Annotated in this window: 48 protein-coding genes (1 of these 48 running past the window's edge); 33 read left to right on the plus strand and 15 right to left on the minus strand. The window is 72.0% G+C overall.

Annotated features, from left to right (window positions below; translation table 11 throughout):
- On the plus strand, window positions 1-196 hold the 3' end of the coding sequence (locus DI272_RS33300; RefSeq protein ID WP_109498867.1) for a long-chain fatty acid--CoA ligase. 1,679 nt of this gene lie to the left of the window's left edge; the window shows 196 of its 1,875 coding nt (coding positions 1,680-1,875); its start codon lies off the left edge, out of view; the stop codon is at window positions 194-196.
- A 7-nt stretch (window positions 197-203) separates the two neighbouring features.
- On the opposite strand, the gene DI272_RS33305 is transcribed toward DI272_RS33300, so the two are convergent.
- Both DI272_RS33305 and DI272_RS33310 read right to left on the minus strand, forming a co-directional pair.
- Window positions 204-776 (minus strand): two-component system response regulator, encoded by a 573-nt coding sequence (locus DI272_RS33305; protein WP_109498868.1) that lies wholly within the window; start codon window positions 774-776, stop codon window positions 204-206.
- A 12-nt stretch (window positions 777-788) separates the two neighbouring features.
- Window positions 789-4,952 (minus strand): HAMP domain-containing protein, encoded by a 4,164-nt coding sequence (locus tag DI272_RS33310; protein WP_181387397.1) that lies wholly within the window; start codon window positions 4,950-4,952, stop codon window positions 789-791.
- A 102-nt stretch (window positions 4,953-5,054) separates the two neighbouring features.
- On the opposite strand from DI272_RS33310, the gene DI272_RS33315 reads away from it, so the two are divergent.
- Both DI272_RS33315 and hemW read left to right on the plus strand, forming a co-directional pair.
- On the plus strand, window positions 5,055-7,181 hold the full coding sequence (locus DI272_RS33315; RefSeq protein ID WP_109498870.1) for an ATP-binding SpoIIE family protein phosphatase: 2,127 nt from the start codon (window positions 5,055-5,057) through the stop codon (window positions 7,179-7,181).
- Between the two features lie 27 nt (window positions 7,182-7,208).
- Window positions 7,209-8,441, plus strand: a complete 1,233-nt coding sequence (gene hemW, locus DI272_RS33320) for a radical SAM family heme chaperone HemW (RefSeq protein ID WP_109498871.1) — start codon at window positions 7,209-7,211, stop codon at window positions 8,439-8,441.
- Between the two features lie 25 nt (window positions 8,442-8,466).
- Here hemW and DI272_RS33325 read toward each other — a convergent pair whose 3' ends face one another.
- Window positions 8,467-9,276: a DUF3097 domain-containing protein gene (locus tag DI272_RS33325; protein WP_109498872.1), complete on the minus strand. Its 810-nt coding sequence runs from the start codon at window positions 9,274-9,276 to the stop codon at window positions 8,467-8,469.
- 31 nt (window positions 9,277-9,307) lie between these two features.
- Window positions 9,308-10,039 (minus strand): MBL fold metallo-hydrolase, encoded by a 732-nt coding sequence (locus DI272_RS33330; RefSeq protein WP_109498873.1) that lies wholly within the window; start codon window positions 10,037-10,039, stop codon window positions 9,308-9,310.
- A gap of 163 nt (window positions 10,040-10,202) precedes the next feature.
- On the opposite strand from DI272_RS33330, the gene hrcA reads away from it, so the two are divergent.
- The 5 genes from hrcA (at window position 10,203) to DI272_RS33355 (ending at window position 14,820) form a co-directional block, all read left to right on the plus strand.
- A complete protein-coding gene (hrcA, locus tag DI272_RS33335; RefSeq protein WP_109498875.1) occupies window positions 10,203-11,219 on the plus strand; it encodes a heat-inducible transcriptional repressor HrcA in 1,017 nt (338 codons plus the stop codon).
- Entirely contained in the window at window positions 11,220-12,356 is a 1,137-nt protein-coding gene (gene dnaJ, locus DI272_RS33340; protein ID WP_109498876.1) for a molecular chaperone DnaJ, read from the plus strand. It begins immediately after the preceding gene.
- A 214-nt stretch (window positions 12,357-12,570) separates the two neighbouring features.
- Window positions 12,571-13,659: a nitronate monooxygenase gene (locus DI272_RS33345; protein ID WP_109498877.1), complete on the plus strand. Its 1,089-nt coding sequence runs from the start codon at window positions 12,571-12,573 to the stop codon at window positions 13,657-13,659.
- A complete protein-coding gene (locus DI272_RS33350; RefSeq protein ID WP_109498879.1) occupies window positions 13,656-14,405 on the plus strand; it encodes a 16S rRNA (uracil(1498)-N(3))-methyltransferase in 750 nt (249 codons plus the stop codon). Before DI272_RS33345 ends, DI272_RS33350 begins: the two co-directional genes overlap by 4 nt.
- Before the next feature lie 22 nt (window positions 14,406-14,427).
- Window positions 14,428-14,820: a VOC family protein gene (locus DI272_RS33355; protein WP_109498880.1), complete on the plus strand. Its 393-nt coding sequence runs from the start codon at window positions 14,428-14,430 to the stop codon at window positions 14,818-14,820.
- On the opposite strand, the gene DI272_RS33360 is transcribed toward DI272_RS33355, so the two are convergent.
- Entirely contained in the window at window positions 14,762-15,181 is a 420-nt protein-coding gene (locus tag DI272_RS33360) for a hypothetical protein (RefSeq protein ID WP_109498881.1), read from the minus strand. The two genes, DI272_RS33355 and DI272_RS33360, sit on opposite strands and share 59 nt — an antisense overlap.
- Before the next feature lie 97 nt (window positions 15,182-15,278).
- On the opposite strand from DI272_RS33360, the gene DI272_RS33365 reads away from it, so the two are divergent.
- Genes DI272_RS33365 through DI272_RS33385 form a run of 5 tightly spaced genes read left to right on the plus strand, consistent with a single transcriptional unit; the run spans window position 15,279 to window position 21,363 of the window.
- On the plus strand, window positions 15,279-15,803 hold the full coding sequence (locus DI272_RS33365) for a hypothetical protein (protein WP_109498883.1): 525 nt from the start codon (window positions 15,279-15,281) through the stop codon (window positions 15,801-15,803).
- Window positions 15,804-15,818: 15 nt separating this feature from the next.
- Window positions 15,819-19,034 carry a S41 family peptidase gene (locus tag DI272_RS33370; RefSeq protein WP_109498884.1) on the plus strand — a complete coding sequence of 1,072 codons (3,216 nt, stop codon included), beginning with the start codon at window positions 15,819-15,821 and terminating at the stop codon, window positions 19,032-19,034.
- A gap of 53 nt (window positions 19,035-19,087) precedes the next feature.
- On the plus strand, window positions 19,088-19,441 hold the full coding sequence (locus DI272_RS33375; RefSeq protein WP_109498885.1) for a histidine triad nucleotide-binding protein: 354 nt from the start codon (window positions 19,088-19,090) through the stop codon (window positions 19,439-19,441).
- A 6-nt stretch (window positions 19,442-19,447) separates the two neighbouring features.
- Entirely contained in the window at window positions 19,448-20,353 is a 906-nt protein-coding gene (locus DI272_RS33380) for a ribonuclease Z (RefSeq protein ID WP_109498887.1), read from the plus strand.
- Window positions 20,354-20,373: 20 nt separating this feature from the next.
- Window positions 20,374-21,363, plus strand: coding sequence for an adenosine deaminase (locus tag DI272_RS33385; protein ID WP_109498888.1), 990 nt, complete (start codon window positions 20,374-20,376; stop codon window positions 21,361-21,363).
- Window positions 21,364-21,445: 82 nt separating this feature from the next.
- Here the strand turns inward: DI272_RS33385 and DI272_RS33390 are convergent, their stop codons facing one another.
- Window positions 21,446-22,633: an MFS transporter gene (locus DI272_RS33390; protein ID WP_109498890.1), complete on the minus strand. Its 1,188-nt coding sequence runs from the start codon at window positions 22,631-22,633 to the stop codon at window positions 21,446-21,448.
- Window positions 22,634-22,811: 178 nt separating this feature from the next.
- Window positions 22,812-23,594 carry an IclR family transcriptional regulator gene (locus DI272_RS33395; RefSeq protein WP_109498891.1) on the minus strand — a complete coding sequence of 261 codons (783 nt, stop codon included), beginning with the start codon at window positions 23,592-23,594 and terminating at the stop codon, window positions 22,812-22,814.
- 87 nt (window positions 23,595-23,681) lie between these two features.
- On the opposite strand from DI272_RS33395, the gene DI272_RS44710 reads away from it, so the two are divergent.
- The 4 genes from DI272_RS44710 (at window position 23,682) to DI272_RS33410 (ending at window position 26,653) form a co-directional block, all read left to right on the plus strand.
- A complete protein-coding gene (locus DI272_RS44710; RefSeq protein ID WP_181387398.1) occupies window positions 23,682-23,852 on the plus strand; it encodes a hypothetical protein in 171 nt (56 codons plus the stop codon).
- Window positions 23,849-25,138, plus strand: a complete 1,290-nt coding sequence (locus tag DI272_RS33400) for a glucarate dehydratase family protein (protein WP_109498892.1) — start codon at window positions 23,849-23,851, stop codon at window positions 25,136-25,138. Before DI272_RS44710 ends, DI272_RS33400 begins: the two co-directional genes overlap by 4 nt.
- Window positions 25,108-25,407 (plus strand): hypothetical protein, encoded by a 300-nt coding sequence (locus tag DI272_RS33405; protein WP_258314762.1) that lies wholly within the window; start codon window positions 25,108-25,110, stop codon window positions 25,405-25,407. The genes DI272_RS33400 and DI272_RS33405 overlap by 31 nt, the downstream gene beginning before the upstream one ends.
- Window positions 25,408-25,498: 91 nt before the next feature.
- Window positions 25,499-26,653: a PfkB family carbohydrate kinase gene (locus tag DI272_RS33410; RefSeq protein WP_181387399.1), complete on the plus strand. Its 1,155-nt coding sequence runs from the start codon at window positions 25,499-25,501 to the stop codon at window positions 26,651-26,653.
- Window positions 26,654-26,804: 151 nt separating this feature from the next.
- Here DI272_RS33410 and DI272_RS33415 read toward each other — a convergent pair whose 3' ends face one another.
- Window positions 26,805-27,518, minus strand: coding sequence for an FAD binding domain-containing protein (locus tag DI272_RS33415; RefSeq protein ID WP_109498896.1), 714 nt, complete (start codon window positions 27,516-27,518; stop codon window positions 26,805-26,807).
- A 283-nt stretch (window positions 27,519-27,801) separates the two neighbouring features.
- On the opposite strand from DI272_RS33415, the gene DI272_RS33420 reads away from it, so the two are divergent.
- The 8 genes from DI272_RS33420 (at window position 27,802) to DI272_RS33455 (ending at window position 35,308) form a co-directional block, all read left to right on the plus strand.
- A complete protein-coding gene (locus DI272_RS33420) occupies window positions 27,802-28,881 on the plus strand; it encodes a PhoH family protein (RefSeq protein WP_109498897.1) in 1,080 nt (359 codons plus the stop codon).
- 13 nt (window positions 28,882-28,894) lie between these two features.
- Window positions 28,895-29,392, plus strand: coding sequence for an rRNA maturation RNase YbeY (ybeY, locus tag DI272_RS33425; protein WP_109498898.1), 498 nt, complete (start codon window positions 28,895-28,897; stop codon window positions 29,390-29,392).
- Entirely contained in the window at window positions 29,389-30,687 is a 1,299-nt protein-coding gene (locus DI272_RS33430; protein ID WP_109498899.1) for a hemolysin family protein, read from the plus strand. Before ybeY ends, DI272_RS33430 begins: the two co-directional genes overlap by 4 nt.
- The gene (locus DI272_RS33435) at window positions 30,684-31,043 is read left to right on the plus strand and encodes an MmcQ/YjbR family DNA-binding protein (RefSeq protein WP_109498901.1); all 360 of its coding nucleotides are present in this window, start codon (window positions 30,684-30,686) and stop codon (window positions 31,041-31,043) included. The genes DI272_RS33430 and DI272_RS33435 overlap by 4 nt, the downstream gene beginning before the upstream one ends.
- 609 nt (window positions 31,044-31,652) lie before the next feature.
- Window positions 31,653-32,012, plus strand: a complete 360-nt coding sequence (locus DI272_RS33440) for a cytidine deaminase (protein WP_109498902.1) — start codon at window positions 31,653-31,655, stop codon at window positions 32,010-32,012.
- A 243-nt stretch (window positions 32,013-32,255) separates the two neighbouring features.
- Window positions 32,256-32,732, plus strand: coding sequence for a hypothetical protein (locus DI272_RS33445; protein ID WP_109498904.1), 477 nt, complete (start codon window positions 32,256-32,258; stop codon window positions 32,730-32,732).
- Window positions 32,733-32,905: 173 nt separating this feature from the next.
- On the plus strand, window positions 32,906-34,225 hold the full coding sequence (locus DI272_RS33450; protein WP_109498905.1) for a beta-xylosidase: 1,320 nt from the start codon (window positions 32,906-32,908) through the stop codon (window positions 34,223-34,225).
- Window positions 34,226-34,294: 69 nt separating this feature from the next.
- The gene (locus tag DI272_RS33455) at window positions 34,295-35,308 is read left to right on the plus strand and encodes a WxL protein peptidoglycan domain-containing protein (protein WP_109498906.1); all 1,014 of its coding nucleotides are present in this window, start codon (window positions 34,295-34,297) and stop codon (window positions 35,306-35,308) included.
- Here DI272_RS33455 and DI272_RS33460 read toward each other — a convergent pair.
- Together DI272_RS33460 and DI272_RS33465 are read right to left on the minus strand one after the other, a co-directional pair.
- Window positions 35,202-35,540 carry a P-II family nitrogen regulator gene (locus DI272_RS33460; protein ID WP_109498908.1) on the minus strand — a complete coding sequence of 113 codons (339 nt, stop codon included), beginning with the start codon at window positions 35,538-35,540 and terminating at the stop codon, window positions 35,202-35,204. The two genes, DI272_RS33455 and DI272_RS33460, sit on opposite strands and share 107 nt — an antisense overlap.
- Complete coding sequence (locus tag DI272_RS33465; protein ID WP_109498910.1) at window positions 35,537-36,862, minus strand: ammonium transporter; 1,326 nt, start codon at window positions 36,860-36,862, stop codon at window positions 35,537-35,539. Before DI272_RS33465 ends, DI272_RS33460 begins: the two co-directional genes overlap by 4 nt.
- Window positions 36,863-37,012: 150 nt before the next feature.
- On the opposite strand from DI272_RS33465, the gene era reads away from it, so the two are divergent.
- The gene (gene era, locus DI272_RS33470) at window positions 37,013-37,972 is read left to right on the plus strand and encodes a GTPase Era (RefSeq protein WP_109498912.1); all 960 of its coding nucleotides are present in this window, start codon (window positions 37,013-37,015) and stop codon (window positions 37,970-37,972) included.
- On the opposite strand, the gene DI272_RS33475 is transcribed toward era, so the two are convergent.
- Complete coding sequence (locus DI272_RS33475) at window positions 37,952-38,809, minus strand: helix-turn-helix transcriptional regulator (protein WP_109498914.1); 858 nt, start codon at window positions 38,807-38,809, stop codon at window positions 37,952-37,954. The two genes, era and DI272_RS33475, sit on opposite strands and share 21 nt — an antisense overlap.
- Window positions 38,810-38,927: 118 nt before the next feature.
- On the opposite strand from DI272_RS33475, the gene DI272_RS33480 reads away from it, so the two are divergent.
- The gene (locus DI272_RS33480; RefSeq protein ID WP_109498916.1) at window positions 38,928-39,782 is read left to right on the plus strand and encodes an NAD(P)-dependent oxidoreductase; all 855 of its coding nucleotides are present in this window, start codon (window positions 38,928-38,930) and stop codon (window positions 39,780-39,782) included.
- 97 nt (window positions 39,783-39,879) lie between these two features.
- Here DI272_RS33480 and DI272_RS33485 read toward each other — a convergent pair whose 3' ends face one another.
- Genes DI272_RS33485 through DI272_RS33500 form a run of 4 tightly spaced genes read right to left on the minus strand, consistent with a single transcriptional unit; the run spans window position 39,880 to window position 43,865 of the window.
- Entirely contained in the window at window positions 39,880-41,121 is a 1,242-nt protein-coding gene (locus tag DI272_RS33485) for an MFS transporter (RefSeq protein ID WP_181387400.1), read from the minus strand.
- A complete protein-coding gene (locus DI272_RS33490) occupies window positions 41,118-42,443 on the minus strand; it encodes a GH1 family beta-glucosidase (protein WP_109498918.1) in 1,326 nt (441 codons plus the stop codon). The genes DI272_RS33485 and DI272_RS33490 overlap by 4 nt, the downstream gene beginning before the upstream one ends.
- Before the next feature lie 46 nt (window positions 42,444-42,489).
- Window positions 42,490-42,756 (minus strand): protealysin inhibitor emfourin, encoded by a 267-nt coding sequence (locus DI272_RS33495; protein ID WP_109498920.1) that lies wholly within the window; start codon window positions 42,754-42,756, stop codon window positions 42,490-42,492.
- Between the two features lie 35 nt (window positions 42,757-42,791).
- Entirely contained in the window at window positions 42,792-43,865 is a 1,074-nt protein-coding gene (locus tag DI272_RS33500; protein WP_109498921.1) for a M4 family metallopeptidase, read from the minus strand.
- A 330-nt stretch (window positions 43,866-44,195) separates the two neighbouring features.
- On the opposite strand from DI272_RS33500, the gene leuA reads away from it, so the two are divergent.
- The 6 genes from leuA to fxsT form a co-directional block, all read left to right on the plus strand.
- Window positions 44,196-45,917, plus strand: a complete 1,722-nt coding sequence (gene leuA / locus DI272_RS33510; protein ID WP_109498922.1) for a 2-isopropylmalate synthase — start codon at window positions 44,196-44,198, stop codon at window positions 45,915-45,917.
- A 186-nt stretch (window positions 45,918-46,103) separates the two neighbouring features.
- On the plus strand, window positions 46,104-46,802 hold the full coding sequence (locus tag DI272_RS33515) for a TerB family tellurite resistance protein (RefSeq protein WP_109498923.1): 699 nt from the start codon (window positions 46,104-46,106) through the stop codon (window positions 46,800-46,802).
- Between the two features lie 145 nt (window positions 46,803-46,947).
- Window positions 46,948-49,038, plus strand: a complete 2,091-nt coding sequence (locus DI272_RS33520; RefSeq protein ID WP_109498925.1) for an MMPL family transporter — start codon at window positions 46,948-46,950, stop codon at window positions 49,036-49,038.
- Between the two features lie 62 nt (window positions 49,039-49,100).
- The gene (locus DI272_RS33525; protein ID WP_258314763.1) at window positions 49,101-50,348 is read left to right on the plus strand and encodes a sensor histidine kinase; all 1,248 of its coding nucleotides are present in this window, start codon (window positions 49,101-49,103) and stop codon (window positions 50,346-50,348) included.
- On the plus strand, window positions 50,345-51,019 hold the full coding sequence (locus tag DI272_RS33530; RefSeq protein WP_109498929.1) for a response regulator transcription factor: 675 nt from the start codon (window positions 50,345-50,347) through the stop codon (window positions 51,017-51,019). Before DI272_RS33525 ends, DI272_RS33530 begins: the two co-directional genes overlap by 4 nt.
- A 155-nt stretch (window positions 51,020-51,174) precedes the next feature.
- Window positions 51,175-53,122 (plus strand): FxSxx-COOH system tetratricopeptide repeat protein (gene fxsT, locus DI272_RS33535; RefSeq protein WP_258314764.1); only part of this gene is annotated, 1,948 nt, incomplete at its 3' end.

The raw sequence follows: 53,122 nt of genomic DNA on the forward strand, positions 1-53,122 counted from the left end.
GGTCGAGGGGTACATCAAGGAGCTCAACGAGGGGCTCCAGCGGTGGCAGACCATCAAGAAGTTCCGGCTGCTGCCCCGGGACCTCGACGTGGAGCACGGGGAGATCACGCCGAGCCTGAAGCTGAAGCGGCCGGTCGTGGAGCGGGAGTACAAGCACCTCATCGACGAGATGTACGCGGGGACCCGGGAGGCGTAGCGGGCCCTCAGCCCCGGCCCCTGTGCACCAGCCGGCGCAGCTCCCGGATCTGCTCGCGCAGTGCGCGCAGGTCCGGGGGGTGCTCCGCTTCCAACTCGGCCTCCAGTTCGGCCAGTCGGCCCGCCACCTCCCCGCACTCGGCCTGGTCCTGCGCCAGCAACCGCTCCAACTGCTGGTTCTTGCGGTGCAGGTCCAGAAAGACGCTGACCTTCGCCCGTAGCACCCACGGGTCGAACGGCTTGGTCAAGTAGTCCGCCGCTCCTGTCGCGTAGCCGCGGAAGGCGTAGCCGGAGTCGTCCTCCGCGCCGGTCAGGAAGATGATCGGGACGTCCTTGGTCTGGTCGAGCCGTTTGATGTTCGCGGCGGTCTCGAAGCCGTCCATGCCCGGCATGCGGACGTCGAGCAGGACGAGGGCGAACGGCCGGCGCAGCAGCGCCTTCATGGCTTCCTCGCCCGAACGCGCCCGGACGAGCGGCTCGTTGAGGGACCCCAGGACGGCCTCCAGGGCGATCAGGTTGTCCTCCATGTCGTCGACCAGGAGGATGCCGGCGCGCCCGTCGGTCGTTGCCTCAGCGCTCATGGTGACTGTGCCTCATTCAGTCGTCGGCGGGACCGGCGCCTTCCCTGCCGTGTCCGGTCCCTCTACGGAGGTCTCCTCGCCGGGCCCGGTCCCGTCCGGGCCCTCGGGGTCCAGGAGCGTGCAGACCACGGTCAGCAGCTGGTCGACGTCGACCGGTTTGGGCACGTAGTCGTTGGCGCCCCGGGCGATCGACTTCTCCCGGTCCCCGGGCATCGCCTTCGCGGTCAGCGCGACGATGGGCAGGCCCGTCCAGCGGGGGGTGCGGCGGATGGCGGCGATGGTCTCGTAGCCGTCCATCTCCGGCATCATGATGTCCATCAGGACGAGTTCCACGTCCGGGTTGCGTTCCAGGGTCTCGATGCCCTCGCGGCCGTTCTCCGCGTACAGCACGGGCATGCCGACCCGGCCCAGGACGTGGGTGAGGGCGAAGACGTTGCGGATGTCGTCGTCGACGATCAACACCCGCCGTCCGGGCAGGACCTGACCCGCCCGGCCGCTCTTCCACGCCTCCAGCTTGGTCGGCGCGGGCCAGGCGTCGTCCACGTCGTGCGTGGCCGTGCAGGGCTCCGAGGACAGTTGGTCCGGCACCGCGGACAGGGTGCGGTCCTCGGGGAACGGGCCGGCCGCCGGGTGGCCGGGGCTGACGACGGGGACGTAGAGCGTGAAGGTGGAGCCCTGGCCGGGTTCGCTCTCGGCGACGATCCGGCCGCCCAGCAGGCCGGCGATCTCCCGGCTGATGGACAGGCCGAGGCCGGTGCCGCCGTACTTGCGGTTGGTGGTGCCGTCGGCCTGCTGGAACGCCTCGAAGATCACCGGGAGTTTCTCGGCCGCGATGCCGATCCCGGTGTCGGAGACGGCGAAGGCGACCACGTCGTCGGCCTCGTTGACGTACCGGTGGTCGGGGTCCTTGACCCGGTTCACCCGGAGCTCGACCCGGCCGGTCGCGGTGAACTTGATCGCGTTGGACAGCAGGTTGCGCAGGATCTGCTGGAGGCGCTGCTCGTCCGAGTACATCTCGCGCGGCACGTCCTCGCCGACGGACACCTCGAAGGCGAGACCCCGGTCGAGGGTGAGTGGGCGGAAGGTGGCGTGGACGTAGTCGAGGAGCTTGATCAGCGGCAGCTTCTTCGGGCGTACGTCCATCCGGCCGGCCTCGATCTTCGACAGGTCCAGGATGTCGTTGATGAGTTGCAGCAGGTCCGAGCCCGACCGGTGGATCGTCGTCGCGAACTGGACCTCCTGGTCGGAGAGATGGCCGTCCGGGTTGTCCGACAGCAGACGCGCCAGGATGAGCAGGGAGTTCAACGGCGTGCGGAGTTCGTGGGACATGTTCGCCAGGAACTCCGACTTGTACTGCGAGGACGTGGCCAGCAGGGCTGCCTTCTCCTCCAGTTCGGCGTTCGAGCGCTGCAACTCCGCCTGTTGCTTCTGGAGTTCGTCCGAGCGTTCCTGGAGCTGCATCGCCAGCCGCTGCGACTCGCCGAGCAGCGACTCGGTACGGGAGTTGGCGATGATGGTGTTGATCGCGACGCCGATGGTGTTCACGAACTGGTCGAAGAACGCCAGGTGGACGTCGGAGAAGCGGGAGAAGGACGCCAGCTCGATCACGCCGAGGAGCTTGTCCTCGAAGAGGATCGGGATGATGACGACGCTCGTGGGGGCCGCCTCGCCCAGACCGCTGTTGATCTTGATGTAGTCCGGCGGGGCCTCCTCGACGAGGATGCGCTTCTTCTCGCGGGCCGCCTGGCGGACCAGGCCGTGCACGGGAAGGCCGCCGGTCTCGACGGTCGCGCCCTGCGCCGAGCCGTAGCCCGCGATGAACGCCAGCCCCTTCGCGGGAACGGTGGTGCGGATGGCGGCGCCGTCCTCGTCGGGGTCGGCCAGGAAGAACGCCCCGTACTGCGCGTTCACCAGCGGGGTCAGCTCGCGCAGGATCAGGTCGGCGACTTCCATCAGGTCGCGGTGGCCCTGCATCAGGGCCGCGAGACGGGCCAGGTTCGACTCCAGCCAGTCCTTCGCGCGGGTCGTCTCGCGGAGGTTGGCCACCATCAGGTTGATGTTGTCCTTCAGCTCGGCGACCTCGCCGCGCGCCTCCACGGTGATCGAGCGCGACATGTCGCCCTGGGCCACCGCGGAGGCCACCTCGGCGATGGCGCGGACCTGGGTGGTGAGGTTGGAGGCCAGCTCGTTCACGTTGGTCGTCAGGCGCTTCCACGTGCCGTACACGCCCTCGACCCGGGCCTGGCCGCCGAGTTGGCCCTCGGAACCCACCTCGCGGGCGACGCGGGTGACCTCGGAGGAGAAGGAGGACAGCGTGTCGACCATGGTGTTGATGGCGGTCTTCAGCTCCAGGATCTCGCCGCGCGCGTCCACGTCGATCTTCTTGGAGAGGTCGCCGTTGGCGACGGCGGTGGTCACCTGGGCGATGTTCCGCACCTGGGACGTCAGGTTGTCCGCCATGTAGTTGACGTTGTCGGTCAGGTCCCGCCAGACACCGCTCACGCCCAGCACCTGGGCGCGTCCGCCGAGCCGGCCGTCGGTGCCGACCTCGCGGGCCACGCGGGTGACCTCGTCGGCGAAGGCCCGTAGCTGCTCCACCATCGTGTTGACGGTGTCCTTGAGTTCGAGGATCTCGCCGCGCGCGTCGACCGTGATCTTCTTGGAGAGGTCGCCGTTGGCGACGGCGGTGGTCACCTGGGCGATGTTCCGGACCTGTGACGTCAGGTTCAGCGCCATGAAGTTGACGTTGTCGGTGAGGTCCTTCCACACGCCCGACACGCCCCGCACCTGCGCCTGGCCGCCGAGGTTGCCTTCCGTGCCGACCTCGCGGGCGACCCTCGTCACCTCGTCGGCGAACGCGGAGAGCTGGTCCACCATCGTGTTGATCGTGGACTTCAGCTCCAGGATCTCGCCCTTGGCCTCGACCGTGATCTTCTTGCCGAGGTCGCCCTGGGCCACCGCGGTGGAGACCAGGGCGATGTTCCGGACCTGAGACGTCAGGTTGTCCGCCATGAAGTTGACGTTGTCGGTGAGGTCCTTCCAGACACCGCTCACACCCCGCACCTGCGCCCGGCCGCCGAGGTTGCCCTCCGTGCCGACCTCGCGGGCGACCCTCGTCACCTCGTCGGCGAACGCGGAGAGCTGGTCCACCATCGTGTTGATGGTCGACTTCAGCTCCAGGATCTCGCCCTGCGCGTCGACCGTGATCTTCTGCGACAGATCGCCGTTGGCCACGGCCGTCGTCACCTGGGCGATGTTCCGCACCTGTGACGTCAGGTTCGAGGCCATGAAGTTGACGTTGTCGGTGAGGTCCTTCCACACGCCCGACACGCCCCGCACCTGAGCGCGCCCGCCCAACTGCCCCTCGGTGCCGACCTCGCGGGCGACGCGGGTGACCTCGTCGGCGAACGCGGAGAGCTGGTCCACCATCGTGTTCACGGTCAGCTTCAGTTCGAGCAGCTCGCCGGTCGCCTCGACGGTGACCGTGCGGGTCAGGTCGCCGCGGGCCACCGCCGTGGTCACCAGGGCGATGTCCCGGACCTGCGCGGTCAGCCGGGACGCCATGGTGTTGACCGCCTCGGTCACGTCCCGCCAACTGCCCGACAGACCGGTCACCTTGGCGCGTCCGCCCAGCCGGCCCTCGGTGCCGACCTCGCGGGCCACCCGGGTCACCTCGCCGGTGAACAGGGACAGCTGGTCGACCATCTTGTTCACGGCCCGGCCGAGGCGCCGCAGATCGCCCCGCAACTGGCGGTTGCCGTCGTGCAGATCGACCCGCTGGGTGAGGTCGCCGTCGGCCACCGCGTCCAGCACCCGGGTCGCGTTGGCGGCCGGGGCGACCAGGGCGTCCAGCAGTTGGTTCACATCGCTGACCCGGGAGGCCCAGGTGCCCGCACCGGGGCTGGGGGAGAGCCGCTCGTCGAGCCGGCCGTGCCGCACCAACTCCCGCTTGACCCGCTGGACCTCGGAGGTGAAGTGCACGTTGCGGTCCACCAGCTGGTTGAAGATCGCGTGCAGTTCGGCCAGGACGGGGCCGTGCTCCGTCTCCGGCACCTTCGAGAAGTGCCCGTCCCGGGCGGCCGTCATGGCGGCGAGCAGCGGACGCAGCTCGGTCGCTCGAATCCGGTCCTGATTCTGCCCGTCTTCGAGCGCACGCGTAGCACTGTTCTCACTCATGGCGGCCCACTTCGGTGACTCGGCGCTTATGGGCGCAGTCAGTCTGTCACTCTGTCCGCATCGGCTGAGGCGTATTCGTCCGAACTGCTCGGGGAGCTGGACATGGGGGCCATTCCGACGCAACGGGAGAGCGATCCCCGTGCCTCTGATGTGCCTGCGCGCGAAGAGGCGCTGCCGTCCGCCCGGGCGCACGCCACCCTCACCGGCAGCTGCCACGCGCCCGGCGCCGCCCGCGCACTGCTGCGCAGCGCGCTCACGGAATGGACCGAACTCGGCCTGCCCGGCATGGCCCGGCTCACCGGACGCGTCGTCGACGACCTCGTCATCGTCACCAGCGAGCTCGTCACCAACGCGGTCGTCCACGCGGGCACCGACGTCGAACTCGACTGCCGTATGGAGGAAACGGGCGCGGTCGTCGTGGAGGTCACCGACCACCACCCCTCGCGCGCCCCGCGCGGCAGGCAGCCCGAACCGCCGTACGAGGCGACCGAGGGCGCGCACGGCCCTGCGGAGCACGCCTCGGCGCAACACGGCCCGGGCGCGAGGGAATACCACCACGGCACCCCGGAGTACGGCCGCGGCCTGCGCCTCGTCGCCACCCTCGCCGAGTCCTGGGGCGTGACCTACCGCACCGGCTCCAAGACCGTGTGGGCCCGCCTCACCGACGAGGAAGGCGCGGCCACCGGGGATTCGGCCCCGGACGCGTACTCGGCCCCGGACCCGGCACCGGACCCGGACTCCTGTCCGGCACCGGCCCCGAATGCGTACCCGGCACCGGACCCGGACTCCGACCAGGAGGAGCGTGCGCTGGAGCGCGGACTGCGCGTCGCCGAGATCCTCGCCCCCGAACCGCGGCGGTTCGAGCGCGACCAGGACTGGCTCAACCGGGGAGCCCTGTCCTTCCTCGCCGAGGCCTCCGACCTGCTCGCCGGGCAGCTCGACGAGGACCTGGTGGCCGCGCTCGCCGGCCAGCTGATCGTGCCGCGGCTCGCCGACTGGTGCGCGGTGTGGCTGGAGGACGAGCTGATGGGGCGCTGGGGCTCCCCGCGCGCGACCGAGGCCGACGGCGGCGTGGGCGGGGGAGTCCGGGGCGCCGACGGGATCGGCGGGCCGGGACCGCGGCTGGCCCGCGTCTGGCACGGCAGCGAGAGCCTCATCGAGGACCTGCGCCGGGCCCTGGAGAAGGAGACGCCGCGACTGCCGGACCCGCCGCGCTCGGGCCCCGTCCCCTTCCCCTGGCCCGGCGACGCGCTCGGCCCGCACGGCACCCACGGCACGGCCCTCGCGTACCGCCTGATCGCCGGAGGCTGTCCGCTCGGCACCCTGGTCATCGGACGGGCGGGCCTGCTGCGCTTCCCCGACGAGATCACCGGCCTCGTCGAGGACCTCGGCCGCCGCGTCGCCCTCGCCATCAGCGCCGCCCGCCAGTACGCCCGCCAGGCCACCATCAGCGCGGTGCTCCAGCGCGGCCTGCTGCCCGGCGCGGTCGCCGAGATCCCCGGGGTGAGCAGCGCACTGGTCCACGAGCCCTGCGACAAGGCCGGGCCCAGCGGCGACTTCTACGACCTGTTCCCCTCCGGCGACGGCCGCTGGTGCTTCGCCATCGGCGACGTCCAGGGCAAGGGGCCGGAGGCCGCCGTGGTGATCGGCCTGGCCCGGCCCTGGCTGCGGCTGCTGGCCCGCGAGGGGTACGGCGTCGCCGACGTCCTGGACCGCCTCAACCAGCTCCTCCTGGACGACGCGACCGAGGCCGCCGACGCCGCCGCCCGCGCCTTCGCCGGACCGGCCGGCCTGGCCGCGGCCGCCGACGGCCCGCAGACCCGCTTCCTGTCCCTCCTCTTCGGCCAGCTCCGCCCCTTCGACGGCGGCGTCCAGTGCACCCTCGCCTCCGCCGGGCACCCGCTGCCGCTGCTCCTCGGACCGGACGGCGGGGTCCGCACGGTCGCCGAGCCGCAGACCCTGCTCGGAGTCGTCGAGGACGCCGTGTACACCAGCGAGATCGTGGAGCTGCGCCCCGGCGACACCCTCCTGTGCGTCACCGACGGGGTGACCGAGCGGCGCAGCGGCTCCCGCCAGTTCGACGACGCCGACGGCCTCGCGACGGCCCTCGCCGGCTGCGCGGGCCTGACCGCCCCGCTGATCGCCGAGCGCATCAAGCGGCTGGTGCACGAGTTCGGCGTACGGCCGCCGGAGGACGATCTGGCGCTGCTGGTGCTCCAGGCCGAGTAGCCGCCGGGGTGCTGGACAATGGAAGGCATGCCTTCCGCACTCCCCGACGGCGAGCCCGTCCCCGACGACGGCGCGCTCCCCGCGCAGGCGCTCTCCGGAGCCGCCGAGCGCCCCCTCGGGTTCTATCTGCACGTCCCCTACTGCGCGACCCGCTGCGGGTACTGCGACTTCAACACCTACACCGCGACCGAGCTGCGCGGCACGGGCGGTGTCCTGGCCTCCCGCGACAACTACGCGGACACCCTGATCGACGAGATCCGCCTGGCCCGGAAGGTGCTGGGGGACGATCCCCGGCAGGTCCGCACGGTGTTCGTGGGCGGGGGCACGCCGACGCTGCTGGCGGCGGGCGATCTCGTACGGATGCTCGCGGCGATCCGCGACGAGTTCGGCCTCGCTCCGGACGCGGAGGTGACGACGGAGGCGAACCCGGAGTCGGTGGACCCGGCGTATCTGGCGACGCTGCGGCAGGGCGGCTTCAACCGGATCTCCTTCGGCATGCAGAGCGCGAAGCAGCACGTCCTGAAGGTGCTGGACCGCACGCACACCCCGGGACGGCCGGAGGCGTGCGTGGCGGAGGCCCGGGCGGCGGGCTTCGAGCACGTCAACCTGGACCTGATCTACGGCACCCCGGGCGAGTCGGACGGCGACTGGCGGGCCTCCCTGGACGCGGCGATCGGCGCCGGCCCGGACCACGTGTCGGCGTACGCGCTGATCGTGGAGGAGGGCACCCAGCTGGCCCGGCGCATCCGCCGGGGCGAGGTGCCGATGACGGATGACGACGTGCACGCGGACCGGTACCTGATCGCGGAGGACGCGTTCGCGGCGGCCGGCTTCGAGTGGTACGAGGTCTCGAACTGGGCGACCGGCGAGGCGGGCCGGTGCCTGCACAACGAGCTGTACTGGCGGGGCGCCGACTGGTGGGGCGCCGGGCCCGGCGCGCACTCGCACGTGGGCGGGGTGCGCTGGTGGAACGTGAAGCATCCGGGGGCGTACGCGGCGGCGCTGGCGGCGGGGAAGTCGCCGGGCGCGGGACGCGAGGTGCTCTCGGAGGAGGACCGGAGGGTCGAGCGCATTCTGCTGGAGCTGCGGCTGCGGGAGGGGGTGCCGCTGGCGCTGCTGCGGGAGGAGGGGCTCGCGGCCTCGCGGCGGGCCTTGGCGGAAGGGCTGCTTCAGGAGGGGCCCTATGGCGAGGGGCGCGCGGCGCTGACTCTGCGGGGGCGGCTGCTGGCGGACGCGGTGGTGAGGGATCTGGTGGACTGATCACTCAGGCGGGTGAAGCAGGTTCTCACGGCTGCGCCGTGACGAAGTCGATCAGCTCCTCCACCCGCCCGAGCAGTTCCGGCTCCAGGTCCTTGTAGGACCCCACCCGCTTCAGGATCGCCTGCCACACCGCGCCCGTGTTCTCCGACGGCCAGCCCAGGGCCCGGCAGACGCCCGTCTTCCAGTCCTGGCCGCGGGGGACGCGCGGCCAGCCCTCGATCCCCAGTGCCGCCGGCTTCACCGCCTCCCAGATGTCGATGTACGGGTGGCCCACGACCAGCGCGTGCTCACTCGTCACCTCCTGTGCGATCCGCCACTCCTTCGTGCCCGGCACCAGATGGTCCACCAGCACGCCCAGGCGGGCGTCCGGGCCCGGGGCGAACTCGGCGACGATCGACGGCAGGTCGTCCACGCCCTCCAGGTACTCCACGACCACGCCCTCGATGCGCAGGTCGTCGCCCCACACCTTCTCGACCAGTTCCGCGTCGTGCCGGCCCTCGACGTAGATGCGGCCGGCGCGGGCCACGCGCGCGCGGGCGCCGGGGACGGCGACCGAACCGGAGGCGGTGCGGCTGGGACGTACCGGAGAGCCGGTCGAAGGCCGCACCAGCGTCACCACACGGCCCTCCAGCAGAAAGCCCCGCGGCTCCAGCGGGAACACCCGGTGCTTGCCGAAGCGGTCCTCCAGGGTCACCGTGCCCGCCTCGCAGCGGATCACCGCGCCGCAGAAACCGGTGCCGGGCTCCTCGACCACCAGACCCGGCTCGGCCGGGACCTCCGGGACGGGCTTCGGCTTCTTCCACGGCGGGGTCAGGTCGGCGGAGTACTGGCGCATTCGGATGACGATAGGAGAAGCCGGGGCGGGGTCAGGGCGACACGCCGAAACGCCGCGCCAGGGCGTCCCGCTGACGCCGGACGAACGCCGCGTCCACCACCGCTCCGTGACCGGGCACGTACAGCGCGTCCTCGCCGCCCAGGTCCAGGAGCCGGTCCAGGGCCGCGGGCCAGTGCGACGGTACGGCGTCCGGGCCCGCCTGCGGGTCGCCCGACTCCTCGACCAGGTCGCCGCAGAAGACCACCTCGGGCGAGCCCGGCACCAGCACCGCGAGGTCGTGGGCGGTGTGCCCGGGGCCGACGTTCGCCAGCAGGACCTGCCGGCCGCCGCCGAGGTCGAGGGTCCACTCGCCGGAGACCAGGTGGCGGGGCCGGGGGAGGGCGTCGACCGCCTCGTCGGCCAGGTGCTCCGCCAGCCCCTCCCGTACCGCGTCCGCGCGCAGCTCCTCTCGGGCCTGGCGCTGGTCGAGCAGCGTGTCCATGCCGACCGGCCCGAACACCTCCGCGCCCGCGAACGCCGCCGCTCCGAGGACATGGTCGAAATGGGGGTGCGTCAGCGCGAGATGGGTCACACGGTGCCCGGCGAGCGCCTCCGCCTGCGCCCGCAGCCGCACCCCCTCCGCGAGGCTCGACCCGGCGTCCACCAACAGGGCCGTGCCCGCGCCGACGACCAGCCCCGCCGTACAGTCCCAGACCGGCAGCCGGCACCGGCCCACCCCGGCCGCCACCCGCTGCCACCCCAGCTCTTCCCAAGTCACCGTCATACGGCGACGCTAGCCGTAGGGGCGGTCCACGAGCTGTCACACCCGGACCGACCTTGCCCGGGCAGTACCCCGCCGCCGTACACTGGGCCGCGGGGAACGCTGGCACTCGGACGGACAGAGTGCCAGGCGGGGGCCGAGAGAACGACTTCTGGAGGTGTGCGCGATGCTGAGTGAACGCAGGCTTCAGGTGCTGCGCGCCATCGTCCAGGACTACGTGGGGACGGAGGAGCCGGTCGGCTCCAAGGCCCTCACCGAACGGCACAACCTCGGCGTCTCCCCGGCGACCGTGCGCAACGACATGGCCGCCCTGGAGGACGAGGGATACATCGCCCAGCCGCACACCAGCGCCGGGCGCATCCCCACCGACAAGGGCTACCGCCTGTTCGTCGACAAGCTCGCGGGCGTCAAGCCCATGACCGCGCCCGAGCGGCGCGCGATCCAGAACTTCCTCGACGGCGCCGTCGACCTCGACGACGTGGTGGCGCGGACCGTGCGGCTGCTCGCGCAGCTCACCCGGCAGGTGGCGGTCGTGCAGTACCCGTCCCTGACGCGGTCCACCGTGCGCCATGTGGAGTTGCTCTCGCTCGCTCCGGCGCGCCTGATGCTGGTGCTGATCACCGACACGGGCCGGGTCGAGCAGCGCATGGTCGACTGCCCGGCGCCCTTCGGGGAGGCCTCGCTGGCCGATCTGCGGGCGCGGCTCAACAGCCGGGTCGCGGGGCGTCGGTTCACCGATGTGCCGCGGCTGGTCGAGGATCTGCCCGAGGGCTTCGACGTCGAGGATCGGGGTACGGTCGCGACAGTGCTCTCCACACTGCTGGAGACACTCGTAGAGGAGAACGAGGAGCGGTTGATGATCGGCGGAACCGCCAATCTCACCCGCTTCGGACATGACTTCCCCCTCACCATCCGGCCTGTCCTGGAGGCACTGGAGGAGCAGGTCGTGCTCCTCAAGTTGCTTGGCGAGGCCGGGGATTCGGGCATGACCGTACGCATCGGTCACGAGAACGCCTATGAGGGACTCAACTCCACGTCCGTCGTGTCGGTCGGCTACGGTTCGGGCGGCGAGGCAGTCGCCAAGCTCGGCGTGGTCGGACCGACCCGCATGGATTACCCGGGAACGATGGGAGCGGTACGCGCAGTGGCACGGTACGTCGGACAGATCCTGGCGGAGTCGTAAGTGGCCACGGACTACTACGCCGTTCTCGGCGTGCGCCGCGACGCGTCGCAGGATGAGATCAAGAAGGCGTTCCGTCGGCTCGCGCGCGAGCTGCACCCGGACGTCAACCCCGATCCGAAGACCCAGGAGCGGTTCAAGGAGATCAACGCCGCTTACGAGGTGCTGTCGGACCCGCAGAAGAAGCAGGTCTACGACCTCGGCGGCGACCCGCTCTCGCAGAGCGGCGGCGGTGGCGCCGGCGGCTTCGGCGCGGGCGGCTTCGGGAACTTCTCGGACATCATGGACGCCTTCTTCGGTACGGCGTCGCAGCGGGGTCCGCGGTCGCGTACGCGGCGGGGCCAGGACGCGATGATCCGGCTGGAGGTCGAGCTCGACGAGGCGGCCTTCGGCACCACGAAGGACATCCAGGTCGACACCGCGATCGTCTGCTCCACCTGCAACGGTGAGGGCGCGGCGCCGGGCACCTCCGCCCAGACGTGTGACATGTGCCGGGGCCGTGGTGAGGTCTCGCAGGTCACCCGGTCCTTCCTGGGCCAGGTCATGACCTCGCGGCCCTGCCCGCAGTGCCAGGGCTTCGGGACCGTGGTCCCGACCCCGTGCCCGGAGTGCGCCGGTGACGGGCGGGTGCGGTCGCGTCGGACGCTGACCGTGAAGATCCCGGCCGGTGTCGACAACGGCACGCGCATCCAGCTCGCGGGCGAGGGCGAGGTCGGCCCCGGTGGCGGTCCCGCCGGTGACCTGTACGTCGAGATCCACGAGCTGCCGCACCCGATGTTCCAGCGGCGCGGCGACGACCTGCACTGCACGGTGACGATCCCGATGACGGCGGCGGCGCTCGGCACGAAGGTGCCGCTGGAGACGCTGGACGGCCTGGAGGAGGTCGACATCCGGCCGGGCACGCAGTCGGGGCAGTCGATTCCGCTGCACGGCCGGGGCGTCACCCACCTGCGTGGCGGCGGCCGGGGTGACCTCATCGTCCACGTCGAGGTCCAGACGCCGAACAAGCTGGACCCGGAGCAGGAGCGGTTGCTGCGCGAGCTGGCGAAGCTGCGGGGCGAGGAGCGGCCTCAGGGGCAGTTCCAGCCCGGGCAGCAGGGGCTGTTCTCGCGGTTGAAGGACGCGTTCAACGGGCGGTGAGTGGAGGGTGCGCGGAGGCGTTTTCGCCCCCGCCGCCCCTGCCCGTCCCCTCCCGTGGGCTGCCGCCCCCGGCCCCCCGCTGTCGGCCCTGAAGAGGCCTCGTCCTCAAGCGCCGGACGGGCTGATTCCCCGGCCGGCGCCGGGAGATGCCGTAGGCCTATGCCCGCGGAAGGGTGGATTCGGACTTGTTCGGAGGACGTGACAACATGCCGTCATGTCCTCCGCGCTGACCGATCTCTTCCCCCATCCGATCGTGCAGGCCCCCATGGCGGGCGGGGTCTCCGTCCCGCAACTGGCGGCGGCCGTGTCCGAGGCCGGGGGGCTCGGGTTCCTCGCCGCCGGGTACAAGACGGCCGACGGCATGTACCAGGAGATCAAGCAGCTGCGCGGGCTCACCGGGCGGCCCTTCGGCGTCAATCTGTTCATGCCGCAGCCCGACAGCGCCGACGCCGCCGCCGTCGACGTCTACGCGCATCAGCTGGCCGGGGAAGCCGCCTGGTACGAGACCGAGCTCGGCGATCCGGAGAGCGGGCGGGACGACGGGTACGACGTGAAGGTCGCCGTCCTCCTCGACAACCCCGTCCCCGTCGTCTCCTTCCACTTCGGCGTGCCGAGCGGTGAGGTGCTGGAGGCGTTCCGGCGTGCCGGGACCTTCACCCTCGTCACCGCGACCACCGCGGACGAGGCCCTCGCCGTGGAGCGGGCCGGGGCCGACGCGGTCATCGCGCAGGGCGTGGAGGCCGGCGGGCATCAGGGGACCCATCGGGACAGCCCCGAGAACGACGGTGCCGGGCTCGGGCTGCTCTCGCTCGTCGGGCAGATCCGCGAAACCGTCCGCATTCCCGTCGTCGCCGCCGGCGGCATCATGCGCGGCAGCCAGATCGCCGCCGTCCTCGCCACCGGCGCCGCCGCCGCCCAGCTGGGCACCGCCTTCCTCGCCGCCCCCGAGTCCGGCGCCGCCGAGATCCACAAGCAGGCGCTGACCAACCCGCTCTTCGTGCGGACGGAACTGACCCGGGCGTTCTCCGGCCGGCCGGCCCGCGGGCTCGTCAACCGGTTCATGCGCGAGCACGGCCCCTACGCCCCCGCCGCCTACCCGGAGATCCACCACCTCACCTCGCCGCTGCGCAAGGCCGCCGCCAAGGCCGGGGACGCGCAGGGCATGGCCCTGTGGGCGGGGCAGGGGCACCGGATGGCCCGTGCGCTGCCCGCCGGGCAGCTGGTGGAGGTGCTGGCCGCCGAACTCGCCGACGCCACGACAGCGTTGTCCGGATTCCGGACCTCCGGAGGTGACCTGCGATGACCGCTCCCGTCTTCGTCGTCGAACACTTCAACGCCGGTGGCGGCGGCCACTACGTCCTCGACGGGCCCGAGGGACGGCACGCCGTCTCCGTGAAGCGCCTCCAGGCCGGCGAGGACGTCATCCTCACGGACGGCGCCGGACGCTGGGCCGACTGTGTCGTGCTCGGCACCGAGGGCAAGGACCGGCTGATCGTCAAGATGGACGGCGTCACCGAGGAGCCGGTGGAGCAGCCCCGCATCACCGTCGTCCAGGCCCTCCCCAAGGGCGACCGCGGCGAACTCGCCGTCGAGACCATGACCGAGGTCGGCGTCGACGCCGTCGTGCCCTGGCAGGCGGCCCGCTGCATCACCCAATGGAGGGGCGACCGGGGGCTGAAGGCGCTCGGCAAGTGGCGGTCCACCGCCCGCGAGGCCGGCAAGCAGTCCCGGCGCGTCCGCTTCCCCGAGGTCGCCGACCTGGCGACGACCAAGCAGGTCGCCGCGCTGCTCGCGCGCGCCGACTTCGCCGCCGTGCTCCACTCCGACTTCGAGCACGGCAGCCAGGCACTCGCCACCGCCGAACTCCCCGACGAGGGCGAGATCGTGCTCGTCGTCGGCCCCGAAGGAGGCGTCGCCAAGGACGAGTTGGCGCTCTTCGAGGAGGCGGGTGCGAAGACGTACGTGCTGGGTCCTACCGTGTTGCGTACATCGACCGCCGGGACGGCGGCCACGGCCCTGCTCCTCGGCCGCACCGGCCGCTGGTCCTGACCGATCCTCCGGGGGAAACACCGTGGAACTCGCCCAAGTCCGGCTGCTCGTCACCGACTTCGCCGCCTGCTACCGCTTCTACGCCGAAGTCCTGGGCCTGAAGCCGCAGTCCGGGGCTACCGAGGGGCCGTACGAGAAGTTCAGCCCCGCCACCGGGTCGGCGGGCATCGCGCTCCAGGACCGGGCCATGATGGCCGGAATCCTGGACGAGCTGGGCGAGGCGGCCAACGGACACCGGTCGCTGGTCGTGCTGCGCGTCGACGACCTGGCCGAGTACTGCGAGCAGATCACCTCCCGGGGCGCGGTGCTGCTGCACGGACCCGCCCCGATGACCGACCGGATGCGGGTCGCCCACCTCAAGGACCCGGAGGGGAACCTGGTGGAACTCCAGGAGTGGCTGCTGCTGCGCGCTTGAGGTCCACGGCCGCGGCGACCGCGGGGAAGAGGTCCCAGCCGTCCAGCTCCCCGCCGTCCGGCAACGTCCCGCGGCGCAGGGCCTCGTCGAGCAGGGCGCGTACGACGGCCGGCTCGCGCAGGTTGATCAGGTTGCCCCGGCCGTCGCCCGCGCAGCCCTGGAACCAGGGATGCCCCTCGGAGACGTACCGGCCCGTACCCGGGCCGCCCGCCCGGAAGACGATCCGGGTCCGGCGGCCGGCGCGGTGCAGGGTGACGGTGTCGCGCCAGACGCCGTCGCGGCCCTTCTTCTGGCGGTAGCTCCAGAGGTAGGTCGTGGTCGCGTCGACGACGAGGCGTCGCAGGCGGTGGTTGTCGCGCACGATGTCGGGCCCTCCGGTGATCGGATGTCACTCGATTGTGGCCGAGTGTCCGTATGCGCTCTACCGCGTCGGGCGGGACAGTGGGAAGCTGCCCTCCATGGGGGCATTGAGGAGGATTTGGCGGCACCGGGGCCGGCGGGTCGGTGCCGTGGCCGTGTTCGTCGCCGTGACCGTCGGCGGAGCCGTCGCCTGTGATCCGGCCGGGCTGAACTCCGCGTCCGTGGCGTACACCACCGACCAGACCGTCACCAAGGAGCTGGAGCGGCAGCACGCGAACGTGCAGTGGCTGACCTGCCAGGCCTCCTACGGAGACCGCTCCACGCCCACCGCGACCGAGAACGCCGTCGCCGAGGTGCACTGCACCGGAGAGACCAGCGACGGCAAGGACATCAAGGTCGACGGGAAGGTCACCCGGGTGGTCAACGGGCAGTGCGTGCGGGGGGAGTTGACGGCCAAGATCGACGGCAAGCAGTGGTTCCAGGTCAACGGGCTGGGCAACTGCAACGCCGCGCCCGAGCCCACGAACGGCAACGGCCAGCCCGGTGCCACGGTCACGGTCACCGTCACCGAGACCGTGTGGTGCGACAAGTACCCGGACTGCCGCCCGGTGCAAGGCAAATGACCTTAAGGTGATCGGGTGACCCAGCCCGTGACGCCGCCCGCGTATCTCCGATACCCGCATCTGCACGGCGACTTGGTCGCCTTCACCGCCGAGGACGACGTGTGGATCGCGCCTTGCGACGGCGGCCGGGCCTGGCGGGTCAGCAGCGACAACGTGCCGGTCTCCACGCCCCGCATCTCGCCGGACGGCAGCACCGTCGCCTGGACCTCCACGCGGGACGGGGCACCCGAGGTGCACATCGCCCCGGTCGCCGGCGGCCCGGCGAAACGCCTGACCCACTGGGGGAGTTGGCGCACCCAGGTGCGCGGCTGGACCCCCGACGGCCAGGTCCTCGCCATCACCACCCACGGCCAGGCCAGCCTGCGCCGCTCCTGGGCGCACACGGTCCCGCTCGACGGCGGACCGTCCACCGTCCTGCCGTACGGCCCGGTCGGCGCGGTCGCCCAGGGGCCGTCCACCGTCCTGCTGTCGGCGCCCATGGGGCGGGAGGCGGCCTGGTGGAAGCGGTACCGGGGCGGTACGGCGGGCAAGCTGTGGATCGACCGGGACGTCCGCGACGGGGAAGGCGCCGGGGAGTTCGTACGGCTGCATGAAGAGCTGGACGGGAACATCGAGTTCCCGGTGTGGGCGGGGGAGCGGATCGCCTTCCTCTCCGACCACGAAGGCGTCGGGGCCCTCTACTCGTCCCTCGCCGACGGCTCCGATCTGCGCCGGCACACCCCGCTCGACGGCTTCTACGCCCGGCACGCGGCCGGGGACGGCACCCGGGTCGTCTACGCCTCCGCCGGTGAGCTGTGGGTCCTCGACGACCTCGACGGTGCCGAGCCGCGCCGCCTCGACATCCGGCTCGGCGGCTCCCGCGCCGACCTCCAGCCGTACACCCTGAACGCCGCCCGCTGGGTCGAGTCGGCGTCCCCCGACCACACCGCGCGCGGCAGCGCCGTCTGCGTCCGCGGTGCCGTGCACTGGGTCACCCACCGCTCCGGCCCGGCCCGCGCGCTGGCCGCCGAGCCCGGCGTACGGTCCCGGCTGCCGCAGGCCTTCCGCGCCGACGGCGAGGAGTGGGTGGTGTGGGTGACGGACGCCGAGGGCGACGACGCCCTGGAGTTCGCGCCCGCCACCGGGCTCGCCCCGGGAGCCACCCCGCGCCGGCTCGCCGCCGGGCAGCTCGGCCGGGTCCTCGACCTGGCCATGGCACCCGACGGCAGCCGGGCCGCGGTCGCCTCGCACGACGGGCGCGTCCTCCTCGTCGAACGCGAGACCGGCGAGGTCCGCGAGCTCGACCGCAGCGCGGACGGCGATGTCTCCGGGCTGGTCTTCTCGCCCGACTCGGCCTGGCTCGCCTGGTCCCACCCCGGCCCGCGCCCGCTCAGCCAGCTCCGCCTCGCCAACACCACCGACCTGTCGGTCACCGAGGCCACCCCGCTGCGCTTCCAGGACTACGACCCCGCCTTCACCCTCGACGGCAAACACCTGGCGTTCCTCTCCACCCGCTCCTTCGACCCGGTCTACGACGAGCACGTCTTCGACCTGGCCTTCGTGGAAGGCGCCCGCCCGCACCTCATCACCCTCGCCGCCACCACCCCGTCCCCCTTCGGACCGCAGCGGCACGGCCGTCCCTTCGACGCGCCCGACAAGGACGAGACCCCCGACAGCGAGGGCGCCCCCGCCACCCGGATCGACCTCGAAGGTCTCGCCGACCGGATCGTGCCCTTCCCGGTGGAGGCCGCCCGCTACTCCGACCTGCGCGCGGCCAAGGACGGTGTGCTGTGGCTGCGGCACCCGGTGCGCGGGGTGCTGGGCGCCTCCCGGGCCACACCCGAGGCCCCCGACCCCAAGACCGAGCTGGAGCGCTTCGACCTCGTCCAGCAGCGCGTGGAGCATCTGGCCGCCGACGTCGACCACTTCGCCGTCAGCGGTGACGGGAAGCGGGTGCTGCTGGGCACCGACGGCCGCCTGAAGGTCGTACCGAGCGACCGGCGGGCCTCCAACGACGACGACAGCGACACCAACATCACCGTCGACCTCACCCGCGTCCGCCAGACCATCGACCCGGCCGCCGAGTGGCGGCAGATGTACGACGAGACCGGCCGCATCATGCGCGACCACTTCTGGCGCCCGGACCTCGGCGGCACCGACTGGGACGGCGTCCTCGACCGCTACCGTCCCGTCCTGGACCGCGTCGCCACCCACGACGACCTCGTCGACCTCCTCTGGGAGGTCCAGGGCGAACTGGGCACCTCGCACGCCTACGTCGTGCCGCGCGGCGGCTACGGCAGCGGCGCCCGGCAGGGCCTGCTCGGTGCCGACATCTCCCGCCACCCGGACGGCAGTTGGCGCATCGACCGCGTCCTGCCCTCGGAGACCTCCGACCCCGACGCCCGCTCCCCGCTCGCCGCCCCCGGCGTCGCGGTCCGCGCCGGGGACGCGATCGTCGCGGTCGCGGGCCGGGCCGTCGACCCGGTGACCGGGCCGGGCCCGCTGCTCGTCGGTACGGCGGGCAAGGCGATCGAGCTGACCATCTCCCCGTCCGGCGGCGGTGAGGTGCGGCACGCCGTCGTCGTCCCGGTCGCCAACGAGGAGCCGCTGCGCTACCACGCCTGGGTCACCGACCGCCGCGCCTACGTCCACGAGCGCTCCGGCGGCCGGCTCGGCTATCTCCACGTCCCCGACATGCAGGCCCCCGGCTGGGCCCAGATCCACCGCGACCTGCGCGTCGAGGTGGCCCGCGAGGGGCTCGTCGTCGACGTCCGCGAGAACCGCGGCGGCCACACCTCCCAGCTGGTGGTGGAGAAGCTCGCCCGCCGGATCGTCGGCTGGGCCAGCCCGCGCGGCATGCGCCCCTACAGCTACCCGCAGGACGCCCCGCGCGGCCCCGTCGTGGCCGTCGCCAACGAGTTCTCCGGCTCCGACGGCGACATCGTCAACGCGGCCATCAAGGCCCTCGGCATCGGCCCGGTCGTCGGCACCCGGACCTGGGGCGGCGTGATCGGCATCGACAGCCGCTACCACCTCGTCGACGACACGCTCGTCACCCAGCCCAAGTACGCCTTCTGGCTGGAGGGTTACGAGTGGGGCGTGGAGAACCACGGCGTAGACCCGGACGTCGAGGTCGTGCAGCGGCCGCAGGACCACGCGGCGGGGCGCGACGTCCAACTGGACGAGGCGATCAGGCTCGCGCTGGAGGCGCTGGAGACGACTCCGGCGAAGGTCCCGCCGTCGCTCCCCTGACCTGATCGATACGATGCCCCGGAGACTTCGGACGACAGGGCGAGAGGACGCACATGCCAGGGGAGCCGCAGGCGGACTGCCTGTTCTGCAAGATCGTCGAGGGTCACATCCCGGCCACGATCGTCCGCCAGACCGACACCACCGTCGCCTTCCGGGACATCAACCCCCAGGCGCCGACGCACGTCCTGATCATCCCCAAGGTCCACTACAAGGACGCCGCCGCCCTCGCCGCCGCGGAGCCCGCCGTCGCCGCCGACGTGCTGCGCGAGGCGCAGGCCGTCGCCGACGAGGAGAAGGTCGAGAGCTACCGCATCGTCTTCAACACGGGCACCGGCGCCGGCCAGACCGTCTGGCACGCGCACGCGCACGTCCTCGGTGGGCGCGGCCTCGAGTGGCCCCCCGGGTAAGCCACCGTGTCCGTACGTGAACTGGTGGTCCTCGGCACCGCCAGCCAGGTCCCGACCCGGCACCGCAACCACAACGGCTACCTGCTGCGCTGGGACGGCGAGGGCATCCTCTTCGACCCGGGCGAGGGCACCCAGCGCCAGATGCTGCGCGCCGGGGTCGCCGCGCACGACCTGAACCGGATCTGCGTCACGCACTTCCACGGCGACCACTCGCTGGGCCTCGCGGGCGTCATCCAGCGCATCAACCTCGACCGCGTGCCGCACGAGATCACCGCCCACTATCCGAAGTCCGGCCAGCGCTTCTTCGACCGGCTGCGGTACGCGACGGCGTACCGGGAGACCGTCGAGATCACGCAGGCACCGGTGAGCGAGGACGGGGTGCTGGGCGGGTCCGCCTCCTACGCGCTGGAGGCCCGCAAGCTGTCCCACCCCGTCGAGTCGTACGGCTACCGCCTCGTCGAACCCGACGGCCGCCGCATGCTGCCCGACCGTCTCGCGGTGCACGGCATCAAGGGCCCGGACGTCGGCCGCATCCAGCGCGAGGGCGCGGTCGGCGGGGTGACGCTGGCGGACGTCAGCGAGGTGCGCCGCGGGCAGCGGTTCGCGTTCGTCATGGACACCCGGCTGTGCGACGGCGTGTACGCGCTCGCCGACGGCTGCGACCTGCTCGTCATCGAGTCGACGTTCCTGGACGAGGACACGGACCTCGCCGTGGAGCACGGTCATCTCACCGCGGGCCAGGCGGCGAGGGTCGCCCGGGAGGCCGGCGTACGGCATCTCGTGCTCACCCACTTCAGCCAGCGCTACAGCGAGCCGGACGAGTTCGAACGGCAGGCGCGGGCGGCCGGGTTCGACGGCGAGCTGACGGTGGCGCACGACCTGCTGCGGGTGCCGGTTCCGAAACGGCGGTAGAACGGCCGTACGATGCTTTGATGCCCCTCCCCAAAGCTGAACTGCACCTGCACATCGAAGGCACGCTGGAGCCCGAGCTGGCCTTCGAGCTCGCCGCCCGCAACGGTGTCGCGCTGCCGTACGCGGACGCCGGCGAGCTGAGCAAGGCGTACGACTTCGAGGACCTCCAGTCCTTCCTCAACCTGTACTACGAGCTGATGGCCGTCCTGCGCACCGAGCGCGACTTCGAGGACCTCGCCAACGCCTACCTGGCCCGGGCCGCCGCCCAGGGCGTGCGGCACGCGGAGATCTTCTTCGACCCGCAGGCGCACCTCGCGCGGGGCGTGGACATGGGCACGGTCGTGGACGGGCTGTGGCGGGCGCTGGGGAACAGCGAGGCCGTGCACGGCATCTCCACGCAGCTGATCATGTGCTTCCTGCGCGACGAGTCCGCGGAGAGCGCCCTGGAGACCCTGGAGGCCGCCAAGCCGTACCTCGACCGGATCGTCGGCGTCGGCCTCGACTCCGCCGAGGTCGGGCATCCGCCGGTGAAGTTCCGGGAGGTGTACGAGGCCGCCGCCGCGCTGGGGCTGCGGCGCGTCGCGCACGCGGGCGAGGAGGGGCCGCCGGAGTACATCACCGAGGCACTGGACGTGCTGGGGGTGGAACGGATCGACCACGGGCTGCGGTGCATGGAGGATCCGGCCCTGGTGGAGCGCCTCGTCCGGGACCGGGTCCCGCTGACCCTCTGCCCGCTCTCCAACGTCCGGCTGCGCACGGTCGACGTCCTCGCCGACCACCCGCTGCCCGCGATGCTCGACGCCGGGCTGCTGTGCACGGTCAACTCCGACGACCCCGCCTACTTCGGGGGCTACGCCGGTGACAACTTCGACGCGGTGCGCTCCGCGTTGGGGCTGGGGGAGGAGCGTTTGCGGGAGCTGGCCCGCAACTCGTTCGTCGCCAGTTTCCTGGAGCATGACGAGGAGCGGCGGGCCCGGTATCTGGCCGAGGTGGAGGCGTATCAGTTCTGAGTTTCGGCTCCGGGCGGGTGGGGGCCGGTCGCGCCCCGCGGCGGAGCCGCATGTCGATACAGCCCCGCGCCCCTGAAAGCCTCTACGCAGCCGTTGCCTTGTCGTAGACCTGGGCTTCCACCGGGATTTCCACCACCGGCAAGGAACGCCTGCCTGCCCCCAGTGCCACCGCCGTCATCGGTACGGCGATCAGCAGCAGGCCCGCCGCCAGGACCAGGCCCATCACCGGGAAGCCCGCCCGTGCCGAGAGCAGGCTGCCCGCCAGGGGGCCCGCGGCCGTGCCGAGGGACGAGGCCGAGCTCACGAGCACGGCCCAGCGGCCCCGTGGGTCCAGGGACGCGGCGAGGCCGATGACGTACGACAGGACGATCGGGTAGAGGACGTTCCACGCGATCTCGCCGGTCGCGAACGTGGTGAGGTCGGTCGCGGCGGCGCTCAGCGCGATGCAGGCGGCGATCAGGGCCGTGCCCGCCCCGATGGGCAGGGCCCTGCCGAGCCGGGGGCCGAGCGCGCCCGCGCCGACGACCCCGAGCAGTCCGGCGCCGAGGGCGATCGCGAAGACCGCGCCGACGGTGGCCTCGGTGAGGTGCGCCTGGTCGAGGCCGATGCGGCCGCTGACGCCCCAGAGGGAGTTCTGGGCGAGGGACCAGCACGGCAGCGTGAGAGCGAGGAGCAGCCCGGCGCGCAGGTGCGGCAGCGGGGCCTTGGTGTGCCGGGCGCCGCGGGTCGCGGTGGCGGGTGCGAGGCGGCCGGTGAGGGGCCAGACCGCCAGCGCCGTGAGGGCGATCGCGGCCAGCGGCCGGCCGTGGCCGGGGCCGAGGTGCGGGACCGTCAGATAGACGGCGCCGGCGAGCGCGGAGACACCGAGCAGGCCGAACGTGGTGGTGCGGTGCGGGTCAGGCTGGGCGGCGATGCCGGTGGCGGCCACCGCCGTCGCCGTACCGGAGCCGAAACCGCCGACGAGCACGCCCGCGACGACGGCCCACACGGTGTGGGTGAGCGCGCCGCCGCCATAGCCGAGGACGGCGAGGGCGAGGCCGGTGCGGGCCAGGAGGCGGGGGCCGATGCGGTCGACCCGGGAGGCGAACAGGAAGCCCGCCGCGGCCGAGCTCAGCAGCAGCGCGCTGCCGACGGCGCCCGCCTGGGTGGCGGAGAGCGGAAGCCCCGAGTCGAGTCTGCCGACGGTGGTCGGGAGGAGGTACGGGGCGAGGTACCCGGCCGTGAAAAGGGCAATGAGGGGCCAGGGCGTGGTGGTGCGGGGGGCGGACACGGGCGTTCCCAGGGCATGCGGAAGGAGCGGCTCAAGAAAGGGGGTTGGGCGACGACCGTCGAGGGACAGGAACGCGCGGGCAATTTGTATCAAGCACGCGGTTCCAGAAGAAGAGGCGAGGGTGTGACGTGGCACACGTTGTGTTTGGGGTGGGTGAGGGCGGGTAGAAGCGCGGCCCTCACCGCCAGTGGGCCGCCGCTCCGCCGCCGGGGGGCGCCGCCTCGATCTTGGCCCTGATCTCCCGCATCACCGCGACGATCTGCTCCTCGTGCCCCGGCGTCAGCCGGGCCACCGGCACCGAGCAGCTGATCGCGTCCTGGGCGGGGGCGTCGTAGCGCAGGGCGAAGCCGAAGCCGACGAGGCCGAGGACCCCTTCCTCGCGGTCGATCGAGTAGCCCCGGGAGCGGGTCTTTGCCAGGTCCGCCAGCAAGGACTCCCTGGTGGTGTGGGAATGGGGGGTCAGCGCCTCGTACGGCCCAGCCGGCAGCTCCGCGTCCGCCCGCTCCGCCAGCAGGGCCTTGCCCAGCGCGCCCGCATGGGCCGGCAGGCGGCGGCCGACGCGGCTGATCGTGCGCAGGTACTCGTGGGACTCGCGGGTCGCCAGATAGGCCACGTCCCGGCCGTCCAGGCGGCCCATGTGGATGGTCTCCCCGAGGGCCTCGGACGCCTCGTCGAGGTACGGGCGCACGACCCGGACGCGCGGGTCCGAGTCCAGATAGCTGGTGCCGGCCAGCAGGGCGTGGATGCCGATGCCGTAGAGGGAGCCGGTGACGTCCGTGCGGACCCAGCCCCGGGAGATCAGCGTCTGGAGCAGCGCGTACATCGAGCTGCGCGGTACGCCGAGCTCGTCGGCCAGCTCCTGCAGCCGCGCCGGGCGGTCCCCGCGTGCGGCCAGCACTTCCAGCAGTTCGACCGTGCGCGCGGCCGACTTCACCTCGCGCACACCCCCTGTCTCCGACATGTGCCGATCGTAATCGCGGATGACCGGACCATTGACGGCCGGTGTTCGCCTATCTAATCTCCATCTCCATACGCGGATGACGTCTACATGGGGAGATGGCTCGGCGTGGAGATCGACACCGACCCCGTCCGACGGCTGCGGGACGCGACGGCGACCGACGTGCTGTCCTCTCCGCCCGCCTACCCCTCGGCCGGCGGCCTCGCCGACCTCAAGGACTTGCACACCACCGGACTCGACCTCGTAGGAGGCGCCCTGTGAACCTCGCGATCGCCGACGTACGGCTGACCCCGATCCTCGTCGCCGACCCGCCGCTGCTCAACACGCAGGGCGTGCACCAGCCGTACACCCCGCGTCTCGTCGTCGAGGTGGAGACCGCGGACGGGGTCGTCGGGGTCGGTGAGACGTACGGCGACACCAAGTACCTGGAACTGGCGCGGCCGTTCGCCAAGAAGCTGATCGGACGTCAGGTGTCCGACCTCAACGGGCTGTTCACGGTCGCCGACGCGGTCGCCGTCGACGACGCCCGGGTCTCCGGACAGGCCGACGTCGGCGGGCTGCGCGGTGTCCAGACCGCCGACAAGCTGCGGCTGTCCGTCGTCTCCGGCTTCGAGGTGGCCTGCCTCGACGCCCTCGGCAAGGCGCTCGGGCTGCCCGTGCACGCCCTGCTGGGCGGCAAGCTGCGCGACACCGTCGAGTACAGCGCCTACCTGTTCTACAAGTGGGCCGGCCATCCGGCGGGCGTCGCCGCGGAGAAGGACGACTGGGGGGCCGCCGTCGATCCGGCCGGGGTCGTGGCGCAGGCGCGGCTGTTCAAGGAGCGGTACGGGTTCACCTCGTTCAAGCTCAAGGGCGGCGTCTTCCCGCCGGACGAGGAGATCGCCGCCGTGCGGGCGCTCGCCGAAGCGTTCCCCGGGCATCCGCTGCGGCTCGACCCCAACGGGGCCTGGTCGGTGGAGACTTCGCTGAAGGTGGCCGAGGAGCTCGGGGACGTCCTGGAGTACCTGGAGGACCCCGCCCTCGGGACGCCGGCCATGGCCGAGGTGTCCGCCGGGACCGACGTGCCGCTCGCCACCAACATGTGCGTGACGACGTTCGCCGAGATCAAAGAGGCGTTCGTGAAGGACGCCGTGCAGGTCGTCCTCTCCGACCACCACTACTGGGGCGGGCTGCGCAACACCCAGCAACTCGCCGCGATCTGCCGGACGTTCGGGGTCGGGGTGTCCATGCACTCCAACACCCATCTGGGGATCTCGCTGGCCGCGATGACGCACGTCGCGTCCACCGTCCCCAACCTCCACCACGCCTGCGACTCGCACTATCCGTGGCAGTCGGAGGACGTGCTGACCGAGCGGCTGGTCTTCGAGGGCGGGAAGGTCGCCGTGTCCGACGCGCCCGGGCTCGGGGTCGAGGTCGACCCGGAGAAGCTGCGGGTGCTGCACCGGCGGTGGCTCGACGACAACGGGTCGCTGCGGGAGCGGGACGACGCGGCGGCGATGCGGGTGGCCGAACCGGGGTGGGTGACGCCGGGCGTGCCTCGCTGGTGACCCACCCGTCCCGAACACCCTGCTCACTCAAGCTGGGCGGGTCCGTCGCCCCGACCGCCTTCGGGATCACCGAGGACACGACCGGGCCGGCCAAGGACGGACAGGTCGGAGTCATGGGCGTCGGATTCCTGGCCGCGCTCAGTGTGCTGCTGGTGCGCGGCGGCGGCCGAAACCAGCGCATCCCGACGCGGGCCACGACGCTCCCGGTGGCCCCGGAAGCCACTTGGGGTACGGCGCGTATCGCCCGGCCGGGCTCCGCGACGGCCTGACGCGCGGGACGCGTCGCGCTCGGTGGACCCTTCCGTTGCCGGTGGGGTGGTGCAGACTGGCTGAATCCGCACCACTCGCAGGGAGCGCCTCGTGATCGCGTCCAGGGCATCCGTCGGAAAGGCACCGTCGGGACCGTCACACCTCGGAGCGACGACCGGGCCGTGCCAGGCCCAGGTCGATCCGCTCGCCGCGCTGCGCGCACCCGGCGACCCGCCCTGGGACGTCTATCTCACCGGCACCGTCTTCCTCGACATCATCTTCACCGGGCTCGACTCCGCCCCGGTGCGCGGGACCGAGTCCTGGGCGCGCGGGATGGGGTCCAGCCCCGGCGGTGTCGCCAACATGGCGACGGCGCTGGCCCGCCTCGGTCTGAAGACGTCCCTCGCGGCGGCCTTCGGCTCCGATCACTACGGCGAATACTGCTGGGACGCCCTGGCGCAGGGCGAGGGCATCGACCTCACCCCGTCGCGCACCGTCCCGGGCTGGCACTCCCCGGTCACCGTCTCCATGGCGTACGAGGGCGAGCGCACCATGGTCTCCCACGGCCACGAGCCGCCACCGGAGGAGCCCGCCCCCGACTGCCCGCCCCGCGCGCGTGCCGCGGTCGCCTCGCTGGTGCCGGGCCGGCGCGCCCCGTGGATCGCCGAGGCCGCGAGCAAGGGCACCCGCGTCTTCGCCGACGTCGGCTGGGACGACACCGGCGCCTGGGACCTCGCGGGCCTGCCCGACCTCGCACACTGCGAGGCCTTCCTGCCCAACGCCCAGGAGGCCATGCGGTACACCCGCACGTCCTGCCCGCGCGAGGCCGCCCACGCCCTCCTCGACCATGTGCCGCTCGCCGTCGTCACCCTCGGCGCGGAGGGCGCCTACGCGGTGGACCGGCGCACGGGGGAGTCCGCCGAGGTCCCCGCCATCGCCGTGGAGGCCCTCGACCCCACCGGTGCCGGAGACGTCTTCGTCGCCGGCTTCGTCACCGGCACCCTGGCGGGCTGGCCGCTCGCCGACCGCCTCGCCTTCGCCGGGCTGACCGCCGCGCTCTCCGTCCAGGAGTTCGGCGGCTCCCTGTCGGCGCCGGGCTGGTCGGAGATCGGCGCGTGGTGGCGCAAGGTCCAGTCCGTACCGGGCCAGGACCCCGCGGCCCTGCGCCGCTACGGCTTCCTGGCGGACCTGGTCCCGACAGAACAGGCCCGCCCGTGGCCCCTGCGACGAGCGGTACCGACGATCGGGTTCCGACGGTCGGCTTAGCGGGCGTCTGCGGGGGCGGCAGGCGTGGGGGCGGCGGACATGCGGTCGGCCGCCGTGGGGCGGCAGGTATGCGGTCGGCGGTGCGGGGCGCTGGCGGTGGGGACGGCAGTCGGCGGCGTGTGCAGGTGTGGGTTCGTGTGCGGCGGGGGGCTCAGGCCGGTGTGCGGTTCAGTACCTCCGTGACCTGATTCCGTACCGCCTCCCGTGCCACGGACGGCAGTGTGCCGAGCGGTGTGCCGGCCAGGGTGTCGAGGACCGGTTCGGCCTCCCTGCCGTACGGGACGGTCTCGCTCAGGACGTCGTAGCCGTCCCGGACCGCCACCCGCAGCGTCGGCCTGCCGTCGTCCTCGGGCGTCACGGCGACGGCGACCACCAGCGGCGGCTCCCCGGTCTCCGGCAGCTTGCGGTAGCCGCTGGCCAGCGGGGTGCGCCAGCGCAGGCTCAGCAGCACCGGGCGCTTCGCCGTGAGCTCGGCGAGGTCGGTCTCGAAGGGGCCCTCCGTGTCCAGGGCGGTGGCGCGGGCGTCCAGCACCAGGGCGGCGGGCAGCAGGCAGCGCAGCGTGCTGCCGACGATGTTGCCGCCCACCGTCGCGGTCCGGCGCACCGCCCCCGTCCCCACCTTCGACGCCGCCCTGTGCAGTACCTCGGGCACCCGCTCGTCGACCCGGTGCAGCAGCACCGCCGCCCCCAGCTCCCCGGTGCCGAGCACATTGGCCTCCGGCACCTCGCGCAGGCTCATCGCCTGCTCCGGGAAGCCGTCCCGTTGCCAGACGGCCCACTGGAGGGTGGCTCCGCCGACGGGTATCGCCCCCTCGGACAGGCACTGGCGTGCCTCGGACACGGACGTGGGCAGACGCAAGAACACGGCCGACCTGCTTTCCCCGGACTTACGGTGACGAGAACTCTTCCCGGACCCGCGGCGGCGAGAACGCACGCGCGGAGCGCTGTCGGCGCGCATTCTCCCCACGCGCGCGGGGGGCGTATGCAGGGCTCACCGCGGCATGCGGGGCGCCCGCACCCCCGCTCACGGTGGGCGGAAAACACCTTCGGCGTTGTCAGCCCCCCGGCGTACCCTGGAAATCGCCAGGCCGCCCTTGTGGCGGGCGAGTCGTTTCGAGGAGGACGAGCAAGGCCTACAGAGCCGGCCCATGACTCAGACACCCACAGATCGCACCCCCGCGCAGGGACAGGCGAGAGCACAGTTCACCGTCCCCGCCCAGCACCCCATGGTGACCGTGCTGGGGTCCGGCGACTCCCTGCTGCGCGTGATCGAGAAGGCCTTCCCGGCGGCCGACATCCATGTCCGGGGCAATGAGATCAGCGCGACCGGCGACGCTGCTGAAGTCGCCCTCATCCAGCGCCTGTTCGACGAGATGATGCTGGTGCTCCGCACCGGACAGCCGATGACGGAGGACGCAGTGGAACGCTCCATCGCGATGCTCAGAGCGAGTGAGAACGGCACCAACGACGGCCAGGAGACGCCGGCCGAGGTGCTCACCCAGAACATCCTCTCCTCGCGGGGCCGCACGATCCGGCCCAAGACCCTGAACCAGAAGCGGTACGTCGACGCGATCGACAAGCACACGATCGTCTTCGGCATCGGCCCCGCCGGTACCGGCAAGACCTACCTCGCCATGGCCAAGGCGGTGCAGGCCCTGCAGTCCAAGCAGGTCACCCGCATCATCCTGACCCGCCCCGCGGTGGAGGCGGGGGAGCGGCTCGGGTTCCTCCCGGGCACCCTCTACGAGAAGATCGACCCGTATCTGCGCCCGCTCTACGACGCGCTGCACGACATGCTCGACCCGGACTCCATCCCGCGCCTGATGGCCGCCGGGACCATCGAGGTCGCGCCCCTGGCGTACATGCGCGGCCGCACGCTCAATGACGCCTTCATCATCCTGGACGAGGCCCAGAACACCTCGCCCGAGCAGATGAAGATGTTCCTCACCCGTCTCGGCTTCGACTCGAAGATCGTGATCACGGGTGACGTGACCCAGGTCGACCTGCCGGGCGGCACCAAGTCGGGTCTGCGGCAGGTCCAGGAGATCCTGGACGGCGTCGACGACGTGCACTTCTCGCGCCTCACGTCGCACGATGTCGTACGGCACAAGCTCGTCGGCCGTATCGTCGACGCGTACGAGAAGTACGACAGCAAGCACGGCACCGAGAACGGCACCCACAGGGACACCAAGGGCGGCCGGGGCAGGTCCGGGCACAAGGGGAAGTAGACACCGCACAACCATGTCGATCGACGTCAACAACGAGTCCGGAACCGAGGTCGACGAGCAGGCGATCCTCGACATCGCCCGCTACGCACTCGCGCGGATGCGCATCCACCCGCTCTCCGAGCTCTCGGTGATCGTCGTGGACGCCGACGCCATGGAGCAGCTGCACATCCAGTGGATGGACCTGCCGGGGCCGACCGACGTCATGTCCTTCCCGATGGACGAGCTGCGGCCGCCCGGCAAGGACGACGAGGAGCCCCCGCAGGGACTGCTCGGTGACATCGTGCTGTGCCCCGAGGTGGCCAAGAAGCAGGGGGAGGACGCGCCCACGCAGCACTCCATGGACGAGGAGCTCCAGCTCCTGACCGTCCACGGCGTGCTGCACCTGCTCGGCTACGACCACGAGGAGCCGGACGAGAAGGCCGAGATGTTCGGCCTCCAGGCGGCCATCGTGGACGGCTGGCGGGCCGAGAAGGGTATGACGGGTCCGTCGCCGGCCCCGACCGTGTCATGAGCCTTCCCCTCGTCTCCGGCGCGATCGCCCTGGTCGTCGTCGCCTGGCTCGCCGCCTGCGCGGAGGCGGGCCTCGCGCGCGTCTCCAGCTTCCGCGCCGAGGAAGCCGTCCGGGTCGGCCGGCGCGGCAGCGCCAAGCTGGCGCAGATCGCCGCCGACCCGACCCGCTACCTCAACGTGGCGCTGCTGGTCCGCGTGGCCTGTGAGATGGCGGCGGCCGCGATGGTCACGTACGCCTGCCTCCAGGAGTTCGACGGCACCACCGAGGCCCTGCTGGTCGCGATCGGCGTCATGGTCCTGGTGTCGTACGTCGCCGTCGGGGTCTCCCCGCGCACCATCGGCCGCCAGCATCCGCTGAACACCGCGACGGCGGCGGCGTACGTCCTGCTGCCGCTCGCGCGGATCATGGGCCCGATCCCGAACCTGCTGATCCTCATCGGCAACGCGCTCACCCCCGGCAAGGGCTTCCGCCGCGGCCCCTTCGCCTCCGAGGCGGAGCTGCGGGCGCTGGTCGACCTCGCCGAGAAGGAGTCGCTGATCGAGGACGACGAGCGCCGCATGGTGCACTCCGTCTTCGAGCTCGGCGACACCCTGGTCCGCGAGGTGATGGTGCCGCGCACCGACCTCGTCGTCATCGAGCGCTACAAGACGATCCGGCAGGCCCTCACCCTCGCCCTGCGCTCCGGTTTCTCGCGCATCCCGGTGACCGGGGAGAGCGAGGACGACATCGTCGGGATCGTGTACCTGAAGGACCTGGTCCGCAAGACGCACATCAGCCGGGACGCGGAGAGCGAGCTGGTCTCCACGGCCATGCGGCCCGCCGCGTTCGTGCCCGACACCAAGAACGCCGGCGACCTGCTGCGCGAGATGCAGCGGGACCGCAACCACGTCGCCGTCGTCATCGACGAGTACGGCGGCACCGCCGGCATCGTCACCATCGAGGACATCCTGGAAGAGATCGTCGGCGAGATCACCGACGAGTACGACCGCGAGCTGCCGCCGGTGAAGGAACTGGGCGAGGACCGCTACCGCGTCACCGCCCGCCTCGACATCACCGACCTGGGCGAGCTGTACGGCCTCGACGAGTACGACGACGAGGACGTGGAGACCGTGGGCGGGCTGCTGGCGAAGGCCCTCGGGCGCGTCCCGATCGCCGGGGCGTCCGCCGTCGTGGACCTGCCCGACGAGCGGGCGCTGCGGCTGACGGCGGAGGCCGCGGCCGGGCGGCGGAACAAGATCGTGACCGTGCTGGTGGAGCCGGTCGAACCGGTGAAGGAGGGGACGGAGGAAGAGTGACCCCCCAGGAGCTGCGCGCCTTCTGCCTGTCCTTCAACGCGGCCGTGGAGGACTTCCCCTTCTCGCCGGAGATCTCGGTCTTCAAGGTGCTGGGCAAGATGTTCGCCCTGTCCTGGCTGGACAACCGCCCCCTGACGGTCAACCTCAAGTGCGACCCGGAGGACGCGGTCCGGCTGCGCGCCGACCACCCCGGCCTGGTCGCCCCCGGCTACCACATGAACAAGCGGCACTGGAACACCGTCACGGTCGACGGGGAGCTGCCCGACCGACTCGTGCGGGAGCTGATCGAGGACTCCTACGACCTGGTGGTGGCCGGACTGCCGCGGGCGGAGCGGCTGCGCCTGGACCGGCCCTGACGGCCACGACCGGCCCGGTCCCGGCACCGCGTCAGCGCTCCCCGCGCCATGTCACCTTGTAGACGATGGCGTCCAGGGTGAAGTTGAGGCCGTAGTGGCCCGGGCCGGGGCAGTAGTGAAGACACTCCGAGCCGCTGCCGACGCCCCGCCACTCGACCTGGATGTGGTCGGGGCCGGGAAGGGGCGCGCCGTTGTTGAAGATCGACCGGCCGGCGGGACCTCGGCGGCCGAGGCCGTCGGCGCCGGGTCGTCCTACCGCCCGGTCAGCAGACCGGCACGCCTGGCACCTGGTTCTCCGGCATGCTGAGATAGATGTTGGTCATGTAGCCGCCGTACTGCGGCAGTCGGGCCCACCAGTCTGCGGCACCGACGTCTGGTACCTCGGCTACGTCGACGACTACGCCGCGACACCACCGCACTCCTACTACAACGTGTGGGTGTGGGGCGGCGACGTGAACGTCGGTGCCGACCCGGCCCCCGACGTCCCCGTCTGCTGACCGGCTCGCCCCACCCCCTCGCGATCCCCGCCCCTGAGGCCTCCGCTCCGCGCGGACGCCCGGGGGCGCGGTCGTGTCCGGGGCGGGAGAAACCCCTAAGTATGCTCGGGGCATGACCGACAGCAACGCGCCCGACCTCGATCCCGAGGACCGCAAGATCGTCACCCTGGCCCGTTCCGCGCGGGCCCGCAACGGTGTGCCCGAGGGGGCGGCGGTACGCGACGACACCGGCCGTACCTATGTCGCGGGGACCGTGACCCTGGACTCGCTCCGGCTGACCGCCCTGCAGACGGCCGTGGCGATGGCGGTGGCCTCGGGGGCGAAGTCGCTGGAGGCGGCGGCGCTGGTGACCGAGGCGGAGTCGGTGGCGGCGGCGGATCTCGCCGCGGTGCGGGATCTGGGGGGTGCGGGGACGCCGGTGCTGCTGGCGGGGCCGGACGGGGCGGTGCGCTCGACGGTGACCGCCGGCTGAGGTCCGGTTCGTCCGGGACGGTCCGGGTCGGAGCGACGGCCTCCGGCTCGGCCGAAATTGAACCTTGCCGTATTCAGTCTCTCGCGCATCAATGGAACCGATAGTTCCGACGGTCCGTCAGATTCACCCCCGCCACCCCCCACGCGGCGCGTCCCGCACCACGCCCCGCGGGCGGTCCGTCCGGGCATCTCCCGTCCATCCCCACATGGCACTTCCCCGCTACGGGAAGGGAGTCGGAACCCGATGAGAGGCAAACGAACAGCGACAGGTGCGGCACTGGTGACCGGGGCGCTCGCGGTCGCCGGGCTGGCGTTCGCACCCGCGGCCCTGGCCGTCAGCCCCGGTACCGCGACGATCGACGCCGACTGCGGCAGCTTCGGCAGCGGTGCGGCCACCATCACCGCCACACAGGACGGCACCGCCGCGACCATGACGGTCAACTCCTCGGCCATCACCGCACCGATCGGTCTGGCCGAGGACTCGATCACCTCGACCCTCACTCTGGTGAACGCCTCGGGCGGCACCAGGACCTTCACCGCCACCGAGAACCCGGCCATGGCCGCCGGTGACCCTGTCCAGGTCGGACCGCTCCCCGGCACCGTGGCCTCCGGCGACAGCCTTGAGGCCTTCGGCGGTTCGCTCACGATGACGGTCTTCGGGATCACCATCACGTGCACCGCGACCGGACTCCAGTCGCCGGGACCGTTCGTGTTCGACTGAGTATGAGCAAATCTCAACGCTGCCGCAGGAATTGACGGCACGTCAGATATTTCTGATGAATCGTCAGATTTCTGCGGCAGCTCCATTGACTTCTCACGCCATCCCCACATCAATGCCCCCTGTCGGCGCAGAAGAGCCGCTGCGCCCGCATCCCTCGGAGGGGGCAACCAACCATGAGAGACCGAAGACGCCGACGGGCGTCACTGCTGTCACTGCTGGGAGCGACCGCGCTCGCCGTCACCGCGGGCGGTACGCTCGTCGCCCCGGCCGCGGCCGCGGGCAACGTGGACTTCGCCACCCACTGCATCCCGCCCGCCGTCGCCGGCATCCCGCCCATCGACGGCACCACCACCGCGATGATCACGGTCGACAACGCCGCCCCCAAGGTCGGCGACACCGTCACCGTGACCTACACCGTGGTCAAGCCCGCCGCCAGCAACCCCACCGCGATCAGCCTGCCGGCCGACATCATGACGCCGTCCGGGAAGATCACCCTGGGCGGGGCGCAGACCGGCGACGTGACCGTCGTCGGGCCCAAGAAGAACGATCCGGTCGCGGGCAACGCCCCCTTCCCGTCGTTCAGCATGACCGGCACCTTCACCGTCACCACCGCCGGGGCCATCACCCTCTCGCCCGGCGACTACAACATCCACACCAGCTACATCCTGGAACTGGACACCCCCTGCACGGTCACCAACGCGCCCGCCCCGGTCTCCGAGACGATCACCGCGAGCCCGGTGCAGCAGCCCAACACCCGGGCCATCACGCTCGGTTCGGCCTCCGGCAACCCCGGCGACAGCGTCACCGTCAACGGCAGCCACTTCACCCCGGGCGCGACCGTCACCCTCGCCGGGCGCTCCGGTTCCAGCCAGACCGCGGACACCGCGACCGTGACGGCGGACTCCGCCGGCGCCTTCAGCGGCTCACTGGCCGTCAACGACAAGACGACCACCGGGGTCGTCGCGTACGAGGGCGCGAGCTGGACGTCCGAGCTCGGTGCCGGGCCCGCCGCCTACACCGTCATCGACACCACGCCCGTCCCGGACAACGCCCAGAAGATCAGCACCACCGTCAGGGCGGGCACCCTGTCCATGACCCAGGCCGGGGACACCGTCTCCCTGAGCGCGGTCGACTACGGCAAGGGCGGCGCCTCGGGCGGCGACCTCAACACCGTCAGCGTCAAGGACTTCCGCGGCGGCGTCGCGGGCTGGTCCCTGACCGGCAAGGTCACCGACTTCACCGGTCCCGGCGCCAAGATCGATGCCGGGGCGCTCCGTTGGACCCCCGCCTGCACCACCGAGGCGGGCAGCCCGAGCACCTGCCAGGCCGGCTCCTCCGGCACCGTGGGCTCGGCCGGGGCGACCCTCGCATCCGCCCCCGACGGCACGCTCACCGGCGGTGAGTTCACCGTCGACGCGAAACTCTCCCTGAACGTACCGGCGTTCACGCCCCCGGGCACGTACTCCGGCGTTCTCACCCTCACGCTCAGCTGACCGGAAACGGGCGTCCGCACCCGCCCGCGGCTGTCTGTGTCCGCCTCGTCCCCGTGGGGGTCCGCACCCATGCGCCGTACGTTCTCCGCCCTTGTCCTCGGGCTCCTTCTCGCTGTCCAGGCCCTGCCCGCGCACGCCGCCGACAACGGCAGCTGGTCCGTGTACCCGCTCGCCTCGAAGGTCGCCGCGCGCCCGTACTTCTCTCTCTCCGCCGATCCCGGGCAGACGATCACCGACAAGGCCGTCGTCTCCAATAAGACGGCGGCACCGCTGACCTTCCGGCTGTACGCCGCCGACGCCTACAACACCGCCCGCGACGGAGGCTTCGCCGTCCGGACGATGAAGGAGAGGATGCGCGGCGTGGGGATCTGGGCGCGGCCCGCGGCATCCCGGGTCACCGTCCCCGCGCACGGCAAGGTCACCGTGCCCTTCACCCTGAAGGTGCCGCAAGGCGCCGAACCCGGCGACCATCCCGGCGCGATCGTCGCGCTGGACGAGCGGATCGACCGCGGCGACGGTTCCGTGGCGCTCGGCGTGCAGCGGGCCGTGGCCGCCCGCGTCTACCTGCGCGTCGGCGGCCCGACCCTCCCGGCGATCTCCGTCGAGGACGTCCGGGTCAGCCACCACCAGCCGCTGCTGCCGGGACTGGGCGACAGCACGGCGACGGTCTCGTACACCCTGCACAACACCGGCAACGTCACCCTCGACCCGAAGGTGGAGCTGCGCGCGACGGGCCTGTTCGGCCGGACGCTGCTCGCCCGCGATCTGACGAAGGTCCCCTCCGAGCTGCTGCCGGGGCAGCGCGTGCGGCTGAGCGAGCCGTGGCGGGGCGCGCCCCAGCTGGACTGGGGCGAGGTGACGCTCACGGCGAGCGCGAAGGACACCCGCGAATCGGCGGGCGCCTCCTTCCTCGCGCTGCCGTGGCTGATGGCGGTGCTGCTGGTGGTGGTCGTCGGGGTGGGGGTCGTCCTCGTGGTCAGAGCGCGTCGGGGCCGCGTTCGCCCGTCCGTACCCGCACGACCGTCTCGACCGGCAGTGCCCACACCTTCCCGTCCCCGATCTTCCCCGTCTGCGCGGCCCTGACGATCGCGTCGATGACAGCCTCGGAGTCGGCGTCGTCCACGACGACCTCGATCCGGACCTTCGGGACCAGGTCGACCTGGTACTCGGCGCCGCGGTACACCTCGGTGTGGCCGCGCTGCCGGCCGTAGCCGCTGGCCTCGCTCACGGTCAGACCGTGGATGCCCATCTCCTGGAGGGCGGTCTTCACCTCGTCGAGGCGGTAGGGCTTGACGATCGCGGTGATGAGCTTCATGCCTGGCTCTTGACCTTCTGGGCGGAGGGGACGACGGAGGACGCGCTGACCGGGGCGCCGTGGCCCAGGACGCCGTGATCGTATGCGGTCTCGGCGTGCACCGTAAGGTCCAGGCCGGTGTGCTCCTCCTCCTCGCTCGCGCGGAAGCCGATCGTCTTGTCGAGCAGCTTGCCGATGCCGTACGTCACGCCGAAGGCGTACGCCCCCACGGCGACCACGGCCACCAGCTGCTTGCCGAGCTGGGCGAGACCGCCGCCGTACAGCAGGCCCTCGGTGCCGCCGGTCATCGACTCGACGGCGAAGACACCGATGAGGAGGGTGCCGACGATGCCGCCGACCAGGTGGACGCCGACGACGTCGAGGGAGTCGTCGTAGTTGAACCGGAACTTCCAGCTCACGGCGTAGGAGCAGATCACGCCCGCGGCGAGGCCGACGACGAGGGCGCCGAGGAGGGAGACCGAGCCGCAGGACGGGGTGATCGCCACCAGGCCCGCGACCGCGCCGGACGCGGCGCCCAGCGTGGTGGGGTGGCCGTCGCGCTTGTGCTCGACGAAGAGCCAGCCGAGCAGGCCCGTGCAGCCGGCCGCGAGGGTGTTGAGGAAGGCTGCGGCGGCGAGGCCGTTGGCGCCGAGGGCGGAGCCGGCGTTGAAGCCGAACCAGCCGAACCAGAGGAGGCCGGCGCCCAGCACGACCATGGGGAGGTTGTGCGGACGCATGGCGTCCTTCTTGAAGCCGAGCCGCGGGCCGAGGACGAGCGCGAGGGCCAGGCCCGAGGCGCCGGAGGTGATCTCGACGGGGAGGCCGCCCGCGAAGTCGAGCGCGCCGAGCTTGTCCAGGATCCAGCCGCCCGGGCCCCAGACCCAGTGGGTGACGGGAACGTATACGAGCAGCGCCCAGACGGGGACGAACACCAGCCACGCCCCGAACTTCGCGCGGTCCGCGATCGCGCCGCTGATCAGGGCGGCCGTGATGATCGCGAAGGTGAGCTGGAAGGTGGCGAAGAGGAGGGTGGGGACGGTGCCCTGGACACTGTCGGGGCCGAGGCCCTTGAAGCCGATGTGGTCGAGATCGCCGAGGAGGCCGGCGCCGAGGTCGTCGCCGAAGGCGAGTGAGTAGCCGGCGGCCAGCCACACCACCGTCACCAGGGCGATCGACACGAAGCTCATCATCAGCATGTTGAGGACGCTCTTCGTGCGGACCATGCCGCCGTAGAACAGGGCCAGACCCGGGGTCATCAGCAGGACGAGGGCGGTGGCGGCGAGCAGCCAGGCGGTGTCGCCGGTGTCGATGTGCGCTGCGGCCTGCGCGGTGGCGAGGGGCATGGGGTCTCCAACGAGGTGGGGGCTCGTCAGAGGGTCACCGCTGTGTATTTCTGCCGGCGTACGTATATGTTTCCGTGACGTTTCGTTGCGTACGGGTTACCGGAAGCTCACCGTGCGGCGGGGGTCCGGGGATCAGGGAGAATGGGCCGCATGAGCGTTCGCAGTCAGTCATCCGAGCCGTCCGAGCCGTCCGGGGCTCCCCATCGCGCCGGCTTCGCCTGCTTCGTGGGCCGCCCCAACGCGGGCAAGTCCACCCTCACGAACGCTCTGGTCGGGCAGAAGGTGGCGATCACCGCCAACCAGCCGCAGACCACGCGGCACACGGTGCGCGGGATCGTGCACCGGGAGGACGCCCAGCTGATCCTGGTGGACACGCCGGGGCTGCACAAGCCGCGCACCCTGCTGGGGGAGCGGCTGAACGACGTGGTCCGCACGACCTGGGCCGAGGTCGACGTGATCGGCTTCTGCCTGCCCGCGAACGAGAAGATCGGTCCCGGTGACCGCTTCATCGCCAAGGAGCTGGCCGGGATCAAGAAGTCGCCGAAGGTCGCGATCGTCACGAAGACGGACCTCGTCGACTCCAAGACCCTCGCCGAGCAGCTCATCGCGATCGACCAGCTCGGCAAGGAGCTGGGGATCGAATGGGCGCAGATCGTGCCGGTGTCGGCGACGGCGAACAAGCAGGTGGACCTGCTGGCCGACCTGCTGGTCCCCATGCTCCCCGAAGGACCCGCCCTCTACCCCGAGGGCGACCTGACGGACGAACCGGAGCAGGTCATGATCGCGGAGCTGATCCGCGAGGCCGCGCTGGAGGGCGTCCGCGACGAGCTGCCGCACTCCATCGCGGTCGTGGTCGAGGAGATGCTCCCCCGCGAGGACCGCCCCGCGGACAAGCCCCTCCTCGACATCCACGCCTTCGTCTACATCGAGCGCCCCAGCCAGAAGGGGATCATCATCGGCCCCAAGGGCAAGCGCCTGAAGGAGGTCGGCATCAAGTCCCGCAAGCAGATCGAGGCACTGCTGGGCACACCCGTCTTCCTGGACCTCCATGTGAAGGTGGCCAAGGACTGGCAGCGGGATCCGAAGCAGCTACGGCGTCTGGGCTTCTGACGGCGACAGGTCCTGCAGACCCACCACCCTCAGCAGCTCCAGCCGTTCGTACGCCTGCGTTCCCGGGCGGGCCGAGTGGACGATCAGGAGGTGGTGGTGCTCATGGCTGAGCATGACCTCGCAGTCGAGTTCCAGCAGACCCACCACGGGGTGCAGGAAGCGTTTGGTCGCCCGGTTGCGCAGCGACACCTCGTGTTCTTCCCACAGGGCCGCGAACTCCGCGCTCGCGGCGCGTAGTTCGGCGACCAGCGCGGCCGGTTCCGGGTCGTCCGGACGGGACGCCGCCACCGCCCGGAGAGCCGAGACGTGGGCGCGGGCGTGCACGGCGGCGTCCTCCTCCGGGAAGAGGTCACGGGCCGCCGGGTCCAGGAAGAAGCGGCGGATGAGGTTGCGGTCCCGGCGCGGACGCGACATCACGTCACCCACCAGCGCCTTAGCCATCGTGTTCTGCGCCAGGACCTCGCCGCAGTCGTTCACCACCTGCGCCGGGGTGTCGTGCAGACGGTCCAGGATCAGCAGCAGGCCCGGACGGACGTGCGCCGACGCCGTCTCCCGGCGGGGCGGCTCCTCGCCCGCCAGATGGAACAGGTGGTCCTGCTCGACGTCCGTCAGGCGCAGCGCCCGCGCCAGTGCCGTCAGCATCTGGCGGGACGGGCGGGGGCCCCGGGACTGCTCCAGACGCGTGTAGTAGTCCACCGACATGCCCGCCAGCGCCGCCACCTCCTCCCGCCGCAGCCCGGGGGTGCGGCGCCGCGCCCCCGGCGTCAGCCCCACGTCCGACGGGGTCAGGCGGGCGCGGCCACGGCGCAGGAAGTCGGCCAGTTCGGGTCGGTTCACCCCTCCAGCCTGCGGCACGCCGCCCGGCTTATCCAGGGACTGCCGATCCCCTGATCGACGGGTCTCTCCCGGCACCGGCGCCGCTGACCGAGGCTGGCCGGGACGAGAGGAGCACATCGTGCTGACATTGGTCACCGGAACGACAGGGCAGGTCGGGCGGCGCTTCGTGCCGCGGCTACTGGCACAGGCCCGGGGGGAGGAGCGGATCAGGGTGCTGGTACGGGACACCGCGCGCGGTGAGCCCTTCGCCGACCTCGGCGCCGAAGTCGTCGTAGGAGACCTGCGGGACACCGACACCCTCGGCAAGGCCGTCGCCGGCGTGGACGCGGTCGTCAATGTCGCCGCCTCCTTCCGCGGGGTGCCGGACGAGGAGGCGTGGGCCGTCAACCGGGACGCGGCCGTAGCGCTGGGACGCGCCGCGCAGGCGGCCGGGGTGCGGAGGTTCGTGCAGGTCAGTACCGGCATCGTGTACGGGCTCGGGCGCGGGCGTCCGTTGACCGAGGAGGACGAGAGCCTGCCCGGCGGCCCCATGTGGGGTGCCTACGGCGAGTCCAAGGCCGCGGCGGAGCGGGAACTGCTCGCGATGGACGGGCTGGACGTGCGCGTCGCCCGGCTGCCCTTCGTCTACGGCGAGGGCGATCCGCATCTCGCCCAGTCCCTGATGTGGGCCAAGAACTGGGCGGCGGCCCAGCGGCTGCAGATGGGCCACCACGCGGACGTCGCCCAGGGGCTGCTGCGCATCCTGCACGCGCCCGGCATCGCCGGCCGGATCTACAACATCGCCGACGACGCGCCCGTCACCGCCGTCGAACTGCACCAGCTCAACGGCGTCGAGATCCCCGCCGAGCTCTACACCCGTACCGACCCCGACCCCTGGTACATCATCACCGCCACGGACCGCATCCGCCGCGAGCTGGGCTATCGACCGCTGTACCCGTCGGTGTACGCCGCCCGCGACGCCGGGGCCCTGTAGACCTCAAGGCCGGTGGTGAAAGTCCCGCCTGCCCCGCGACGCCCGGCACGCGCTCTCGCCGCCCTTCGGGCGGACGACGCGACTCTCACCTCCGGCCCTAGTCCACCCCCCTGATCCGCCCCACGAGCACCGCCCCCGCCACCGCGATCACCGCCGCCACCAGATACAGCACCCGGTACCCGCCCAGGTGCGTCACGATCGGTGCGGCCACGGCGGGGGCGGCGACCTGGGGGAGGGCGTTGGCGATGTTGATGACGCCGAGGTCCTTGCCGCGGTCCCGGGCCTTCGGCAGGACGTCCGTCATCAGCGCGAAGTCGACCGACATGAACACCCCCAGGGCCAGTCCCAGCAGCGCCGCCACCACGAGCGCCGCCGGCCAGGTCTGCCAGGCGGCGAGCAGCGCCGTGGCCGCCGCCATCAGCGCCCCGGACCAGCGCACGAACGGCTTGCGGCGGCCCGTCCGGTCCGACCACACCCCGCCCACCACCACCGTGGCCAGCAGCGTCACGCTGTTCACGGCCGTGAGGATCAGGACGCCCTGCTCCGGATCGCCGTGGTGGAGCCGGTCCCGGAGGTAGTAGAGGAGGTAGAGGATCACCAGCGCGTTGCTGAGATTGATCAGGAAGCGGGTCAGCCAGGCCCAGCCGAAGTCCGGGTAGCGCCGCGGGCTCAGCCAGAAGCCGCGCGCGAACGACCGCCAGTGCCAGGCCGGCCGGTCCGCGACCGCCAGCCTGAGATCGGGATACCGCAGGACGTACGGCAGCACCCCCGCCAGCGCGAACACCGCGCACGCCGCATACCCCGCCGCGATCCCGCCCGCCGCGGTGGCCAGCCCCGTACCGGCCACCGCGCCCAGGATCTGCGCCGCCCCCAGCCACCCGCCCACCGCACCCCGTTGCAGCCGCGGCACCCGGTCCGGCACCGCCGCCGTCACCGCCGCGAAGGAGGCGTTCAGGGTCAGTTGGACCAGGCACCAGCCGAGCGTCATCAGCCACAGCCCGCCCGCGCCCGCGAGCAGCAGCAGGGACAGCGCACCGCCCGCCGATCCCGCGACGATCCACGGTGTACGGCGGCCCCGGCGGGCCGTCGTCCGGTCCGACAGGGCGCCGAAGAACGGGTTGGCCGCCAGGGACACCACCGCGCCCGCGCCCGTCACCCACGCCAGCAGCGTCTCCTTCGACATGCCGGTGCCGGGCGCGAAGTCCTCCGCCTGCCGGGCCAGCAGGATCTGCAACGGGCCGTACCAGCCCACCCAGATCGCCACGTTGGCCAGCGACAGCGCCGTGGTCCAGCCCCGGCCGACCCGTTCCACGGGTTCGTCCAGGGCCGCCACCGTCACCGCTGGGCCCGCAGCAGGGACCGGTACCAGGCGTAGGAGTCCTTCTTCGTCCTCTCCTGCGTCGTGAAGTCCACGTGCACCAGGCCGAACTGCTGCACATACCCCTCGGCCCACTCGAAGTTGTCCATCAGCGACCACACGAAGTAGCCGCGGACGTCGACCCCCGCCGCCAGCGCCTGGTGCAGCGCCCGCACATGGCCGTCCAGGTAGGCGATCCGGGCCTGGTCGTGGACGCCCTCGTACGAGCAGCCGTTCTCCGTGATGACCACGGGCGGGAGGCGGTCGCCGTACCGGTCGCGGAAGGTCGTGAGGAGTTCCGTCAGGCCCTCCGGGACCACCGGCCAGCCGAAGTCGGTGACCGGGACGTCCTCGATCTCCCGCACCGAGAAGGGGAGTTCGGCGGGGATGGTCAGCCCGCCGAACTCGATCTCCGTGCCCTGCGGGGCGCCCACCCTGGTCGGCGCGTAGTAGTTGACGCCGTAGAAGTCCAGGGGCTCCGAGACGGTCTTCAGGTCCGCCGCCACGTCCCCCGGCATCAACTCGCCCAGCCCGTCGGGGTATTCACCCAGCAGGATCGGCTCGGCGAACAGGCGGTTGAGCAGCAGGTCGTAGAACGCCGCCGCCTCCAGGTCCGGCTGCTCCCGCGAGGCGGGCCAGGTCGGGCCGTGCGAGTTGGCGATGCCGATGTCCGCGGCACCGGAGGCGCGCAGGGCCTGGACGCCCAGACCGTGCGCGAGGAGCAGATGGTGGGCCACCGGCAGCGCGTCGAACATCAGCCGCTTGCCGGGGGCGTGGGCGCCCAGGGCGTGGCCGAACAGGGTGTGTTCGGCGGGCTCGTTGATGGTGATCCACTTCTTGACGCGGTCGCCGAGGCGGTCGGCGACCACCTGGACGTACTCGGCGTACCGCGCCGCGGTGTCCCGCTCCAGCCAGTCCAGCGAGACCGGCAGGTCCCAGTGGAAGAGGGTCGGGACCGGGCGGACGCCCGCCGCGCAGAGTTCGTCGACCAGGCGGTCGTAGAAGTCCAGCCCGCCGGGGGAGTTCACCCGCGGCCAGGAGATCGAGAAGCGGTACGCGTCCACGCCCAGGTCGGCCAGGAGCGCCACGTCCTCGCGGTAGCGGTGGTAGTGGTCGCAGGCCGTCGCCGCCGTCGAGCTGTCCTTCACCCGGCCCGGCTCGGCCGTGAAGGCGTCCCACACGGAGGGCTCGCGCAGCTCCGCCGCGCCCTCGATCTGATGGGCCGAGGTCGAGACGCCCCACAGGAAGCCGGAGGGGAACGTGGGTATCGGGTCACCCGAAGCAGTCGCCATGCGCCGGATCATCCGTACCGCCGGTAACGGAAGTCAACGGGCAGGCGTGAAGAACGAGTTACGCGCCTTCCTTCAGGACCCGGGAGATCAGCTCCCGCTGCTCCTCGGTGAGCCGGGGATCGGCGCAGTACACCGTCTTGCCGTCCACCGTGATCTCGTAGCTGAACCCGTCGGGCACCCCGACGGGCGGCGCGCCCCGGCCGGCGGCCAGTGCCTGCTCGGCCAGGGCGTGCCACTCCGCGGCGTCGGGCCGCCCGGAGGTGTTCACCTCCGCGTGCCGCTCGATGCCTGCGAACCCACCGGAGCGTGTCACCTGAATACGCATGGATCTCTTCTAGTACGGAATGCCGGCGTACGGAACTACGCCGTGCGCACCCCGACCTGCTCCCACGCCTTCAGCACGGCCTGGAGCTCCTCGCCCTCCTGGTAGCGGGTCCTGGCCGCCGCCACCGTCAGGTTCGCGAAGTCCGTGAACAGGGCGTCCTTCTTCAGTTGGCCGCCGGTCAGGACGTCGTACCAGATCTGTCCGGCCCGCTCCCAGGCGTGGCCGCCGAGGGTGGTGGCGACGATGTAGAACGCGTGGTTGGGGATGCCGGAGTTGATGTGGACGCCGCCGTTGTCGCGGCCGGTGCGGACGAAGCCGTCCATGGTCGCGGGCTGCGGGTCCTTGCCGAGGACGTCGTCGTCGTACGCGGTGCCCGGCTCCTTCATGGAGCGCAGCGCCTTGCCCGTCACCCGCGGGGCGAGCAGGCCCGCGCCGATCAGCCAGTCGGCCTCGGCGGCGGTCTGGCCGAGCGTGTACTGCTTGATGAGGGAGCCGAAGACATCGGACAGCGACTCGTTGAGCGCGCCGGGCTGGCCGAAGTAGGTCAGGTTGGCGGTGTACTGCGTGACGCCGTGGGTGAGTTCGTGGCCGATGACGTCGATCGGGATGGTGAAGTCGAGGAAGATCTCGCCGTCCCCGTCGCCGAACACCATCTGCTCGCCGTTCCAGAAGGCGTTGTTGTAGTCCTTGTCGTAGTGGACCGTGGCGTCGAGGGGGAGGCCGCCTCCGTCGATCGAGTCGCGCTCGTAGGCCTTCAGGTACAGCTCGAAGGTGGCACCGAGGCCCGCGTACGCGCGGTTGACCGTGGCGTCCTTGCCGGGCTCGGAGCCCTCGGTGCGGACCTTCTTGCCGGGCAGCTCGGTGCGGTGCCGGGCGTCGTAGAGGGTGCGGTGCGGCTTGCCGGGCTCCGCGCCGAGCGGCGCGGCGACGGACGGGGCGCCGACGACCGTGGTCAGCCGGCGGTGGGTGCGCTCGAAGGCGTCGCGCTCCAGGGTCCTGCGGGCGGGATCGGCGAGCGCGGGGTCCTCGGCCTGGGCGAGCTTGTCGAGGACGTGTGGCGGTACGACGGTGCAGAAGACGGGCTCGAAGCCCCCGTTGGTCTTCGTCATGCCCGGAACCCTTGCACTGCGTTATGTCGCTGTCACTACCCGCAACCATGATTGGTGAAATATGCGGACAGGGAGCGGCACGCTCCGTGACGAAGTGGTATGGCGCACTTTTTGTCCGTTTCGCTGGTTATCCGTCCCTCGGGTCCCGCATGCTGATACAGCGCCCCGCATCCGAACCGGCTCGGCTAGCATGCTTCGCATCATGCGTTTCGGGCTGCTTCTTCTTAGCTGCCGCGGCGAGGGCCTGTAGTCCAGGTCGACTCCCTCCCCGCGGAGCTTGGCGTTGCGTCGTCGGCCGTCCTTCCGGACACCCTGAGGAGCCCCCGCATCATGGCGAACCGCCAGCAGCCCAGCCACATGCCGATCCACAAGTACGGCCGGTACGAGCAGGTCGACATCCCCGACCGCACCTGGCCGGACAACCGGATCACCGTCGCCCCCCGCTGGCTCTCCACGGACCTGCGTGACGGCAACCAGGCCCTGATCGACCCCATGTCGCCCGAGCGCAAGCGCCGGATGTTCGACCAGCTGGTCAAGATGGGCTACAAGGAGATCGAGGTCGGCTTCCCGGCGTCGGGCCAGACCGACTTCGACTTCGTACGCTCGATCATCGAGGAGCCGGGCGCGATCCCCGACGACGTCACCATCTCCGTGCTGACCCAGGCCCGCGAGGACCTCATCGAGCGGACCGTCGAGTCCCTGAAGGGCGCCAGGCGCGCGACGGTCCACCTGTACAACGCCACCGCCCCCGTCTTCCGCCGGGTCGTCTTCCGGGGCTCCAAGGACGACATCAAGCAGATCGCCGTCGACGGCACCCGCCTGGTCATGGAGTACGCGGAGAAGCTGCTCGGCCCCGAGACCGAGTTCGGCTACCAGTACAGCCCCGAGATCTTCACCGACACCGAGCTGGACTTCGCCCTGGAGGTCTGCGAGGCCGTCATGGACGTCTACCAGCCGGGTCCGGGCCGCGAGATCATCCTCAACCTGCCCGCCACCGTGGAGCGTTCGACGCCGTCCACGCACGCGGACCGCTTCGAGTGGATGAGCCGCAACCTGTCCCGCCGCGAGTACGTCTGCGTCTCCGTCCACCCGCACAACGACCGCGGTACGGCGGTGGCGGCGGCCGAGCTGGCGCTGATGGCCGGCGCCGACCGCGTCGAGGGCTGCCTGTTCGGCCAGGGCGAGCGCACCGGCAACGTCGACCTGGTCACCCTGGGCATGAACCTGTTCTCCCAGGGCGTCGACCCGCAGATCGACTTCTCCGACATCGACGAGATCCGTCGTACGTGGGAGTACTGCAACCAGATGGAGGTCCACCCGCGCCACCCGTACGTGGGCGACCTGGTCTACACGTCCTTCTCCGGCTCCCACCAGGACGCCATCAAGAAGGGCTTCGACGCGATGGAGGCCGACGCGGCCGCCAAGGGCGTCACGGTCGACGACATCGAGTGGGCCGTGCCGTACCTGCCCATCGACCCCAAGGACGTCGGCCGCTCCTACGAGGCCGTCATCCGCGTCAACTCGCAGTCCGGCAAGGGCGGTATCGCGTACGTCCTGAAGAACGACCACAAGCTGGACCTGCCGCGCCGGATGCAGATCGAGTTCTCGAAGATCATCCAGGCCAAGACGGACGCCGAGGGCGGCGAGGTCACCGGCTCCGACATCTGGGCCGTCTTCCAGGACGAGTACCTGCCGAACCCCGAGAACCCGTGGGGCCGTATCCAGGTCAAGAACGGGCAGTCGACCACGGACACGGACGGGGTGGACACGCTCAAGGTCGAGGCCACCGTCGACGGCGTCGACACCGTCCTGACCGGTACCGGCAACGGTCCGATCTCGGCCTTCTTCGACGCCCTGGCGAAGATCGACATCGACGCCCGCCTGCTGGACTACCAGGAGCACACGATGAGCGAGGGCGCCTCCGCGCAGGCCGCCTCGTACATCGAATGCGCGATCGACGGCAAGGTTCTGTGGGGAATCGGCATCGATGCGAACACGACACGTGCGTCACTGAAGGCGGTCGTCTCCGCGGTCAACCGAGCCGCGCGCTGACCGCTCTGACCGGGCATTTCGGGGCCCTGATCGTCGTATACGGCGATCAGGGCCCCGTCGTATATCGGCCAACCGCCCGTGGAGGTCACGGAAAGGTCTCGTCCAGGGTGCTGACTGCGGCTCTCCGATGTGGCTAACATCACGCCAGCGCGGCGATGTTGCCGTGCGGTAACGCGGAGGTGTGACGTGCTGCCAGGACGGGGACGAAACGACCGTGCCGCCAGGCCTGCGCGCATGCTGGGCACGCGTACCGCGTGGACGCCCGTGGGCGACGGGGAGTTCTTCTGCCCCGGCTGCGGCGGGGACCGCAACTACCAGCGGCTGACGGGCCGGCGGCGCTTCACCCTGCTCGGCGTACCGCTCGTGCCGCGCGGCCGGACCGGCCCGGTCGTCGAGTGCGCCGCCTGCCGTCGCCACTTCGGCACCGACGTCCTCGACCACCCCACCACCACCCGCTTCTCCGCGATGCTCCGCGACGCCGTCCACACCGTCGCCCTCGCGGTCCTCGCCGCGGGCGGCACCTGCTCGCGCACCGCCCTGGAGGCCGCCGCGGTCACGGTCCGCGCCGCCGGCTTCGACGACTGCACGGAGGACCAGCTCGGCGCGCTGGTGGAGGCGCTCGCCGCCGACACCGGGCGGGTCTTCGGCGAACCCTGCGGGGCGGGGCTGGCGATAGAGCTGCACGAGGCGCTCGACCCGCTGGCGCCGCACCTCGCACCCGCCGGGCGGGAATCCATCCTCCTCCAGGGCGCCCGGATCGCCCTGGCCGACGGCCCCTACACCCCGGCCGAGCGGGACACGCTGGCCACCGTGGGCGCCGCCCTCACCATCGACGCCGAGGACGTCACGCGGCTGCTGGCCGCGGCGGCACGGACCCCGTCCTAGGACCCCGTTACTCCCCAGGGAGTAACCGCAGCTCCGCGCCGCCCTGCGTAGTAGCCCCCAACTCGCCCTACGGCGCGACGAATCCGCCCCCGTGCGCCGGGAGTCTGGAGACGACCCAGACACCCGACCGGAGGGAGGCCCGTCGATGGGGGCCGCAACCACATCCGCACGACGACGGCGTGCCGTGCCCTGGCTGGTGCTCGGGCTGTGGATCGCCGTCCTGGCGCTCGCCTCGCCGTTCGCCTCCAAGCTCGCCGACGTGCAGCACGACCGGGCCGTCGACTATCTCCCGGCCGGCGCCGACTCGACGCAGGTCGCGAAGATCCAGGACCGGCTGCCCGGCGGCGAGGCCACCGAGATGGTCGTCGTCTACCACCGCGACAGCGGACTGACCGCCGCCGACAAGGCGACCGCCGCCCAACAGATCGAGCGGATCGCGGGCGCCCACCAGCTCACCGCCGCACCCCAGGGCGTCCCGTCCAAGGACGGCACCACCCTGATGTACCCGGTGGCGAGCACCGAGCCGGGCACCGACGAGAAGGCACGCGACGCGCTCGTCAACGACGTCCGGGACATCGCGCACGGCGGCGACGGGCTGAGCGTCGACGTGGGCGGCGCCGGAGCGCTCCAGACCGACGCCGCCGAGGTCTACAACGCGCTCGGCGGGCCGCTGCTCTACACCACCGCCGGCGTCGTCGCGCTGCTGCTGATCCTGATCTACCGCAGCCCCGTGCTGTGGCTGGTGCCGCTGGCCGTCGCCGGACTCGCCGACTACCTGTCGATGGGCGTGGCCTACGGCCTCAACCAGGCGTTCGGCACCGCCGTGACCGGCGCCAGCTCCGGCATCATGACCATCCTCGTGTTCGGCGCGGGCACCGACTACGCGCTGCTGCTCGTCTCCCGCTACCGCGAGGAGCTGCGGCGCATCGAGCGGCCGTACGACGCGATGGTTGCCGCGCTCAAGGGCTGCGGCCCCGCGGTGCTGGCGTCCTCCGGCACGGTCGCCGCGGGCCTGCTCTGCCTGCTCGCCGCCGACCTCAACTCCAGCCGCGGCATGGGCCCGCTCGGCACCGTCGGCATCCTGTGCGCGCTGGTCGCCATGCTGACCCTGCTGCCCGCCGTCCTCGTCCTGCTCGGCCGCCGTGTCTTCTGGCCGCTCGTGCCCCGCTACGGCAGCGCCCCCAAGGCCCGCCGGTCCCTGTTCGCCGCGATGGGCAGCTCGGCCGAGCGCCGCCCCCGCACCGTGCTCGCGGCCGGCGCGGTCCTGCTCGGCGCGCTGGCGCTCGGGGCGTTCAACCTGCCCGGCGCCCTGAAGCAGGAGGACTCCTTCACCACCAAGCCCGACGCGGTCGCGGCCATGGAGACGCTGGCCAGGGCCTACCCCGAGCAGGGCACCCGGCCCCTCACCGTCCTCGCCCGCACCGACCGGGCCGACACCGTGCTCGCCGAGGTCGAGGACACCCCGGGCGTCGCCACGGCCGAGCGCGGACGCAGCGGCGACGGCTGGACCGAGTTCTCGGTCGTCACGACGTCCGCGCCCCAGTCGGCGGGCGAGACGGCGACCATCGAGGCCCTGCGCGACCGCCTCGGCGACTCGCTGGTCGGCGGAGCGAGCGCCCAGCAGATCGACCTCGCGGACACCAACGCCCGCGACCGCATGATCGTCGTACCGCTCGTCCTCGTCTCCGTCCTGCTGATCCTGATCGCGCTGCTGCGGTCGGTGGTCGCGCCGCTGATCCTGGTCGGCGCCGTGGTCGCGGTCTGGGGCGCGGCGCTCGGCATCGGAGGGCTGGTCTTCGGCCCGGTCTTCGGCTTCGAGGGCACCGACCCCGGGCTCGGCCTGCTGTCCTTCGTCTTCCTGGTGGCCCTCGGCGTCGACTACGGCATCTTCCTGATGCACCGGATGCGGGAGGAGTCGCTGAAGGGCAGCGAACCGGCGGCGGCGGCCCTGACCGCGCTGCGCACGACGGGCGGCGTCATCGCCTCGGCCGGCCTGGTCCTCGCAGCCACTTTCGCGGTGCTCACCAACATGCCGCTGGTCAGCCTCGTCGAGCTCGGCTTCGTCATCGCGGTCGGCGTCCTGCTCGACACCTTCCTGGTCCGCACCTACCTGGTGACCAGCGCCGCCGTCGCCCTGCGCCGCAAGGTGTGGTGGCCGGGCGCCCTGTCCAGGGAACCGGAGGCGCCGATGCCGCCGCCGAAGGAACCCGAGCCCGTCGCGGTGGTGACGCACTGAACGCGGCCGGCCGGCGCCCCTCCCCTCCCGGAGGGGCGCCGCTCCGGCGGAGGATGAGCCCCATGCACCTCACCACGACCCGGGCGCGGCCACGCCTCGGCGAACGCGTCACGGCGACACTCACCCGCGACCCCACCACCGCGCCGCACGCCACCCGCAAGGACGCGGTGCTCGCGGCCGTACTCGCCGCCCTCGCCGCGGTTCTCGCCGCCTTCACCGACACCCTGCGCCACCCCGACGCCCTGGGCTGGACCCTGCTGCTCGCCGCCCATGTGCCGCTGGTGTGGCGCCGGCGGCGGCCGCTGCTGGTGCTGGCCGCGGTGGTGGTGCTCGTCATCCCGTACCACGCGCTCGACAACAACCACGGCGCGCCCGTCCCCGCCTCGCTCGTCGCGCTCTACACGGTCACCGTCACCCAGCGCCCCGCCCGCTCGATCCTGGTCGGCGTCGCGGGCCTCGCCCTCTCGGTGACCGTGATGTTCACCTTCGGCGACCACAAACAACTCCCCGACCTGGTCCGCACCTACGGCTGGGTGCTCGCCGTCCTCTTCATCGGCATCGACGTGCGCTACTACCGGCAGTACGTCGCCTCCCTCGTCGAACGCGCCGAACGCGCCGAACGCACCCGGGAGGAGGAGGCGCGGCGCCGGGTGGCGGAGGAACGCCTGCGGATCGCCCGCGACCTGCACGACCTCCTCGCCCACACCATCACCCTGATCGGCGTCCAGACCTCGGTCGCCGCGCACGTCCTGTCCGCCGACCCCGAACGCCTGGACCGGGAGACGATCGCCAAGGCCCTCGACGACATCGCCGACACCTGCCGCACGGCCCGCGGCGAGCTGCGCACCACCCTGGAGGTGCTGCGCGAACAGGGCGCCGCGGCCGGGGAGGCGCGCGGCCCGCTGCCCGGCCTGGACGGCGTCCCCGACCTGGTGGAGGCGGCACGCCTCGCGGGGGCGCGGGTGACCCAGACCGTACGGACGGGGGATGCCACACCGCCCGCCGTGGGCGCCGCGGCCTATCGCATCGTGCAGGAGGCACTGACGAACGCGGTCCGGCACGCGGGGGCGGAGCCGGCGGTCCGGGTGGAGGTCTACGAGGAGCAGGGCGCCCTGCGGCTGGCCGTCACGGACGACGGGGCGGGCACGGACGCCGCGGGCGGCGCCGGCGGCGGCGGTTTCGGGCTGGTGGGGATGCGGGAGAGGGCCCGCAGCGTGGGTGGCACACTCGACGCGGGGCCGCGGGCCGGGGGCGGCTTCGAGGTGACGGCGGTGCTGCCGCTCAGGGGTGCTCTGGAGGGGGCCGGATGACGATCCGCGTACTGCTTGCGGACGACCAGACGCTCGTACGGGCCGCGTTCGCGATGCTCGTCGAGTCGGCGGGGGACATGGAGGTCGTGGGAGAGGCGGGCACCGGGCGGGAGGCGGTGGAGCTGGCCCGCCGCGCGCAGGCGGACCTGATCGTGATGGACATCCGGATGCCGGAGCTCGACGGCATCGAGGCGACCCGGCTGATCGCGGCGGACCCCGACCTCGCCGGAGTGAAGGTGCTGGTCCTCACGACCTACGACACGGACGAGAACATCGTGGAGGCGCTCCGGGCGGGGGCGTCGGGGTTCCTGGTGAAGGACACCAGGCCCGCGGAGATGCTGGAGGCGATCCGGACGGTCGCGGCGGGGGACTCGCTGCTGTCGCCGGGGCCGACGGCGCGGTTGATCGCGCGGCTGCTGCAAAGCCCGGGCACGGTCGGGCCGTTCGCGGCGGAGGGCGGGCCGGAGTGCCTGTCCGAGCGGGAACGGGACGTGCTGGCCCTGGTGGGGCGGGGGCTCAACAACGCGGAGATCGGGGCGGCGTTGGGGCTGAGCCCGCTGACCGCGAAGACCCATGTCAGCCGGATCATGGGGAAGTTGGGGGCGCGGGATCGGGCGCAGTTGGTGATCGTGGCGTACGAGTCTGGGATGGTTACACCCGGGGGTGTGTAGCCGTGGGTGACGGGGAGCGGTTGGACGGCGTGAGGCTGAACGGGGAGAAGCTGAACGGGGATAGGCCGAACGGGGATAGGCCGAACGGGGATAGGCCGAACGGGGAGAGGCTGTTCGTCTCGCATGCCGGGGCGGACCGTGCCTGGGCCGAGTGGGTGGCCTGGCAGTTGCAGGACGCCGGGTACGAGGTCGAGCTGGACGTCTGGCACTGGGGCGCCGGGGACAACTTCGTCCTGAGGATGCGTCAGGCGCTGGAGCGGGGGCGGATGGTCGCCCTGTTCTCGCGGGCCTACTTCGACACGGGCCGCTTCACGACGGAGGAGTGGACCGACGTCGTGGGGGCGCGGGAGAAGTGGGTGCCGGTCCGGGTGGAGGACGCCGAGGCGCCCCCCTTGCTGCGGTCGCTGCTGGCGCCGGACCTGTTCGGGCTGGATGAGGACGAGGCACGTGCCGTGCTGCTGCGGGCGGTGGCGGGGCCGCCGGGGACCCCCGGGCGGGCGCCGGTGTTCCCGGAGCGCGGGCGGCCGGGGCGGTTGCGGTCGATGGGCGCGACCGGGCCGCGGCTGCCGGGGAACCTGCCTCGGGTGTGGAACATCCCGGTGCGCAACGCGGGGTTCACCGGCCGCGACGAACTGCTGGTGGAGGTGCGCACCGGGCTGGCGGGCGCACGGGCGGTGGCGGTGCTGGCACTGGACGGCCGGGGCGGGGTCGGCAAGACCCAGCTGGCGATCGAGTACGCGCACCGGTTCAGCGGGGAGTACGAACTGGCGTGGTGGGTGGCGGCCGAGGACCCGGCACTGATCCCGGACCAGCTGGCCGCGCTGGCGGTGGCGACCGGCTGCGCCCAGGTCGACACTCCGCGGGCGGAGGCGGTGCGGGCGCTGGGGGAGGAGCTGCGGACCCGGGCGCGCTGGCTGCTGGTGTTCGACAACGCCGAGGACCCGGTGGCCCTGCGGCCGCATCTGCCCGCCGGGGCGGGGCATGTGCTGATCACCTCGCGGAATCCGCAGTGGCATCACGTGGCCACGCCGGTGGATGTCGACGTGCTGGCGCGGGCGGAGTCGGTGGCGCTGCTGCGCTCCCGCAGCCGGGGGCTGGGGGAGGAGGACGCGGGGCGGCTGGCGGAGGCGCTGGACGATCTGCCGTTGGCGTTGGTGCAGGCGGCCGAGGCGCTGACGGCCTTCAGTCCGGACCGGTACCTGGCGCTGCTGGCGCGCAGTGCGAGCACGGCGACGGAGGACGGTACGCCGCCGGACTATCCGCGCTCGTTGGCGGCGTCGGTGCGGCTGAGCATGGAACGGCTGGAGGTGGAGGACGGCGCGGCGGCCGATCTGCTGCGGGCGTTGGCGCTGCTGGCGCCGGAGCCGTTTCCGCTGCATGCCTGCGACCCGGACGAGGTCGAGGACGACGACGAGGACGACGCCGGGCTGGTCGAGGTGCTGTCCGACCCGCGTGTCTTCCGGCGGGTGGTGGGGGTGGTGGAACGGTTCGGGCTGGCACGGGTGGCCGGGGGCAGCGTCCAGATGCACCGGCTGACGCAGTCCGTGCTGCGCGACCAGCTCACCGACGGGCAGCGGACACGGGCCGCCCGCCAGGCCGGCCTGCTGCTGGTCGCCGCCGCCCCGGGCAACGCGGCCGACCCGGACTCCTGGCCGCGCTGGCCCGACATCCTGCCCCATCTCCTCCTCATCGCTCCCACCGACCTCACCACGGTCGATGCCCGGTACGCGGCCTGTGAGGCGTGCTGGTACCTGATGGACCGCGGTGCGGCCGCCACGGTGCTGCCCCGGTTGCAGGACCTGCACGGGACCTGGCTGCTGGAGGCGGGCCCCGACGACAAGGCCACCATGTGGGCGGCCAGTTACCTGGCCCGCGCCCACAACGACATCGGTGACCACGCCGAAGCCCGCCGCCTGGACGAGGACGTCCTGACCCGGCGGCGCGAGTCGCTGGGCGACGACCACCCCGAGACCCTGGCCGCCGCCGGCAACCTCGCCATCCGACTCGCCGACCTGGGCGAGACGGAGCAGGCGCGTGCCCTGGACGAGGACACGCTGGCCCGGCGCCGGCGGATGCTGGGTGAGGAACACCCGGACACCCTGC

Origin of the sequence: Streptomyces sp. Act143 (assembly GCF_003143935.1) — a bacterium.
Lineage (GTDB): Bacteria > Actinomycetota > Actinomycetes > Streptomycetales > Streptomycetaceae > Streptomyces.

Coding starts and splice junctions, on each gene's coding strand:
- DI272_RS33345 (WP_109498877.1), top strand. CDS start 12,571: ATGTCCTCCGCGCTGACCGATCTCTTCCCCCATCCGATCGTGCAGGCC.
- DI272_RS33365 (WP_109498883.1), top strand. CDS start 15,279: ATGGGGGCATTGAGGAGGATTTGGCGGCACCGGGGCCGGCGGGTCGGT.
- DI272_RS33490 (WP_109498918.1), bottom strand. CDS start 42,443: ATGATCCGGCGCATGGCGACTGCTTCGGGTGACCCGATACCCACGTTC.
- DI272_RS33450 (WP_109498905.1), top strand. CDS start 32,906: ATGAGAGACCGAAGACGCCGACGGGCGTCACTGCTGTCACTGCTGGGA.
- hrcA (WP_109498875.1), top strand. CDS start 10,203: ATGCTGAGTGAACGCAGGCTTCAGGTGCTGCGCGCCATCGTCCAGGAC.
- DI272_RS33430 (WP_109498899.1), top strand. CDS start 29,389: ATGAGCCTTCCCCTCGTCTCCGGCGCGATCGCCCTGGTCGTCGTCGCC.
- DI272_RS33465 (WP_109498910.1), bottom strand. CDS start 36,862: ATGCCCCTCGCCACCGCGCAGGCCGCAGCGCACATCGACACCGGCGAC.
- leuA (WP_109498922.1), top strand. CDS start 44,196: ATGGCGAACCGCCAGCAGCCCAGCCACATGCCGATCCACAAGTACGGC.
- DI272_RS33525 (WP_258314763.1), top strand. CDS start 49,101: ATGCACCTCACCACGACCCGGGCGCGGCCACGCCTCGGCGAACGCGTC.
- era (WP_109498912.1), top strand. CDS start 37,013: ATGAGCGTTCGCAGTCAGTCATCCGAGCCGTCCGAGCCGTCCGGGGCT.
- DI272_RS33530 (WP_109498929.1), top strand. CDS start 50,345: ATGACGATCCGCGTACTGCTTGCGGACGACCAGACGCTCGTACGGGCC.
- DI272_RS33330 (WP_109498873.1), bottom strand. CDS start 10,039: ATGACGGTGACTTGGGAAGAGCTGGGGTGGCAGCGGGTGGCGGCCGGG.
- DI272_RS33350 (WP_109498879.1), top strand. CDS start 13,656: ATGACCGCTCCCGTCTTCGTCGTCGAACACTTCAACGCCGGTGGCGGC.
- DI272_RS33305 (WP_109498868.1), bottom strand. CDS start 776: ATGAGCGCTGAGGCAACGACCGACGGGCGCGCCGGCATCCTCCTGGTC.
- DI272_RS33315 (WP_109498870.1), top strand. CDS start 5,055: ATGGGGGCCATTCCGACGCAACGGGAGAGCGATCCCCGTGCCTCTGAT.
- DI272_RS44710 (WP_181387398.1), top strand. CDS start 23,682: ATGGGGAGATGGCTCGGCGTGGAGATCGACACCGACCCCGTCCGACGG.
- DI272_RS33310 (WP_181387397.1), bottom strand. CDS start 4,952: ATGAGTGAGAACAGTGCTACGCGTGCGCTCGAAGACGGGCAGAATCAG.
- hemW (WP_109498871.1), top strand. CDS start 7,209: ATGCCTTCCGCACTCCCCGACGGCGAGCCCGTCCCCGACGACGGCGCG.
- DI272_RS33520 (WP_109498925.1), top strand. CDS start 46,948: ATGGGGGCCGCAACCACATCCGCACGACGACGGCGTGCCGTGCCCTGG.
- DI272_RS33395 (WP_109498891.1), bottom strand. CDS start 23,594: ATGTCGGAGACAGGGGGTGTGCGCGAGGTGAAGTCGGCCGCGCGCACG.
- DI272_RS33385 (WP_109498888.1), top strand. CDS start 20,374: ATGCCCCTCCCCAAAGCTGAACTGCACCTGCACATCGAAGGCACGCTG.
- DI272_RS33495 (WP_109498920.1), bottom strand. CDS start 42,756: ATGCGTATTCAGGTGACACGCTCCGGTGGGTTCGCAGGCATCGAGCGG.
- DI272_RS33455 (WP_109498906.1), top strand. CDS start 34,295: ATGCGCCGTACGTTCTCCGCCCTTGTCCTCGGGCTCCTTCTCGCTGTC.
- DI272_RS33420 (WP_109498897.1), top strand. CDS start 27,802: ATGACTCAGACACCCACAGATCGCACCCCCGCGCAGGGACAGGCGAGA.
- DI272_RS33375 (WP_109498885.1), top strand. CDS start 19,088: ATGCCAGGGGAGCCGCAGGCGGACTGCCTGTTCTGCAAGATCGTCGAG.
- DI272_RS33500 (WP_109498921.1), bottom strand. CDS start 43,865: ATGACGAAGACCAACGGGGGCTTCGAGCCCGTCTTCTGCACCGTCGTA.
- DI272_RS33440 (WP_109498902.1), top strand. CDS start 31,653: ATGACCGACAGCAACGCGCCCGACCTCGATCCCGAGGACCGCAAGATC.
- ybeY (WP_109498898.1), top strand. CDS start 28,895: ATGTCGATCGACGTCAACAACGAGTCCGGAACCGAGGTCGACGAGCAG.
- DI272_RS33460 (WP_109498908.1), bottom strand. CDS start 35,540: ATGAAGCTCATCACCGCGATCGTCAAGCCCTACCGCCTCGACGAGGTG.
- DI272_RS33445 (WP_109498904.1), top strand. CDS start 32,256: ATGAGAGGCAAACGAACAGCGACAGGTGCGGCACTGGTGACCGGGGCG.
- DI272_RS33325 (WP_109498872.1), bottom strand. CDS start 9,276: ATGCGCCAGTACTCCGCCGACCTGACCCCGCCGTGGAAGAAGCCGAAG.